The following is a 57,671-nucleotide window of genomic DNA, read 5'->3' as shown; positions in this document are numbered from 1 at the left end:
GCATCGTATTGACGATCCGCTGTTTACTTACCAGCATCTTATATCGTACGTTCCTCAAAAACATCATTTTAAGAATCTGTCAAATACTTCCGATTTTTATTACCAGCAACGCTATAACTCCGAAGACTCGGAAGACGCGATGGTTGTAAAGGATTACCTGACTGCAATTAAAATTCCGGACGGCAGGAATTACTGGACAGTTCAGAAAGTGACAGAGCGGCTGCATCTCACCAGCTTGCTTGATAAACAGCTTATCAAGCTTTCAAACGGGGAAACCAGGCGCCTGCTGATTGCCGCATCACTGCTGCGAAATCCGCTGTTGTTACTACTTGACAGTCCGTTTACCGGCCTTGATACCGACACTCGCAAAGAACTTCATTCGCTGGTTAATGACATTGTCAATTTCGGGATAACCGTTATTATGGCTACTTCGCCGTCGGAAATACCTGAAGTGCTTACTCATGTGGCGATCTTGGATAAAGGGCAAATCATTAATGAAATGCATCGCAGCGATTTTAAACCCGATATGGTCGATATCCCTGCTTTAAAAGAAGCAGACCAGGCTAAACTTCATGATCTTCTGTCTGCCAAACCAGTAGAAGTATATAATGAGATCATTAGCATGAGAAACGTTAACGTAAGATATGGCGACGTCACCGTTCTCCGGGACGTAAACTGGGTGGTAAAGCAGGGTGAGGCATGGGCGTTGATGGGGCATAACGGAGCCGGTAAGTCGACATTGCTGAGCCTTGTAAACGGCGATAATCCTCAGGCATATTCAAACGATATTTTTTTGTTCGACAGAAAGCGGGGCAGCGGCGAAAGTATATGGGACATAAAATCTAAAACCGGTTATGTATCTCCGGAAATGCTTCAATATTTTGCAACGAGTTCAAACTGTCTGCAGGTTGTTGAATCGGGTTTTTACGATACAATGGGACTGTTTCGTGCGAGTTCGATAAAGCTTGCGGCAATTGCCATGCAATGGATGGAGCTTATTGGGATACAGGAACATGCAAAGCAGTTATTTAAAAAGGTACCTGCAAGTGTTCAGCGGCTTTGTTTATTAGCCAGGGCGCTGGTGAAAAATCCGCCCTTGCTGATACTTGATGAGCCCTGCCAGGGACTGGATGAACAGCAGCAGCGGCATTTCAAAGAACTGGTCGATTCCATGTTCCGGGAAACAAATCTGACGCTGATTTATGTAACGCACTACCAGGATGAGCTGCCGGACTGTATCCGCCATACATTAAAACTTAGTGGCGGAAGCGTAGTTAATTAGTTGTAAATAAAATATCCGGCATAATCCCGGTATTAACCATATTCACACTTTAATAAATTTAATGTATTATGCCCCAGATTGCCCGGCCCGCCGATGGTGGGATGATGTATGCCGAAACGAATCTCAGTCACACCTTCCCCGAGCCCTTGAACACAATCACTTCAGGCCTGTTTTTGATTCTGGCTATTTTCTGGCTGATTAAGCTTAAAGGATTCGATAAACGCCATAAGTTTTTAAGTGGCTGTGCCTGGCTGCTGTTAATCGGTAGTATCGGGGGAACGACTTATCACGGCCTGAGACGCTGGAGTATTTTTATTATGATGGACTGGATGCCGATCATGCTGCTATGCCTTGCTGCCAGCGTTTATTTCTGGATACGGGCGCTGGGCAAATGGTATTACGGATTGCTGGTATTTATTGCATTCGGTTTAGTTGAGTTTTTTGTGCGGCGATTCATTATGAGAAATGAACTGCAGCTAGGTATCAATATCAATTACGGCGTTATGGCCTTGATGGTGCTGTTGCCTATACTGGTCCTTCTGATCAGGCAACGCTGGCAAAACGGACGTTACATACTGGTTGGGTTAGCCGCCTTTACTATCGCTCTTTTCTTCAGAGCCACTGACAGCTCGGCCCTGCTGCCCCTGGGGACTCATTTTCTGTGGCATACGTTTGGGGTTATTGCGGCAGCAAGCATGTTTATGTTTATTTATGAGGTGGAGCGTGTAACGTTGCGCGGCAGTAATAGAACATAGCTGGCGTAGAGCGGTTGAATTATTTTAGGCCTCATGCCTGCGGGCATTTCCTTTTGATAGCCCCAAAAGGAAACAAAAGGGCTTGTCAATCCGCTAGGTGCCTTTGCTGCACAGGCCAATACGCAATTAAAAACAATTGCGCTTATTTTTGCTCGTCCCTGCTTAGCCGAAAGTAAATACAAATACATCGCAAAACCGCTACGCTATAGGCTTGGCACTGCAAAATTTAAGGAAACTACTACTGTTTTTAATTTATCCGGCACTTGCGTCTTGCCAGCGTACTTCGGAGTAGCACGGAGAGGCTTGAACGTTAGCTTCCTGCCCCTGATTTAAGTTACTACAGATCATGAATTGCTGTCCCGGCAACCAATCATATTCTTGCTGCCGTTAATAGCACGATGTCGGCCTGCAAATTTTTGGCGTTAAAAAAACGCGGTGGTCCGGCTTTGTGATAATACTCAAACCGTCTCGTAATACAAGCGATCAGCGAGTGTTGCAAAAGCAATCATACATCACTTCCGCTCCCACGGCTCTGATTGCGACAGGCCGGATCACCGGGTTTTTAGCACAAAAATTTGAAGCCTTGATTTTTTCGTTCTTTTTTATCAAGAAAAAAGAACTAGCCAGCCGCCGGCAATGAGGCGGACTAACTTTCATAAGCAACTGGCTGTGCCTTTTTATTGTCAGCCGGGCTCATAGCCGCCCGAAGGCCTATAAACTTTGTCTTGATACAAAGTTTAACAATGCCTAGGCACCCGTAGGGTGAAGAGACCACGAAGACAATTGAAAACGATAAATACGGCTGAGTAAATCAAGGCTGCCGAATCTTTGTCGCAAATTCTCAATAAATCTTTGAGGCGCATGGTTCGACTCCGCTCACCATGACAGGCCACCACTATATTTCGGTAACATTAAAATGCTGAGCGGAGTCGAAGCAGGTCTTTACTTCCAAATCTTCGAAGGCCGGTACGTGCTTCGGAGTGGCCTGTTAGAATTTGAATGTCAGCTTCCTGCCGCTGATCTAAGTTACTACAAATCATGAATTGCTGTCCCCGGCAACCGATCATAGATCACTGTCTTTGATAGTACGTCTTCGGCCTGCAAATTTTTGGCGTGAAGAAAACACTATGATCAGGCTTTGTGGCGCTTTACAGTCGGCGTGAAATCCGGCGAGCGGGGGACTGAAAAGATGCTCCATCCGGCTTCCGCCAACCTGCGCACGCTCAGCACTCGGGCCATGCGTGTGACAGTGCGGCTGAAGCTTATTTCTTTTCTTGATTTTTGCCTCCTTTTTATCAAGAACCGACTAAAAGGAGCTCATGAAAGCCATTGAAACAATTAACAACTTGAATAAAAAGGAGGGTGCCCCCGCGGCGGAGAGCGGTTGAATTATTTTATGCCTCGTGCCGGCATGGCATTTCTTTCCCAGTCGATGGAAAGAAACAAAACCTTGCTGCAAGCAAGCTCATGAAGGCCTTTAAAAACAATTAAAAGCTACTGAATAGATCTTGTCAATCCGCTAGGTGCCTTCTCTGCACAGGCCAATACGCAATTAAAACAGGGGCGCTTATTTTTGCTCGTCCCTGCTTAGTCGAAAGTAAATACAAACACATCGCAAAACCGTTGCGCTATAGGCTTGGCACTGTAAAATTTAAATAGCTGCTACTGTTTTTAATTCTTGCAGGCACTTGCGTCTTGCCAGCGTACTTCGGAGCAGACCGTGGAAGCTTGATCGCTCGCTTCCTGCCATCGATTTAAGTTACTGCAGATCATAAGTTGCTGTCCTTGGCAACCGATCATATTCTTACTGCCATTGATAGTACGTCTGCGGCCTGCAAATTTTTGGCGTTAAGAAAACGCGGTGATTTTGCCACGGATAAGACTCAAACCGTCTCGTAATACAAGCGATCAGCGAGTGTTGCAAAAGCAATCATACGTCACTCCGTTGCCACGGCTCTGATTGCGGCAGGCCAGATCACCGGGTTTTTAGCACAAAAATTTGAAGCCTTGAACTTTTGTTTCTTTTCTTTCAAGAGAAAAGAAAGAGCCAGCCGCCGGCGGAGAGGCGGACTAGCTTTCATAAACAGCTGGTGGTGCCTATTTATTGTTAGTCGGGCTCATAGCCGCCCGAGGCCTATAAACTTTGTCTTGATACAAAGTTTAACAATGCCGAGGCACCCGTAGGGTGAAGAGACCACGAAGACAATTGAAAACGATAAATACAGCTGAGTAAATCAAGGCTGCCGAATATTTGTCGTAAATCCTCAGTAAATCTTTTAGGCGCATGGTTCGACTCCGCTCACCATGACAGGCCACCACTATATTTCGGTAACATTAAAATGCTGAGCGGAGTCGAAGCAGGCCTTTACTTCCAAATCTTCGAAGGCCGGTGCGTGCTTCGGAAAAACCTATGACAATTTGAATGTTGGCTTCCTGCCCTAATCCAAGTTTCTACAGATCATGAATTGCTGTCCCCGGCAAACGATCATATTCTTACTGCCGTTGATAGTACGTCTGCGGCCTGCAAATTTTTGGCGTTAAGAAAAAACGATGATTCGGCCACTAATAATACTCAAACCGTCTTGTAATAAGCGATTAGCGAGTGTTGCAAAAGCAATCATACGTCACTTCCACTCCCACGGCTCTGATTGCGACAGGCCGGATCACCGGGTTTTTAGCGCAAAAATTTGAAGCCTTGAACTTTTGTTTCTTTTCTTTCAAGAGAAAAGAAAGAGCCAGCCGCCGGCGGAGAGGCGGACTAACTTTCATAAACATCTGGCCATGCTATTTTTATTGTCAGCCGGGCTCATAGCCGCCGAGAGGCGCGAAAAATTACCTCGCTTATCCTGTCGCAAGCATCCTCTTTTTGTCGCATACCGCCCCCGTTTAATGCCGGCAATACTGGTAAGTTTAGAAAAATAAACCAGTATGAGTACAGTAATTCCCGAAATTTCCGTTCCTGCTCTTGCCGGAAGAAAAGAGTGGATAGGCCTGGCAGTGTTAGCGCTTCCGACGCTGCTGATATCGATGGATACCACGGTGATCTATCTCGCCCTGCCGGAGATAAGTGCCGCACTCCAGCCGGGCAATTCGCAATTGCTATGGATAACGGATATTTACGGATTTATGGAAGCTGGTTTTCTCATTACGATGGGAACTTTAGGCGATAGGATCGGCAGGCGGAAACTGCTCCTGGCGGGTGCCGTTTGCTTCGCAATCGCATCTGTATTCGCCGCTTTTTCTTCAAGCACCGGAATGCTGATTGCCGCCCGCGGGCTGTTGGGAGTGGCCGGTGCGACGCTCCTTCCTTCGACGCTGGCAATTTTGCGTAATATGTTCCACGACGATAAGCAGCGCACGATGGCAATCGGTATCTGGACGACCTTCTTTTCCGCAGGCACGGTGCTGGGCCCTTTTGTCGGAGGCCTTCTGCTTACCCATTTCTGGTGGGGATCGGTATTTTTAATGGGAGCGCCTGTTATGCTCGCTTTTATTATAGTCGGACCTATGTTTTTTCCGGAGTTTAAAGATCCGCACCCGGGGACGTTTGATTTGTTAAGCGTGGCACTGTTGCTGTTTTCGGTATTGTCCTTTGTTTATGGCATAAAGAGTTTTGCGGAAAGCGGACCCACCGCCATTTCAGCTATCACATTAGCTGTGGGAGTTATAGCCGGACTTGTCTTTTTACGACGGCAGCAGGTGCTGGCACATCCGCTGATCGATATGACACTTTTCCGGATCAGGAAATTCAATGCAGCGCTGATAGTTCTTGCGCTGGCCTTATTCACCTGGGCGGGAATTTTCTTTTTCGTTGGGCAGTACCTGCAACTGGTACTTGGCCTGTCGCCGTTCAAAGCCGGCTTAGCGACAATACCTTCCGCGCTGATGAGTATCGTGTCATGCATAACCGCACCGATCCTTGTAAAGCATTTCAACCGGGGGAATCTGACTGCGGCAGGATTGAGTCTGATGGGAGCGGGCCTTCTCGTATTATCGTTTGTTGACCAGGACGGCCTGCCATTACTGATCTGTGCAGGCGTGTTAATTTCAGCTGGTTGCGGGATGCTCGTTACAATTAATACAGATATTGTTGTTGCTGCAGCGCCGCCCAATAAAACCGGCGCAGCGGCCGGTATATCCGAAACGTGTACCAATTTAGGGTCGTCTTTGGGAATCGCTTTATTAGGAAGTATTGGTGCAATAGTCTACAGGATGACTATGGCTGATGTCAACATTCCTGGTTTATCTGCCGACCTGTTAGAACCTGCGAAACAGACGATCGGAAATACCCGGTTAATTTCTGATCAGCTTGACCCGGCCAGGAGTCATCAACTGATAGAAGCTGCAAAGAATGCTTTTATACGTTCTTTCCAAATCACGGGCCTTTTTCATGCAGCGACTTTATTGATATCGGCTTTAGTTGCGAAGGTGGTTCTGCCCGGATTGTTTAAGCAGGAACCCCAGGGCTAAGGTTTTTATTTACCTCAGCCCGCTTATCTGGAAAAGAATAAGCCTAGGAAACACAGTGAAGCTCCTTTTCAGGCTGACTTTCCAGCAATTCCTGGTATTTCTCAAGCAGTACAAGGTATTTTCCCTGCCATAGTTCTTCTTCCTGATCCCACCCGCTATAACTAACCGTAGTGTCACGTTTTGAAAAGATGTGCCCGAATTCTTCGGTGCTGAACAACTCCGGGAAATCTTTAGAAAAATCATAGCGAATCACACATCCGATTCGAAAAATTATTTCCGGCTTTAAATAACGCTGATTAAACCAGTTGTAGACCGAGCGCCTGTTCACATATAGTTCCCGGGCCAGGTTGGTAATACTGTAACCATCTTTCCTGACACGATATTCTACTTGCTGTCCAAAATGTTTTTCCATGATGCCTGTATTAAGAGTATATACGAGCCAGTTAATCAATCAGTTTTTTATGATAGCGTTCTGCGGAAGGCACCGATATTATTCCATCACTCCATGCCAGGTTGAGTGGAGTCGAAGCCTTAACAAATTATAAATTCAAATAAGGCATTGGTTACCAATTAATAACACTACCTTTAAGAACCGCTGACGCAGTGCACACCTATATCTGCGTTGTCTCCTTTTTCATTTAAGTTTCAAGCACCAGTTTTATTTAATTTCCCAATCATGAAAGATAGTTTCAATAAATATTATCGTGTTTTTAAAAACGATACAGCGATCACAGAAGTGTCTACCAATGACTTTAAGCCATTAATGCGTGAACAGGTCAACGCAGATCAGCTTAACGAGCCAAATTCCAGTAGCTTGTCGTCAAGAGCCTATTCTTTACCTGCCGATAAGGCGATGTTCTATGGTTACAAAACCCGGAAGCAGGCTGTAGAAATGGCCAGGAAAGGAGCCTTAAGTTATATGAATATGCTGGCTGGCCTGGCAGCAGAAGGCCTGAAGATGTTAAAACAATACCGGATCGATCATTATGAAGATCTGAATTTCAACCTGGTGAAAGTAAATAACCAGGGATAAACGCCCATTAATTAAAAAAGCTACCATGAGTAAAGACAAGAAAAAAACGGCAAGTTCACTTAATAAGAAGTCGCCGTCGGATTACCAGAGTTCAAAGACAAGCGGACCGAAGATTGATATCGAATCTGTTTTTAAGAAAAAGAAATAAGCGGTTTGTGCTTAACAAATCTGCCGGCTTCAGGTAATAGCGCCAGTCTTCGAGCACCCAGTACAGACCCTAGCATTTTACAGAATCGAACTGCTTTGTCATGCTGGCGCTCGAAGCATAGAGGAAGCGAACGCAAATCCGGTCGCCCAACGCACCAGTCTTCGAGAGCCTCAGACTGACGGCCGTTGGTATCGCGGACCGTAATCTATCGTCATGCTGGGGTTTTCGAAGCATAGACGTTACTACGTTTGATCGCACATTCCACCGCACCAGTCTTTGAGACGTCGTAGAACGGGGTGCATAAAAGCCAAAGCAGTTACGAAGAAAAGGCCTCGCAGAAAGCATAGAATGCTGAGGTGAACTTAAAACCTTCTGTCATAGAAGGATTTGAGCTAACCCTTACATTGTCAGCCCTTAAGCTTAAAGCAGGGGAGTTCAATTAGTAAGAACACTCCGCCGAATTACCAGAATTAAACGTCATCGCATATTGATTTATATGAAATTATACCACCATCGGCGTGACGAGGTTTGTCGACCGTTACCCATTTAAAACTGTCTGGACATCCAGGATGCTTCTTTAATTACCGATCTCCCATCCATCTGCTGAGGATATGGAATTGTATTTGGAAAAAGGGTTTCGATTTTAAAAATATTAATTGATTTTAATTTAAATCCTGGCAAGTCCGCAGGAATTTCAGTTACACTACTTAAGTCGGGAAACTTGTAATTTGTCAATGTTGAATGACTGTAGATGTATATATTTTTTCGGTTATCGGGATCGCTGAAATAAGCATATTGATAACTTACATTTCCGGTATATGGAAGCTGAAGGTTATAAATGCTCGTATTTTTAAATTCCATGTTAAAATCTATTGGCTTAACGGCTGATGGAATATCGCCTTTATAATTGTTAATGCCGTGCCATTCGTTCATATGGTATTGTACCCAGGTTTGGTATTGAACAATTGATTCTTTCGGATAAAAAAAGGTGACTTCCTCCCTGTTTAAATTGGTTTGATATGGCTTCGTTGGATCCGGGCTGATATCCGGGATAGCAACATAATTGAGCATATAGTAGTTTTCATAGCCGAGTTCAGGTTTTCCGGAAAGAGTAGCAAAGTATACATCCAGGCCCGGGGCTTTAATAGTTTTTCGCTCCGAAATCTTGTTACATAGGCTCATGTCTACGTCAAGCGATTTTGACCTGACGGATACATCATAAAAGTTGTAATATCCTACGCCATTTCTCTCGACCTGGACGAATAACTTGCTTCCTTCAGAGAAATATGATTTCCTTTCAGCCGTATCTTTTAATGAAGTTATACTGGTTCCGCCACTATTTCCAGAATAAGTCAGGCGGTCAAAAGGCAGTATATTTTTAAAATTTAAGGATATTGGTCCGATATACGGGTGAGAAATAATGGGTGTTTTATCCGACAAATTATAAACAGCGCCTTTTTTTAAATCGAGATAAGCTGAAATATTAATGCGGTTATATTTTAAAATCTGATATACATTAAATGTTTTGCCGTAAAAAGGTTCTTTCGGTGCTATTTTTATTTCAGAAACCGCGTTGTCAGGACATTTAATGGAATTTAATATTTGCCCGGCACTATCAGTAATTACGTACCAGTACTGATAATCAAAGATTTTGCCGGGAAAGTTTCTTAATGTTATCAGGGCATTGTCGATAATAACTTTCGTAAACAACTCCTGTTTATTATCATACTTATCATAAGCCATTGCTTTAACTGCATATTCCCCGTCGGCAAACTTAGTCGAGTTAAATTTATAGCGGAACGAAGCAGAATCGGTTGAAAAGAGAAGCGAATCTTTAAAGTAAAGCTCAATCTTTTTTATGCCTGAATTGTCTTTCGCTTCAACCTGTAAATTGACGATGTTTCTTATACTGTCGCCGTCATGAATTCCGGTGACGATAATTGCCGGTAAATCTTTGTCATTAGGTCTTTCTTCGGAAGGCTGGCAGGCATAAAAAATTGTTATACCAAAAATGAAAAGTATATACTGAGATATACGGCGAGATACGTTTTGCATGTGATAAGGTTAGATCAATTTTACGAAAAATTGTCTTTAAAGTTGCTATAGCTGATAATTAAAAAAAATAATCCTTTATTTGTTTAAATGCCATACCGCCCAAACTGTCAGTAGAATTGTACCTGGTTAGAGAATGACAGGTCAGGAATTGTTTGGGTGGACGGGAGTTTAACTCCGGTTGATTAAAATTGACAAGCCACGGCAAACATGACCCGGGCGCCGGCTCGTAATGACGGAAACTTGTGCAAAAGAACGCGGAGATTCTTCCTTCGTCAGAATGACAGAAATGATCTATGAACGTACCTCAAATACTAAGACTGACCCCCGGTATTACAGAATCGAAATATCTTGTCATGCTGAGGCGCTCGAAGCATAGACGTTACGAAGTTCAATCGCACATTCCTACGCGCCAGTCTTCGAGAGCCTCAGACTGACCCTCGGCATTACAGAATCGAAATTCCTTGTCATGCTGAGGCGCTCGAAGCATAGACGTTACGAAGCTCAATCGAACATTCCTACTCACCAGTCTTCGAGAGCCTCAGACTGACGGCCGGCATTTACAGAACCGAAATACTTTGTCATGCTGAGGCGCTCGAAGCATAGAGGAAGCGAACGGAAACCCGGTCGCCCAACGCACAGTCTTCGAGAGCCTCAGACTGACACCCCGGGCACTACACAATCGAAATACTTTGTCATGCTGAGGCACTCGAAGCATAGACGTTACGAAGTTCAATCGCACATTCCTACACACCAGTCTTCGAGAGCCTCAGACTGACAACCAGGGCATTACATAATCGAAATACTTTGTCATGCTGAGGCGCTCGAAGCATAGACGTTACGAAGTTCAATCGCACATTTCTACGCACCAGTCTTCGAGAGCCTTAGATTGACGGCCTTTGGTATCGCGGACCGTAATCTATAGTCATGCTGAGGCGCTCGAAGCAAGGACGTTACGAAGTCCAATCTCACATGGCTGCGCACCAGTCTTCGAGAGCCTCAGACTGACGGCCCACCCGGTTGCTTAATGCATGCGGATTTACTACATTTAATTCGATGTCAAATGCAATTGATACTTACACTGTTTATATCTTAAGATGTAATGATGGTCAATTTTATACAGGGATTACTAACGATATTGAGCGGAGACTTCAAGAGCATCAAACAGGTTATAACCCCAAGGCTTATACATTCAAGAGAAGGCCGGTAGAGTTAGTATTTACAGAACACTTTAATGATCCGGTATCTGCAATTGCTTTTGAAAAGCAACTGAAGGGTTGGCGACGTCAGAAAAAAGAGGCCTTGATAAGAGGCGATTGGGCGAGTTTGCCTGAATTGAGTGAACGGTATAAACCGTAACGTTGCCACCACACCAGTCTTCGAGAACCTCAGACTGACCCGGATGCTCTTTCGTTTTTCTTACGCTTCCGTCATGCTGAGGCGCTCGAAGCATAGAGGAAGCGAACGGAAATCCGGTCGCCCAACGCACCAGTCTTCGAGAGCCTCAGACTGACGGCCGTTGGTATCGCGGACCGTAATCTTATGGTCATTGTCTCGAAGCATAGACATTACGAAGTCAATCGCATATTTCGCCCCGAAGGGTCTGTTGCACAGGACCGTTCGTTTTTATTCCGCCTCAATTTGACGAGGGATTCAGTCACTTCGATATGTACCCGTCTGACGGCTTCTTGAAGGGCGCTTATAGCCGTCTGATGGGTGTATACGATAAATTACCTGTTCAGAATTTCGTCGTTATCATTAACTGGATAACGTTATTCCTGAAATCTTCATCTTCTTCTTTTAAATACCAGTACATATAACCCAGTTCGGCGTCGATGCTTTTACTGAAACGGTAACCGACAGAGCCAAACAACCTGTTTTGATCTGTCAGACTACCGCTTGCTTTTTCTTTGTTCTGAACATTTAAAAACAGCTCGTTCTGCAAACCGGCGTACACACCTTCTGTGAATCCGGCGTTGGCAAAAACCGGAATCTGAAAGCTTAAGAATGTCCTGAATCGCTGTGTGAAGCTTGTTTTCATATCCTGGTGGATAAAACGCTGCTCAAGCCTGAGACGAACATTTGTTTCAATCTTTCCAAGGTCAAAAGCGGCCAGATATTGCTCATAGATGCGGTTCTCGAACTCATAGCTTGGCGTTGCATTTTCGTGAAGCCAGTCGCCTTTCCAGGCATAGCCGAGAGCAAGTGCATGCACCTTTGTGATCTTATACTGAAGAGCAGTTCTAAGCAAAAGCGTGTTAAAATGTTTAAACTGATCGGATGAACGCGCCTGGACGTCGGCGAGAATATCAAATCGCTTATTGAGCTCCTGCGTATGCGTTAGAAAAAACCATCCGGAAGTTTCCGTTTTCTGGCAAAAGACTGCTGATGTTCCCAGCAGGAACAAAATGGTTGTGAGAGCGTTTTTCATGGGTATAAATGAGACCGATGTAGAATTAAAACTGAACGCATCTGCATTTGTTTTTGCCGTTCGGCTATGAAACCATTAGTGCTTCTCTACCTCTTTAATAACTTACAGGGTTGAGTTGGATCTTTCCCAACGCAGAAATGCCGAAAAGCCCCGTATTGCCTGATATTCCAGGATTAAGAATGTGGCCCGTTAAGTGCAATAAATGCATAGATCTGAAAGTATGGCGGGACTGCCGGCGAGTATTGTTGATCGAGCACTGCCACCTGCGTTTTCTGCACTGTCTGGTTCCTCACTTGACGGGAGGTTAGGTGGGTGATTCGTACTAGTCAATTCCTTTTTAAGCATTTTACGTCGGACAACATCACAGTCCAGATCAGACCAAGCGATTTATTAGCGATATTTATACATCAACAAACTATCAATAAACCTAAAAAACATATAATATGGAAAATAACAGTGTTTCCTTGCACCGCGTACTGACCGCGACTCCGGAAAAAATCTACCGCGCCTTTACCGATGCCGGTGCGATCGCCTCCTGGCTTCCGCCGTTTGGATTTTATTGTACCGTTCAGCAAATGGATGTGCGTGAGGGCGGCAGCTTCAAAATGTCATTTACCAATTTTACGACCGGGAACAGTCATTCTTTCGGCGGTGAGTACCTGGAACTTAAGCCAGGAGAACTGATCAAATACACCGACCGTTTTGACGATCCCAGCCTGCCCGGAGAAATGCCTACTACAGTCTGGCTAAAAGAAGTATCTGTTGGCACTGAGATTAAAATCTTCCAGGAAAATATTCCTTCTGTGATCCCCGCCGAACAGTGCTACTTAGGCTGGCAGGAATGCCTTGAAAAGCTGAAAAAGCTGGTCGAGCCGAATATTCCGGATATGTAAGGGCGAGAGCTTATGCAGGTGGCTGGCACCGTCATAATGAGTAACGATCGTTTGGTAACTCCTTTCCGTTTAAGAGGTTGGCACAGCGCTCTAACGATTGCCCTATAACAGGACTCCGTCCTGCTTCCTTACAGTAAAAGTACATTGAGTTTATAAGGAAAAGCCCGATACAGAAGCTGAAATTTCACGTCAGTATAATTTCGTCACCTTACATCTTTATCAAGATTCGCAAAACCAATCACAATGAGTGGTAGCTAATTCAACGGCTATCTGTCCTTGTGCTCATAGTATTTACTATGGCGGCATGCAAAAAAGATAAGGATTAGCCGGGTCAAGAGGTCAGAGACCTCTATTTATTTTAAACCGCGAAGTGACGCTGCGCTTAACACTTCGCAGAACAGAGATTTTTAGCAATATATACCGAGGTCAGAGACTTCTGTCTACTTTAAACCGCGAAGAGACGCTGCTCTTAACACTTCACAGAACAGAGGGCATAACCGTCATTTCAACCCGGATACATAACCGTCATTTCGACGTTAGGAGAAATCTTTCTAAAGTTTGATTGGATTCCTCAGTCGCTCCCTGCTTCCGCTCTTTTAAATGACGGGCGAGATTTAATGTCGTAAAACACCCGGAATAAAATGGGTTATTTAACGGTAATAAAAAAGGTGTTTTACAGCGCTTGGTTTTTAAGTTATAAGTAATACTTTAGCGGTATAAAACTAAATCTTATTATGAATATGAAAATGTTTACCCTAAATCCTTCTGTTAAATTACTGGCATTGTTCATCGCCTGTACACTTTCACTGGCGTCTTGCAAGAAAAGCGACGACGACAAACCGGCTGATAGTCCTTACCTGAGCGTTAAAATCGACGGGCAAAAGAAAAACAGCACGGGGCCTGTTGTGGCCGGTGTAATGAAAGTCGCTGGCGTTACAGCATTAACTATACAAGGCCAGTTCAGCACCAATGAAGGTGTCGCTTTGATGTTAACCGATTCTAAAGTCGGCGAATACAAGGTGCTTACCGAAGACCAGCCGAGCTTCGAAGGCAACGCGGCGACAGGTGTTTATTTAGCTGACATAGCGAAATCACAATCCTACGACAGCGTTTCAGGAACCGTGAAAATCACGTCGTCTACGGATAAGCTGATTTCCGGAACCTTTGAGTTCACTGCCAAAAACGAAGCGGGCGCTACCAAAACATTTTCGGAAGGCTCGTTCCAGGCAACGGTTACAACCGTGCAGTAATTATCAGGATTCAGACATCGGCTGATTGGCCAGGCCAGTTACAGATGTTTAAGAAATGATACTAGTAAAAGGTCGCCCTGGGTGGCCTTTTTTCGTTTGATCATGCCTCCTTTCCTGGGAATCAAAACGGGTACTCCCGGGGAGCTGGATATGGAAGAAATGCTCGTGCGGATGGAAGTCGGTTCGGAGGAGGCCGAAAAGGTATACGCCTACCTGTCGATTCAGTAGTTCTTTGGCAAAGGGATACGTTGGTTCTTTTAAGTCTTCCGCAGGGCGACTTAAAAGAACTTAATAAATCTGTGCCTCTGACACATTTATCCCAAATCACACTATTTCTACAACCAACAAGGTCAGAGACCTTTATCGATTTTAACTGCGAAGTGACACTACGCTTAACACTTCGCAGAACAAAGGTTCTTTTAACTCAGGTTCTTTTAAGTCTTCCGCAGGGCGACTTAAAAGTGTGTAATAAATCTGTGTCTCTGACACATTTATCTCAAATCACAGCATCTTTATAACCAACAAGGTCAGAGACCTTTATCTATTTTAACCGCGAAGTGACGCTGCGCTTAACACTTCGCAGAACAAAGGTTCTTTTAATTCTCAGGTTCTTTTAAGTCTTCCGCAGGGCGACTTAAAAGAATTTAATAAATCTGTGTCTCTGACACATTTATCCCCAAATCACAGTATCTCTACAACCAACAAGGTCAGAGACCTTTATCTATTTTAACTGCGAAGTGGCACTGCGCTTAACACTTCGCAGAACAAAGGTTTTTTTAAGTCTCAGGTTCTTTTAAGTCTTCCGCAGGGCGACTTAAAAGTGTATAATAAATCTGTGTCTCTGACACATTTATCTCAAATCACAGCATCTCTACAACCAACAAGGTCAGAGACCTTTATCTATATAAATCGCGAAGTGACGCTGCGCTTAACACTTCGCAGAACAAAGTTCAATAACCTTAGGGAATATCCTTGCCGTGCTTTTAATCATGTCGGTATTCGCATGCAGGAAAGACGAAAAGCCGGCGCCCGATAAAAAACCACGACCCGGGACCAACCAAAGCCTATTTTTTCAAGTACCGGGTTGAAAATCGCGATTCAGTAGTTCTTTGGCAACGGGATACAGCAGAACTAAATGGATGGATATATATATCGGTGGTGGCGATCAAAGCTCTGCCGGAGTGGGTTTTGGCGACCTCCAGGGACGGCGCGGCGCTTATTCGCAATTTAATTTCTCTTCCATAAACGAAGGTGATTACTTAATAGACGGAAGTCACACCGGTTTTTCTCTATGGGATGAACCTACAGGGATAGAATCGCAAGTCAGGTATTCCGTTGGGCGGGATACTCCGGGAGCAAAGATGACGGTACATATTCAAAAAAGCACATCAGAAATCGTTGAAGGCAGTTTCTCGGGAAAGGTGTTTAAGTTCACCGATTTCGGATATCGTACAGATAAAAAGCTCTACGATATAGAGGGGGCATTCCGCGTGAAACGCAGAGATAAAATCTAATTCGTGTCTGCTTTTTTTAGACAGGCAGTACTTTAAGTAGTCGCAAAATGAAGATCTAAAATAGGTACGTTGAATGCTTATTTTAACAGCAATGTCCGAATTCCTCCCTTGAGGGGGGTTAGGTGGGTGATTGCTGTCATCCTGAACGATGTGTAATTGGCTTTTGTGAAGGCGAGTGAAGGATCCCCGCGTTCATCAGCACTTCCATTTATATTGCACATCCAATTCCTCAGTTATGGGATATTAGATGATTGATTGCTACTATCATCATGCCAAGCGCAATAGGAAACCAAGTAAATAATTTCTGTATTCTATAACGCTTATTCGTACGCTGGCCATTTATCGTAGGTGTATTTAGTCCCAAAACACCTGTGAAAAAAGGGTGATTAAACGGGAAGAAAAAAGGGTGTTTTACATCACCAGAATTAAATATCAATTTGACATATTTGCAAAATCTACTTCTTACGCCGCAGGTCAGTCTGAGGTTCTCGAAGACTGGTGCGTGAGCGTTGTTTCTATGAAATACATATTTGGGAGAGCTCAGCAGCCAATACAACCTGAATGAAGTTTGTTTACACTTTAATACTTATTTCTTTTTCCTTATTCAATTTAGGGTTTTCCAGTCATCATAGCCCGGAGCTTAACCTAAACAGTCATTTTGGTAGATGTACCGGAGTGCGTATTGCTCAGCTTGTCCGCCGGACTTTGCTGGTCACTATGGTATTTCAATAGACGCGTTGATAAGTAAAAACTCAGTAATATTGCGCCAATAATTAAATGGATAAGATGCACATTGATTAATTTCTTTGCTCGTCGCTATATGATTTAGAAACATGATAAATAAAACTCTAAGCCTGTCCCAACTCGAACAATACTTATCTAAAGCCGCCTGGATTCTAAAGGGACCTGTAGACGCTTCTGACTTTAAAGTGTATATATTCCCATTATTGTTTTTTAAGCGGATATCAGATGTTTACGATGAGGAATATCGCGATGCTTTGGAAGAGTCTGATGGTGACAGTGAGTACGCCAATCTTCCCGAGTTCCACCGCTTTGTAATTCCGGAAGATTGCCATTGGAAAGATGTTCGCGAAACGACGACAAACGTTGGCTTAGCTATCGAAAAAGCTTTAAGAGGGATTGAACAAGCCAACCAGGAATTCTTGTACGGGATTTTTGGTGATGCCCAATGGAGCAATAAGAACAAATTATCGGATCGCCTTTTAATTGATTTGATCGAGCATTTCTCCCGATATGATTTATGCAACAGCAATGTAGATGCTGATTTGTTGGGTAGCTCATACGAATACTTGATCAAACATTTTGCTGATTTAACGAACAAGAAAGCGGGAGAATTCTACACTCCACGTTCCATAGTTCATTTATTGGGTCTTATTCTTGATCCTCATGAAGGAGAAACTATTTATGACCCGGCTTGTGGTACCGGAGGTATGTTATTAGAGTGTGTTGACCATTTAAAACACAATGATGAGGACTACCGTACCTTAAAACTTTTCGGTCAGGAGAAAAACCTGACATCCAGTTCCATTGCCCGAATGAATATGTTTTTGCATGGTATTGAAGATTTTCAAATATACAGAGGCGATACGCTACGCAATCCAGCCTTTTTTGAAGCGGATGGATTAAAAACTTTTGACTGCGTGATTGCCAATCCACCTTTTTCATTAGATGATTGGGGAGCCGAAAATTGGATCAAAGACCCTTTTGGCAGAAACATAGCCGGAGTTCCTCCCAAAAGCAATGGGGACATGGCTTGGGTGCAGCACATGATTAAATCAATGAATAGCACAGGGCGCATGACGGTAGTTTTACCGCATGGAGCATTATTCAGAAAAGGTGCTGAAGGCACTATTCGTGAAGCCTTGGTAAGACAGGATATGTTAGAAGCCGTAATTGGTCTTGGGCCTAACATCTTCTACGGTACGCAACTAGCTGCCTGTGTTATGGTATTCAAACAAAACAAGGAGGAAGCTAAAAAAGGAAAGATCCTTTTCATTGACGCCTCTGAACAAGTGCGTGTGGGCAGGGCGCAAAATTTCCTCGACAAAGAGCATGTGGAACAGATTTTTAAATGGTATCAGGATTTTAATGATGTAGAAAATCATGTAAAGCTTGCTTCTATAGACGATCTGAAAGAAAACGACTTCAATTTGAACATACCACTGTATGTGGAAAAAATAATTGAAGACAATCTGCCGTCGGTAGAAGAAGCATTAGCTGATTTAAAAATTGCATGGGATGAAAGCCTGAAAGCAGAGGAGAAGTTTAAAAATATTTTAAAGGAATTTATTTCATGACCCAACAACAACTCGAAAAATACCTTTGGGGTGCGGCAACCGCCTTACGTGGAACCATAGATGCAGGAGATTACAAGCAGTACATCTTCCCGCTACTGTTCTTCAAGCGCATTTGCGATGTATATGATGAAGAATTTGAAAAGGCCATGGCTGAGAGCGAAGGTGATATGGAATATGCTGCCTTTGCCGAGCATCACCATTTCCAGGTGCCCGAAGGTGCCCATTGGAATGACGTAAGAGAAACAACAGTAAATGTAGGTGTGGCATTGCAGGATGCTATGCGTGCTATTGAAAAGGCTAATCCCGGCACGCTTTACGGGATTTTTGGCGATGCTAGCTGGACCAATAAAAACCGCCTGAGTGATGAAACACTCACCAACCTCATTGAACATTACTCCCAACATAAATTGAGTTTAAGTAATGTGGCAGATGATAAATTGGGCAATGCTTACGAATACTTGATTAAGAAATTTGCAGACGACAGCGGACATACAGCAGCAGAGTTTTATACCAATCGCACCGTGGTAACACTCATGACCATGATCATGGACCCACAACCTGGGGAAAGTGTGTATGACCCTACCTGCGGATCGGGTGGTTTGTTGTTGAACTGCGCTTTACATTTAAAGGAAGAAGGCAAGGAATACCGCACCTTAAAATTATACGGGCAAGAAGTCAACCTTCTTACCTCGGCCATTGCCCGCATGAACATGTTTATGCACGGCATTGAGGAGTTTAGCATCGTACGGGGGGATACCTTGGCTAACCCTGCATTTTTGGAAAATGATGAACTGAAAAAGTTCAATGTCATTTTGGCCAATCCTCCTTACTCCATTAAAGCTTGGGACCAAAAGGCCTTTACCAACGACCCTTACGGACGTAACCTTTGGGGCGTACCTCCACAAGGTTGTGCCGATTACGCTTTTCAGCAGCATATTCAAAAGAGTTTAGATGAGCAGAATGGACGTTCTTGTGTTTTATGGCCCTATGGAGTTTTATTTAGAGATTCTGAAAGAGATATGAGACAGAAAATGATTAAAGAAGATTTGGTAGAATGCGTCATTGCTTTAGGTAAGAACCTTTTTTATAATTCAATTATGGAATCATGTTTACTAATCACGAATAATAATAAATCAGAAAGCCGCAAAGGAAACGTATTGTTTATTGATGCGAGAGAAGAATTAAAAAAAGAGAAAACCATTAGTTATTTGCTTCCTGAGCATATTTCTAAAATATATAAAGCTTATTTTGATTTCAAGATTGAAGATAAGTTTACTTATGTGGCCAACTTGGATGAGATAATAGAAAAAGAATCAAGTTTGAATATCCCCCTATATATAAAAGGTGTTTCAAATGAAACCATTTTAGAGCCGTCAGAAGCATATATCAAATGGATAGATTCAGGAGACGTGCTAAAGAAGTCAATAAACCAATTATTTGAAATTCTATGAATGAGGTATTGGAAATGAATATAACGAAAGCGATCGAGAACAAGACAGATAAAGCTAAATGGGTTAAATGGAAATTTTCTGATCTGGTTGAAAACATTGTAGAGAAAGTTGTGCCACAGGACTCAGGTTTGGAACATTATATCGGTTTGGAACATTTAGATTCTGGTTCTCTGAAAATTAAACGGTTTGGAAAAACAGCTTCTTTAATTGGCGACAAATTAAAGATTTATAAAGGCGATTTAATTTTTGCCAAACGAAATGCATATCTTAAACGTGTATCTATTGCCGATTTTGATGCAGTTGCTTCCGCTCATTCGATGGTTTTGAGACCAAAACCTAAAAATGTATTACCTGAATTTCTTCCTTTCTTTTTATTGTCTGAAATGTTTTGGGAAAAAGCAATAGAAATATCGGTTGGGTCTCTCTCACCAACGATTAATTGGAAAGTACTTGCTAAGCAAGAATTCCTCCTTCCCCCCAAAGACCAACAAGTCAAACTAGCTGAATTGCTTTGGGCTATGTATGATGTTATTGAAAAAGAGGACGGGCTGCTAAAGCAATTAGAAACAAATATTAATTCATTCATATGGCAAGTATTTACATCGCATATTAATAGAGTTTCGAATAAAAATATTTTAAAGTGCAAATCTCTTTTTCAAACTAAATGGGAAAATCGTGAATTTCCTATCGGCTGGAAAACAATGAAGTTATCTGATGTTATTTCAATTCTCAAAATGGTTTTGCTGAAGGACAACGAGACGATACTGGTATCCCGCAGCTTCGAATGAATAATGTAACAAGAGAAGGTAGAATCAATTTAGATAAAATTGCAATGATTCCGTCAAGAAATAATATTAAAAAATATACCATTAAAATCGATGATGTCCTTTTTTGCAATACAAATAGTGAAGATTTGGTCGGGAAAAGTATTGTCGCCACTAAGGAGATCGAAAAATTTTGCTTCAGTAATCATTTTACACGACTCAGAGCAAATGAAGAAATCATCACACAGAAATTTTTATACCTGTGGTTGAAATTTCATTTTGATATTGGTTTATTCGAAAGGATCTGTACAAAATGGATTGGTCAAGCTGCAGTTCAAATTGAAAGTCTACTTAAATTACAAATCATTCTACCTAGTTTAACCGAGCAATATTATGCAGGTGAATATTGTAAGACAATAGAAAATAATATTGACGAAGTAAAAGTGAAAATTTCCAACTCAAAAGCCCTTCAAAAAAGTCTTATCAAACAAATCTTTTAAGTATGGGATTTAACGAACTCAATAGCATAGAACATTACATTATTCACCAACTCAGCGGGGTGAATTTTAATAGTAATGTAGTCCAGGAACCTAAAGCTGCCTACGGGGCGCAATGGGTCTATCAATCGGCCAACGATATCCATCGAAGCGTAAATGAAGTATTGATAGAAACTGAACTCAAAGATGCATTGATTCGCTTGAACCCTGAAATTGCTGTCAATCCTGATTTGGGAGATGAAGTCATTTATAAACTAAGAGCAGTACTAATTGCGGTCAATCAAGTAGGCTTGGTAATAGCCAATGAAGAGTTCTTTAAATGGATGACAGGTGAAAAAACTATGCCTTTTGGAGAGAATAGTCGCCATGTACCGGTACGCCTCATCGATTTTGAAAACCTTTCCGATAATCGCTATGTAGTCACCAACCAATACCGCATCCATCACCGCGAAACCAAGATTCCTGATATCGTGATGATGATCAACGGAATTCCGGTTGTTGTAGGAGAGGCAAAAACAGCTATTCGCCCTTCGGTAAGTTGGTTAGATGGGGCGTATGAAATACACAACGTTTACGAAAATGCCGTACCGCAACTATTTGTACCTAATATATTATCTTTTGCTACAGAAGGAAAAGAATTGTACTATGGTTCTATAAGATGTCCGTTAGAATTCTGGGCACCCTGGCGTTTGGAAAATGATGAAGATGCGCTTGCCAAAAGATTAGGTTTAGGAGAAGTAGGAAAAGAGTTGTCGAACTTGTTAAGTCCAATACGATTGCTGGACATCATGCGCAACTTCTCACTTTTTTCAACAGATAAAAAGAAACGCAGAATAAAAATTATTCCACGCTTTCAGCAATACGAAGGCGCTAATAAAATTGTAGAGCGGGTAAAAGAAGGGGAGATTAAAAAAGGTTTGATCTGGCATTTTCAAGGATCTGGAAAGTCTTTCCTAATGGTATTTGCAGCACAGAAGCTGAGAAGGACTCCGGAATTAAAAAGTCCAACGGTGATCATCCTGGTTGACCGTACTGATTTAGATACTCAGATCAGCGGCACTTTTAACGCAGCTGATATCGCCAATGTAGAAACTACCGACAACATCCGGGAATTGCAAGGTATGCTGGAACGCGATACCCGTAAGATTATCGTGTCCATGATTCACAAATTCCGGGATGCCAAACCCAATATGAATACCCGTGAGAATATCATTGTGCTGGTAGACGAGGCACATCGTACGCAAGAAGGTGATTTAGGCAGACAAATGCGGGCGGCATTACCCAATGCTTTTCTGTTTGGACTAACAGGTACGCCTGTAAATAAAGCAGACAAAAATACCTTTTGGGCATTCGGTTCTGAGGAGGACGAAGGTGGATATTTATCCCGCTATACTTTTCAGGATTCTATTCGCGACGGAGCCACCTTGCCTTTACATTTCGAGCCCCGCATGTTAGATGTGCATGTAGACAAAGAAACGATTGATAAACTTTTTGCGGACTTTAAAGAAGAAACGGCCCTTACCGATGAGGAAGCGGATGCTTTAAATAGGAAATCCGCAAAAATGGCGGCCTTTTTAAAATCGCCAGAGCGGGTAGCTAAAATTGTAAAAGACATATCCGTTCATTTCAATGAGAAAGTAGCACCACATGGTTTTAAAGCCATGGTGGTAACACCGGATCGTCATGCGTGTATACAATACAAAGAGGAGTTAGATAAATACTTTCCGGTAGAAGCCAGCAAAGTAGTCATCTCTACCACCGCCAATGATACTTTTGAGTTCAAGCAGAAATGGGGGGTTGATAAATCGCAGCAAGAGCGAATTGTAGATGAATTTAACGATCCCATTTCAGATTTGCAGTTTCTTATTGTTACCGCCAAATTGCTAACGGGTTTTGATTCGCCTATTTTACAAACCATGTATTTAGACAAGTCGATAAAGGACCATACACTTCTTCAGGCCATTTGCAGAACCAATAGATTATTCCCCAATAAAACCTACGGTCGTATTGTAGATTATTTTGGCGTGTTTGACGATGCAGCTAAAGCTTTGCAATTTGATGAAGCTTCGGTAAAACAAATCATCAGCAATTTATCCGAATTGCGCGAGAAGTTACCGCAGGCTATGAGAGATACCTTACAGCATTTTGAAGGAGTAGATAGAACTCAGCTCGGCTTTGAAGGGTTAGAAGCGGCACAAAATAAATTAAAAACTAACGAGAGCAAAGATGCTTTCGCCTCCGATTATAAGTACCTGAGTAAACTTTGGGAGTCGCTCTCTCCCGATAATATTCTGAACTTATACCAGGCCGATTATAAATGGTTGTCCCAGGTGTTTGAATCGGTTCGCCCCGCTTCAGACAATGTAGGCAAACTACTTTGGATGACGTTAGGAGCTCAAACTACTAAGCTTATCCACGATAACATTCACGTAGGGGACATTCACAACCTGGAAGAGTTTATTTTAGATTCTGATGTTATTGAAGATATATTCAACAACCCAGATCCGAAGAATGCTAAGAAATTAGAGAAAATTCTTATTAATCGCTTTAAGAAGCATGGGGAACACCCCAAGTTTAAAAAGCTAAGTGAACTGTTAGAAGAATTGCGGGATAGAGCTGAGAAAGGACTGATAACCTCTATCGAGTTCGTAAAAGAACTTTGTAAAATAGCCAAAGAAGCCGTACAGGCTGAAAAAGATCTTCAAGCTGAAGTGCAGGAAAGATCACCCAAAGCGGCGTTAACGGAATTATTTCTAGAGCTAAAAACAGACCAAACGCCTGCAGTAGTAGAGCGCATTGTTGCTGATATTGATGCTATTGTTCGTGTTGTAAGTTTTGTGGGATGGCAAAAAACCTCGTCAGGAGAGAGGGAGGTTCAAAAATCATTACGGCAGGCGCTTTTGAAATACCAATTGCACAAGGATCAGGTGTTGTTTGATAGGGCGTATGGGTATATTAAGGAGTATTATTAAACAGTTGAGATATGGGAAGGCCATTCTTCAATTATTCTATAGTTCAACTTGAAGCAGCGTATGAATCCAACCGCAACGATCAGAACTTTCTGAAAGGGTTGTTGGAAGAGTTAGAGCATAGAACAACAGCCAGAGCGGATAAGCTTGCAAAGGACGTTCTAACGTCGATTGATTATTTAGATTCTTCTGCAGAAAAGACAAAAGATTCTTTTGAATTACAGCCGGAAGCGCCTAAAGTAAAGACTGAGCCTGTTGAAATAAACGATTTCATCCTTGATGTAGACCTTGAAATTCCCAAGTTTGAAACACAGCAAAGACCGGTAATTGCTAATAAACCGGAAGATGTTTTATCGAGCTGGATAGCCTTAGAGGTGTTCTCTCCGCAGACTTTCAAAAGGCCTGAAGATTTAGCAGGTGGTGATAGAAGATTGATAGTTCCCTTGATAGGTAACCAGTTACCCTGGGTGGGCGAGGTAGAGAAATCCCGCCCAAAATATCAGCTATTTTATCATGTTATTCTCGGTACCATTGATATGCAAAAGGCGATTGCCGGTCTGTTGCCTATATACTCAGATGAGCGAATTGAAAGACCGCCAGCTACTGGAGAAGCAATCATTGCTTCGCTTGTTCTTGACCAAAAGGGACGGCTTGTAGAGGAGGGTTGCATTGGGATTTCCAGCTTTGCATGGGGGCTTAATCATGCCTTTCAAGGTAATCTCGCCTCTCTGGGTGATTGGCCAAAGGTTGAAAAGGTGGTTACAGAGCAATTGATGAAAGCATTGCTACCTTATAATCAGCAGAACGAAAATTCTTCTGCAATTACATTAGATGCTCTGAACAAAACATTAAATGCTCTCGTGAAGGCCTTTAAGATTCCGCCAGAGTTTTTGAAATCTAACCCTTTTGCTTTAAGGGCCTATGAATATTATAAAAATGACTCGCCTGAGCCGCTCTTGCTAAATAGCTTTTTTGTTAGTGATCTTGCTGAGGCTAGAAAATTATTTCTTGAAAAGAAAGCACCACCTATACTGAAAAAATATTTAAGAGTTGAAACTCCCACTTCAAGAATTAACCTGCTTGACGACACCGCAAAACTAGAGGAATCTGTAGCTCCGCGAATGGCCCCACTAGCCAGATGGCCAGGAGCTGGAAGACATCCCTTAGTGCTTCTGCAGCAGGCAGCGGTTAACCTTGCTTTTAACACGCTTAAGAAAGATTCTGGTATTCTCGCCGTCAACGGTCCGCCCGGAACCGGCAAGACAACATTATTGCGGGATATTGTTGCAGGATTAGTTTCCGACCGAGCTGAGGAGATGTGCAAATTTGATGATCCCGCAACTGCATTCACTTTCTCTGGACAAAAACTTAAGGCCGGAACCGCATGGTTGCACTTGTATAATTTAGACAGTAGCCTTAAGGGATTTGAGATGGTCATTGCATCATCGAATAACAAAGCGGTAGAGAACGTTAGTGCTGAACTTCCCGGTATCAATTCAATCGCTGCTGACGCTGTTGATTTGCGCTATTTTAAGAGCTTATCAGATAATCTGCTTGAGAGAGATAGTTGGGGTTTGATAGCAGCAGTCTTAGGAAATGCCGGTAATCGCTTTCGCTTCAAACAAGCTTTTTGGTGGGATGAAGATACTGGGTTAGCAAGATACCTTGGCGAAGCCAATGGAACACCACAACTTATCGATGTTATTGATCCTGAAACGGGGAAGGTTACAGGAACAAGAAAGCCGCGAATTGTGATTGAAGAAAATGCGCCAAGTAGTCATGTTCAAGCAATTAGCAACTGGAACAGCGCCAGAAATGAATTTCAAATAGCAGTAGAGGAAAGTAAGGCTTCAATCGAACAAATTAACAGCATCCGAGAGGCTGTCTTGGCCTTACCTAAGTTGGTCAAAGCTGAGAGAGAAGCAAAGGAAGCATTAGATGTGGCTGTTGTAAGTGAAACAGAAGTGCTGAAAGAATTAAATAAGCTATTGGAAGTCCGTGATGTTTTAGATAGAAAATTAAAGGCGACAGAAGCTGTAGGTAAAGAATTACTTCAAAGACGTCCGAGTTTTTTCTCGAGACTTTTCAACTCAAAAAAATACCAAGATTGGAAGGAGGAATACGACACTCATCTGCTGGTACTAAAGCTGGCAAGAAAGGAGTTCAATGGAATTAAATCCCAGGTACATACATCAGAGGAAAAATATAAAAATCGGCAGGAATCGCGTGGTAGACTTGCTCAAAATTATCAAAAGACTTATCAATTATTTAAGGCGAGAAACACCACTGTTGAGCAGGCTAGACTGAGATTGAAAAGCCACCTGATTGATACAGGTTTCTTTGCTCAAGAGAGACAGCAAATACATATAACATCGCCTTGGTTTGACAATAGTATTCAAAGTTTGAGAGACAATGTTTTTATAAAGGCCATTAAGCTTCACAAGGCATTTATAGCTGCTGCCGCAAAACCACTTAGAAACAACCTTAATGTCTTTACGCAGCTACTCGGAGGCTTAAGATTCGATGAGAAGGAAAAGTTATCGCTTCTTCCGGATCTGTGGTCTTCTTTGTTTTTAGTGGTGCCGAGCGTCTCTACGACGTTTGCTTCTGTGCGACGTATGATGGAGGATTTACCTCCTGGCAGCCTGGGTTGGTCGTTAATTGATGAGGCGGGGCAAGCATTACCGCAAGCAGCAGTTGGTCTGTTAATGCGAACGAAGCGTGCGATAGTTGTTGGAGATCCTATTCAAATCGAACCAGTAGTGACCTTGCCCGATACGATGACCAAGAGAATTTGCAAACACTTCGGCGCCGACCCAGATAAGTATAATGCCCCCGAAGCGTCTGTACAAACATTGGCTGACAGCGTTACCCAATATTTTGCAGAATTTGAAACTAACGGAGGGAGCCGCGCAGTAGGAGTTCCCTTGCTAGTACATCGCCGGTGCGATGAGCCAATGTTTAGTATCTCCAATGCAGTTGCATATAGTAATCTAATGGTACCTGCGAAACAGCGCGCCCAATCTAAGATAAGAGATTTATTAGGTCCTTCCAGATGGATTGATGTCCAGGGACAGGCAGTAGATAAGTGGTGCCCTGAAGAAGGTGAAATTGTTATAGATGTTCTTAAAAGACTAAAAGCAGCATCAATCTACCCGAATATATACATTATTACCCCTTTTGTTATTGTTGCGGATAATTTGCGCAGGCTTTTGATTGACAGCCGAATATTAGATTCCTGGGTTGACGAACCATTTAAATGGCCTTACGAGCGAATCGGAACGGTGCATACAGTGCAAGGGCGCGAGGCTGAAGCGGTAGTTTTTGTTCTTGGAGCGCAAATGACGCAACAAAATGGCGCCAGGGCTTGGGCTGGAGGAAGGCCGAATTTACTGAATGTTGCGGTAACTAGGGCTAAAGAGGTGGTGTATGTGGTAGGGAATAAAGAGCTTTGGAAAGGGGCGGGTTTGTTTAAGGATCTATCCAGACGATTGTAAGCAGCATGCCTGCTAGATAATAACAAGAGAAATTGAATATTTAGTGTAGCTTCAATAAGGGCACTATGAAATTTTATAGAAGCAGTTTGAGAACATTAATCTACTGATGGAAGAAGGCCTCACTGTCCGTAGTCTTGTGTGCGGCCAAAGAAAGGCAGATTACAGATTAACGGATAGAAAGGAGTTTAAAACTCCGGTAAATAGCTACTGGCGATGTTACTCAATATACTGCAATTCATTACCGCTAAAATGAATGATACGTTGAGACGGCAAAATTATAGGAATAAGGCGTGGTTTGTAGATATCCCTTAATCTGATATATTTGATAGTACCTTATCAAAATCTAATTAACCTAAACCAAACCGCCCGTGGACGAAACTTATAAAAGCGTTATAGCTCAACTATTATTTGGGCCACGAAAAGCCTTTGATGTCATCCTTCGAGATAACTTAAATAAGTACCAGCTTCTATTTATTACGCTGGCGGGAATCTCCAATTCATTCGGAAGGGCTATAGGAATCGGTAATTCATATACCTTGCCTGTTAAACTGATCTTTATCATTTGTACCGGTATACTTATCGGGCTCATCATTCCCAATATTTTGGCGGCCACAATTAGTTTTACAGGTAAATGGTTTGGCGGCGCAGCGACACCTAAACAGGTTTTATTAGTTATTTCATTTGCGCTGATACCTGTCGCCTGTTTCCTGGGGATCAATATCGTTCGTCTTTTGATTTTTGGCGGAGCGCTTTTCGGCTCGAACTTCAACGCTTTTAATTCAGGCAGTGTTGCAGGTTATTTCTTTTTGATTACGCATTACATCCAGGCGTTCCTGATCGTTCCTTATGCGATTTTATTGTTTGTTGGATTAAGTGAGGCGCAGGGGTTCCCTTTCTGGAAGAGCATTTTGAATGTTTTAGTTGCATGCCTGTTAATTGTTGTACCGATGATGCTAATGGTCGTCTTGGTTATGGTAGTTGCAGGTTAAAGAGATAGAATATATTAGTCCTTATGAGATTTCAGATTCCATTTAACCCGGAGCGCTTTATCGAATTAAACCGGCTATACTTTAAAAGAGCAAATGAAAAAACAAGGCAGTCCGGTTGGGCGTATGCCGCGTGGGGTATTTTGCTGGTCTTTTTGTCCAACTTCAACCATTCATCAACTATTGCCGTCAATTTACTTTTTGGGGTAGGGCTTGCGTTCATTGTGATTGGTTTACATAATTTCTATGCATACTGGAAGGGTAAAAGGAAATTCAATGCGTTAGTAAACAAAATATCAGAACAGCATGACCAGCAGCGCGGTTCGGCGATCTGGGAATTTCGTGAACATGAATTTTATTATGAGGACTATCAGCATCAATTGCGTTATGAATGGGCAGGTTTTAATAAAGCCGAAATAGTTGATGGCTGTATATTGTACTTGTATCGTGTTGAAGGTTATATGCCGATGATGTTGCATCAGAACGAAATAGGAGAAGCCAGTTTCAACGAGGTAGTTTCTTTCCTGGAGAAGGTAATACCTTCCGGCATTGAGAAATAATTCCCTATTAAATAAAAGCCTTCGGAACTACGTATCAAATAAGCTTGCATTTTAGTCACTCTTTCTACTCAACACCTTCGGTTTTTCCTCGCTGGCGCGAGCGTGCCGCTCGTGTCAATACTAGGCGGAATAAAAGAAAAAACAATACTTAAATTCACCAAACTTAAGCCGGCGATAGAGAACACCGAACATTCAGTTATATTTTTGTCGATGAAAAAATATTTGCAACGGAAAAATATGCATTTGTAAATACCAGTCAGTTTCTGTTTTTACTTAAATAAGAATACTTTTACGATTTGTAATTTCAAAAACGACCTAACCTTTCATTATGACTAGAGTATTTTTATTTGTCATTTTCCTAATACCATTCTTATCTGGTTGTAAGAAAGATCAACCTACGGATCCCGAAAAACCGAAAGTTGTCGCTGGAATCACCATACAGTCAATTAGTAGCAACCCATTTTTAAATAGTGACTGGCAACATGCAATTGGAGGAAAAGGAGTATTAGAATTTAAGCTTAAAGATTCTAAAGACTCGACTTCATCAAGAACCCAAGACAGCCTTGATTTAGCTAACGCATCTTTATATAAGAAAGAGCTCACGGTAGGTAAATATGACATAATACTTGATACGAAGAAGACCTCAAATGTGGCAGATACATTTCTTAGATTTCATTCTGAACTTAAAGGGTTATCTGTAGAAAAGCAAGAAGCAGTTTCGCTGAGCGTCACGTCTTCTGACGGATTGATTACAATTGATAAAGATTATATAAAAGACAAAACTACACCGACTTTCCAATCCAAATCAGATTCAAAGGCATATAATTTAGGTCTTATTAATGGCTTCTATTATATCTATGTGAAAGGAGATATTTCCGGAACGATTTCTTTTACATCACAAATAACCAACAAGGTTTGTATGAAGGATATCGACGTAAAATCAAGCAACCATTATAATCTTGTTGTTTCTGTATCTAAGAACAATTCTGTTCAGATATTCCTTGGCGATTTTCATTACAAAAATGTAGCTGGCGACAAAAGCACACTTTTGACTTTAGATATCGACCCTGGTTACATGTCGTTTTATAAAAATGTATATTACATTTTAGCTGATGAAAATGGAGAGGTTTTAAACAAATTTGAGTATCAAAAAGGTTCAGCACAAGTTTCTGTTATTTCTAATAAAGATTTTCAAAAAGATAGATTTAATCTATACCGGATTACAATACCCCTAGATAATGGTGCACCCGATATAATTGGTTACCTGGGAATTAAGAAAGGAAGTGTTTGGAGACTTAAGTCTAACAATAGTCCAATGAGGCCAAATGTTGATCAGGCAAAAATGACTATTAAACCGGGTAGTGAACACTATTGGTTAAGATATACAGCTGATAATAGTTGGTCTGAGATCCATCCTTTTGACCCGACTGTTCTTAATACTCAAACCTTGGTATATTCTGCTGATAGCAAGTTGTTTTTGTTAGCAAAGAGCAATAAAGGTGTATTTTATAATTTTTTTGATCTACCGGCAGGTACTAAAACATTTACGTTCGATCCTGACAAATGTACCAGGGAACCAGTAGTTAAAACTTTTACCAGCCCAGGGAGTGATATTCAAGCAACCGTTTTTGCATGGCCATATAAAGATTTCGGTAATTTATTCTGGTTTGGAAGCGACGCTTTAGCGGGCAACACTTTAAACTATTATTTGCCGCAGGAAGTTTTTGGTAAATACCTTACGAATATAAGTTATAAGTTAAATGATAAGAACTATTCGTATACATACGTGGGTTCTGAAATTCCTTTGAAACCGGAAATGTTTGATGCAGACTTCGAGATATCAGGAAGCAATCTTGGAGACTTTAAATTTAGCTTTAATAACAAAGCAGATTACTACATAGCCGTTTTTTTCAGCGATAAAGCGCAGTTCAGATTTTACTCGCCAGTTGCTGCAAATTATACAAAATTAAAATTTCCCGATTTTTCGGAATATTTAAAGACCGACAAAGTAGATTATTCTACTTTCAAGCTTCATGAATTTAGCTTACATTCTGGCAATATATTTAAAGAAGATTTACTTGATTATCCAGTGCCCGGAAATCCAGCTAATGTTGAAACATTCGGTATCTCTAAATATTTTAATTAAATCATAGAAGGCATATTTGTTATATAAGCATTTGAGCCGCTCTATGGCTTAAGCTTTCCCCCTCACTGTCTCTGTTTCTTAAGAGCCGCTTGTTTGTAGCTTGACTGTGGAGTGGAAGGAGTTTAAACACCGAAATAAAGATTGCCAAGCCGCAGCGCATATTGCCATGCTTCGGCTCGCAATGGCGATAGAGGGAGGGTTGCTGCTCCAACACTGGCTTAAGCTTAAGCATCGCCCTAGCAATGGGCTGGCTTAACGCCTTAAATAAGAGAAGTTTGAAACTTCTTTTTATTATAAAGCTTAAGTTACCAAACAATACCTTTGCCTGAAACTGAGCCAGAAATAAAAAAATATAACAGATTCCCAGCCTCTGTGATGGAGGCTTCGACTCCGCTCAGCCTGACATTGGACTCAAGTTTTAGTTGCCAACTGTATGGCCGGCAAATCTTTTGTCGATAAAAGAATTTTGTACTTTCATGATTTAATGAAGTGAAAAGCTTCAATTATAATTAGCATTAACCTGATTTTCGCATAAGCTCCGATAAGCTTAAGCCAGACCAAATAAGTATGAGTTGGACCTTCCCGAAATGCGAACGCGAACTGGCGAAACCAAACCAGTGGCATTATTGCGCAAAGATAAGTGTTGCCAGCCTGTTCGATGGGGTTCCCATGGAGCTGGAACTCGCATTCGACCAGGTGTTGGCTGAAGTAGCTTCCTGGGAAGATGTAGCGGTCAGCACAACACCAAATTGCATTGTATTCGGCCATCGCAAGACTTTCCTGGTAATCCGGCCAACGAAAAAGTTCCTGGAGGTGAAGTTTTATACGAAAGAGCCCTTGCATGAAGGAACTGTTGCTAAAACAAATTTACGTGCGGGGAAGCTGGAACACCAGGTCAGGCTACTTCGTGCCGGCGATGTTAATTCGCAGCTCTTTAGCTATTTTCGAAAGTCGTATGAGTTGCTTTAGGGCTTCAACTCTGCTCAGCATGACAACCGATAAGTTAAACGCAATACATTACGGCATCCTGAGCGGAGTCGAAGGGTGGCCGGTTATTATGGCTTATATGAAGTTCTTTTGGTTTTTGTTTAGCGCTTCGACTCCGCTCAGCGTGACAATCAATAAGTTGAACGTGATATATTACGGTCATCCTGAGCGGAGTCGAAGGGTGGGCGGTACCGTGGCTTATATGAAATTGTTTTGGTTTTTGTTTAGCGCTTCGACTCCGCTCAGCGTGACAACGATAAGTTGAACAAAATACATTACGGTCATCCTGAGCGGATTAGACGGGTCGCCGGTAGAGCGAGTTTGCTTAATGTTTTATTAATGGTTAGCGCTTCGACTCCGCTCAGCGTGACAATCGATAAGTTGAACGTAATACATTACGGTCATCCTGAGTGGAGTTGAAGGGTGGCCGGTTGCGGAGACTTATATGAAATTCTTTTGGTTTTTGTTTAGCGCTTCGACTCCGCTCAGCGTGACAGCCGATAAGTTGAATATGGTACTACGTTTAATCTTTATTTTTATAATGACTGTCATTGTTACACTTTGAAAGATCTTTCAAAGCAATCCAATTTTGGGCAATAATCGCTTCTTTCTTTTTTCGGCTCCAGCCCTTCACTTGCTTCTCAAATGCTATTGCCTGGTTCACATCATTAAAGTGTTCTGCAAAAACTAATTCAACCGGTCGCCGGAAATGGGTATAGGCAGTTTCATTTATGCCTTGTTGGTGTTGTTGCAATCGCGCTTCAATATTGTTGGTAATTCCGGTATAATAGGAATTATCTGCGCAACGCAAGATATAGACGGTGTACAGTTTGAGCATTATTAAATGTACAAAATCAAGGTTGAAGTTTTATTAACGCGCTTCGACTCCGCTCAGCGAGACAACGATAAGTTGAACGAAATACATTATGGTAATACTGAGTGGATTAGACGGGCGCTGGTACAGCGAGTTTGCTTAATGTTTTATTAATGGTTAGCGCTTCGACTCCGCTCAGCGTGACAATCGATAAGTTGAACGTGATATATTACGGTCATCCTGAGCGGAATGGAAGGGTGGCCGGTTACCAAGGCTTATATGAATTCTTGGGTTTTTGTTTAGCGCTTCGACTCCGCTCAGTGACAACGATAAGTTGAACTTGATATATTACGGTCATCGTGAGCGGAGTCGAAGGGTGGCCGGTTATTATGGCTTATATGAAGTTCTTTTGGTTTTTGTTTAGCGCTTCGACTCCGCTCAGCGTGACAATCGATAAGTTGAACAAAATACATTATGGTCCTACTGAGTGGAGTTGACGGGTGGCCGGTTCCATGGCTTATATGAAATCCTTCTGGTTTTTGTTTAGCGCTTCGACTCCGCTCAGCGTGACAACCGATAAGTTGAACGAAATACATTACCTGCGGTTGGTGTTATCAGCTTACCGCAGGACTCTCTTATTAATGAGAATATCTACTGGCACGGTGATAACACCAACCATGAAGAATGGACATATTTGGTGGTATGGTGGCAACACTTATTACAGGACAAAAGGTTGCATAACATCTAACAGTGCCGCTGCACCGCCCTCCCGACAAAGGGCCTCTATTAAAAACCAATATTGACCGGTGAATCCCAGGTATCATTAACAGTCACTTTAAATACTGCATTATTTTGAGGCATTAAGTATCCTGAGTAAATATATTCTGTGTTGGTTTTGTAGGAAGAATTTTGAGCCACAACTTTTGATGCGATCACATGACCATCACGATCGTATAATGTAAAGGATAAATTTTCGTAGAAGGAGTTGCCGTAAATAAAGATGCAAAACTGGGCGCCCTTTTTTCCCTTGTCTGCATCTTTCAAATTAATTGTTACCAATCTTTCCCAATCACGATATGCGAGCCAGTTTTCCTCTCCATCAAACAGATCGAATCCGTTCTGTTCTGAATAAAGCCGAATTACCAGTTTCGATGCATTGTAAGGTATTTCATCCAAAAATTTAAATCCGAGTTTGCTGACGCCTCTTGAAAGAGTCACGTTTTGTACATTAGTTGAAGGGCTAGTAACGGCGAAGTTCTTGATGCCTTTGTAAAAAACATCTGTGCCAAAGTCCGTAGTAAAGGAAAAGCTCGGATGAGTATAGATAGTACCCCGGCCGCTCACAAAACCCGGCCTATAAGTTGGATCTTTTGATGCGATAAATCCTATAAAATAGTTTCCGCCAGGCAGCGAATCTTTAATTGTACCGAAGTTTTTATCTAAAGAGTCCTGGGAGATGCTATGCACCAATTCAAAATGATCCTCGTCATATGTCTCACGGTAAACGCCATAATAGAGATAATGAATCTGATCTTTCAGGCCGCTAATAGTAGCGCCGTTCTTATTGACGCCCATGTCTTTAAGGTCTAAGCCAAATCCATTAACTGTGAAGGAGACCGGATACTTTTCTGCAGATTGATCCGGTTTACCTTCTTGAGCCGAGGGTCCTGAATCTTTCTTGCATGAAGCGGCCATGACAGTCGCGACGGCAACTGCGGCAAGAATATTGGTTAAGATTTTCATTGAGATTACTTTTGATTTACCCTAAAATAGCTCATAAAAAAACGTGTTAAATATTAGTTAATACAATGGTCAAAAATTGGTAAAGTGAGAAAAACGATAGTTTTCATGACAGTGCTCATGTTTTTAATCTTACCTGCGGTTGGCGGTGTCACCATATTGCAGGATTCACTTATTAATGAGGATACTAATGGTACGGTTACCATGCATGAAGTATCGGCCTACTCAACTATTTGAACAGGAAAGTTTAGCAACGATATAGCAACTCTTGGTCCTTGGTGTTTCTGTAAAATTATTCCAATACTGGCTTAAACTTAAGGGTTCAATACTGGCTTAAGTTTAAGGATCATCCGCGCAATGGATTAGCTTCTGTCGTCAAATTTAGTGGGGCGTATTGTGTTAGATAGACAGTAAATTTTTTGCATCTTCACTGGCTAAACCTCATCAAATTAATGCCTCGATTTACAGATGAAGAACGGTGGCAGCGTTCTATTGCAAATATAGGGAGGCTCCGGATTGAAAATCGCCGGAACCGGCTTATAAATTACCGCTACCGGAAAAGTACTTATTTCAGGATATCGATGGTTCTTAGGGCAGCATTTTTGCTTTTCCTGGTTCTGCTGATTTTCTCCAGGCCAATATTAAAGTCCGGGCCGGAAAAGATTATCAAAACCAATTACACAGATGTATACGAACCCCGGCGTTACGGTCAAAAAATAGAAAGCTATTTGATTATAACTATTAAGGATGGTCGGCAGTTCAGTTCCTTAAGTACGTATTTTAGTCCGGACTTTGAGGTTGGGGATCGGATACTGACATACCGCAACTTCTTATTAAAGATAGCTTACATTGCTCCGGCGGAAACCCCTAATAACCTTGTAAGGACTGATTCGGGCGGCTTATCCCCGTGCTTGTTCCTGTTAGCATTTGTGCTGTATTCCTTCTTTAATCTGAACGACTACAACAAAAGCCGGGAACTGACTGCTGTATTATTAGTCGGTTCGTGTATTGTCTTGTATTATTACTTTGGCCGGCCATACTAAACATTATGTAAGTTCAAGCTCTCCGACGGAATGGGCCCCTGGCAAGGGGTTTGCCTCGCTGTCGCGGGGCTTGGCTTGAGATTAGGTAATTACCACCTCGGCTAAGGATCGCCCGCGAAATAGGTTAGATTAATGCCTTTAATAAGAGAGGTTTTAAATTCTTTTATTATTAAGCTAAAGTTACCCAAACTATAGCCTTGGGCTAAATAAGACAGGCGCGGGCTGCCTAAAACTTAAGATCGTGAGGTAAACATTTTACTTAAAATTATTATCGGAATCATTGACAAAAAGGTAATAATATATCCAATCAAAACAGACACAAGCACGTTCACGAAAAAAAAACCGATGTAGTAAACAATCTTTTCCCAGGATAGATAATGAATAAAATCTTCCTGGTAGAACTTTGTTTTTACTGCCCAGAAATGAAAATAAATAAAAGCGGATATTCCCGCTAAAAGTCCTGCGCCAAACATCCATAGCATTTCGATACTAAAGCCGCCCGTAAGTAAGATCATATTCATTGTTTAGGTTGCACCAATATAATCAGATTCAGCTAATTTTCGAATTACGGCCATGCCGTTAACCTTACTATCGGTAGTGTTGTGAGCCGCCTGTAGGAAAGCTGAAACGGATAGGCGAACAGGAAGGAGTTTTAAACCCAGGTTAACTAAAAAGATTGCCAAGACGCTGCACACAATGTTGCGCTTCGGCTCTCAATGACGGTAAGGGGCAACAGCGGCGCAAAGAACGCAGAGATTCTTCCTTCGTCAGAATGACAATCGTATTAGCACTGCCACGCCTCAGCTCATATGACCCGAACGCTGGCTCGCAATGACGGTAGACGAAAGGCGGTGCAAATGAACGCGAAGATTCTTCCTTCGTCAGAATGACAATCGTATCGGCACGGCCCCTAAAAATTCTCGGTGAGCAATAACAAACGGTTAACGCGAGAATTTCCTTGTGCCGATGCACCATGCTTACGCGCGTCGAGATGACGAGGCAGGCGAAATATACCAATCATAAGTGTGGCTCTCGCCGTTAATTAAACGCCGCGCGAAATTCTATCGGACTCTGACTTGTTTTACTTTTAAACAACTTGCTGAACGATTGCGAATGCTCAAAGCCAAGTTCAAAAGCAATTTCACTGACGGATAAGGATGTTGTAGATAGTTTCTCCTTTGCTTTATTGATCAGCTTTTCGTGTAAGTATTGCTGTGCATTCTGACCAATAAGCGACCGTAGCATATCGCTTAAATAACTGGGCGAAATATTGAGTTGGTCTGAAAAATAGTGTACCGTCGGCAACCCGTTTCGTAAAGATGCATCGCTGTTAAAATAGGTATCGACCAGGTCTTCGAGCTTTGCGAGCAGATCATTGTTGACAACCTTTCGGGTGATGAATTGGCGTTTGTAAAAGCGCTGTGAAAAATTGAGCAGCAATTCGAGTTGAGAGATGATGACATCCTGGCTGAGATCATCAATGCGGCTGTTCAGCTCTGCTTCAATCATACTAAAAATAGATAAGATGGTTTCTTTTTCACCTTCAGAAAGATGCAGGGCTTCATTTACAGCATATGAAAAGAAATGATATTGCTTGATCTTTTTTGCAAGGGGATAACCCAGTAAAAAATCGGGATGAATAATGAGGGTTTGCTCTGAGCAGATCCTTGGTGGCGGCTCATCCCTGTTATCTTCGCCAATCACCTGGCCGGGCGCCGCAAACAACAAGCCTCCTTCGTCGAAGTCATAGTATTGCTGACCATACCTGAGCTTGGGACTCATTGGCGGCTGGTAAGAAATTTTATAGAAATGCAGTACATGTTTGCCGGCCAGTTCGTCGGAAACGGCTACGGTTTGTTCGGCATTCATTAACGTGATCAGGGGATGCCGTGGTGCCGGCAGGCCCAGCAGCCGGTGGGCTTCCGTTATGGAAGTAAAACCTTTATATTTTTGCTTGTCTTTTTTCATCTCACTACGACTAATATAACGATAGCCGAACCGGGAAAGTTCGGCCTATCGTGACACACTGAAGATATTATGATTCTTTAACTACATTTCCCTGTGCCGAATCGGATATTTCTTTCCACGCTTCCCATTCTGCATTCCGGGCTTTATAGGTTTCCTGCACCCATGGGAAATTCTGGTTGCCGAGAAAAAAGCGTAAGGGTGGATTGTCCGAATCTACAACGGCGAACAAGGCTTCCGGCGTGGCTTGTGGATCGCCCTGTTTTGAATTTTTGATCTGTTCCATGAATCCGTTTTTAAAGCCTGTGTATATGTCCATGTTGTCGGCAAATTTCAACGAGTTCTGGCTGCCAAACTCGGTGGCATAAGCCCCGGGTTCGATGATTGTCACCTTTATCCCAAATTGTTTTACTTCTGCTGCCAATGCTTCGTGCGCCGCTTCCATCGCCCATTTGGAAGAAGCATAATAACCAATAACCGGCAGGCTCACCAAACCCAATGTGCTTGAAACGCCAATGATGTGTCCGTAACCTTGTTTCCTTAATAGCGGTAATGCGGCTTTCACAACAGCCAAGGGGCCAAAGAAATTGGTTTTGAACATGGCTTTTATATCCTCTTCCTCTGCTTCTTCAATGGTTCCTACCAGCGAATAACCTGCATTATTTAACACGATGTCGAGCTTGCCAAAATGAGCATGCGCCTGGTTTACAGCTTTGTTTACCTGTTCCTTGTCGGTAACATCCAGTTCTAAGGTCAATACATTCTCTCCATATTTTTGCGCAAAGTCGGCAATACTGGAAAGCTTGCGGGCTGTTGCCGCTACTTTATCGCCACGCTTTAAAGCGGCTTCGGCCCAGATACGTCCAAACCCGCGGGAAGTTCCTGTAATGAACCATACTTTTGCTTCTTTTTGATTTTCCATAAGTTCTTTTTTTAACGAGACAAATTTGGAGAGAATAGTGCTGCGGCTTGTAGTGGAAGTGAGACATCTTGTAACCGAATTGCAAGTTTGTGTTTGGCGGGTAGGTTTTCTTTTATTGTGTTGCACTGCCGCGGATTTACTATACCTGGTTTTGACCACAGGTGAGGAAAATAGTAAATCCGAAAACTTATTATTGCCGATATTTACAACCTATTCCCATTTAAAATATATATGAAAGAGCAACTGACCAGCTTGATCCATGACTTAGAACATCATTCGCTCTCGTTTAAGCAAGTGATTGAATTAATCGAAACCTATTATAACCATCAGCCAGCAGCTTTTAAAAATGGAGATGTTTATAATGAGGAAACGCAAAACCAGGGCAGTGCTAAAGTATTTGCTTTTGCCCGGTTGAATGGACTAAGCAAGGAAGATACCTTATTGCTGTTTGCTGAACACTATCAAGCTGTATTAAATGCGCCTGCTGGTACAGATCATCAGAACATCCGGCAGTTTATGCTGCATGGATGGGAGGGGGTCGAATTTGAAGGAGCCGCCCTGGTTGCCAAATAATTCAGGACTCAGAATTATTATTCTCGGAATGCCGAGGCTTAATATCCGGAATACACTTACTATCCGTAGTCTTGTGAGTAAGCTGACTATGGATTAAAGAATACATGGGCGGCTTAAACTCCGACTCAATAAAAAGATTACCACGCCACAGCGCACATGACCAAGCACCGGCTCGCAATGGCGGCAGGGTAAGGGTTGCTGCAAAGGAACGCGGGGATTCTTCCTTCGTCAGAATGACAATCGTATCAGCACTATGCCTGCCAGGTAAACGGGATTGGAATGGATACCGGCCATGCGCTTAAGGCCTGCAGGCGTATGAATGAAAAGCCCGGCTGTTGGTAACGAAGATTGGTGGAGATTGCTTTTTAAATTATATCTTATGTTCCAGGTGAATATAACAATGACCGACAACGGTGTTGAATCTGGTACCGGTGATGGCAGACCGGGTAGAGTCAGCAGATTTATCCTTAGCTTGTAAGTAATTTAATAACAAAAAATCCAGGTTGTGATTCCAGATTTCGACATCCTAGTTATCGGAAAAGGTTTAGTAGGTTCGGCTGCGGCTAAATACCTTTCCGGAAGTGCCGGAAAAGTTGCTGTAATCGGGGCTGATGAACCAGGCGAATCCAAATCGTCACTTGTTTACGCAAGCCATTATGACCAGGCCAGGGTGCAACGGATTGTAGGAAAAGATGAGGTTTGGACAAGACTGAATTTTGATTCCACAGAACAGTATGAATCCATTCAAAAAAAGTCGGGTATTCATTTTCATTACGGTATCGGTTGCTTATATGTTAACGCGTACGGTGAGGATGACTATTTACGAAACTTTTCATCACTTGCCAGGAAATTCGATGTAACGTATAAGCCAATTGAACACGCAGAAGAAAATTACAATGATTTCGGCGGACTTGTTTTTCCTGGAAAAGCGGCTGGTATTATTGAATCGAATCCCTCAGGATATATCAATCCACGGCTGCTGATCAAGGCTCAACTTGAAATTACTAAACAGCAGGGCGGGTTAATTATTTCAGATACGGTAATAAAGCTGTCAGTTAGGGATAATGGTAGTTTCTTATTGGAAACAGAAAGTGGAAAGACCTATTCGACTAAACAAGTGCTGGTAGCAACAGGTTCTTTTATCAATTATTTCGATATACTGCCTCAAAAGCTTAAGCTCATAACAAAAGGCGAGGTGGTGCTTTTAGTAAAAGTTGATGAAGAATTACTGGATCGGTATAGCACACTTCCCTCGCTGCTGTACGAGATAGACGAAGATGAAACGGAGGCTATCTATTTGATTCCACCTGTAAAATATCCTGATGGAAATTATTATTTAAAAATTGGTTGTAATTCGCCCGACGACGTATTCTTCGACACGTTAGAACAAGTACAGAACTGGTTCAGGAATAGTAAATCTGAAAGTTATGCACCCGCCAGGAGTAGAGCCCTCCAAAGGCTTTTGCCCTCATTAAACCTGGACGACAGTTTTACAAAAAAATGCGTGATAAGCTGGACCGCTACCGGACGACCATATATTGGTGAAACCGCTGTTAAAGGGTTATTTCTTGCTGGCGGATGTAATGGATATTCGGCGATGTGTTCAGATGCAATTGGTCGAGTTGCAGCGCAGCTTATTTTAAACGGTAATATTCCGGAAGATTATCCTGCAAATGCGTTTGGCATTGAGTATGTTGATGAAGAATAGAGGCAATAACACTTAATGTCCGGCTAACGTCGGTGTTTGCAAAAGCCACTCATCAGAATACGTATTAACCCTCTTGGTCGGGCAGGCCAAGTCCTTTTCCTACAGTGGAAAAGGACCAAAACACCGCCGGCTTCTGAATCTTTGTCGTAAATCCTCAATAAATTGTTTGGGCGCATGGTTCGACTCCGTTCACCATGACAGGCCACCACTATATTTCGGTAACATTAAAATGCTGAGCGGAGTCGAAGCAGGTCTTTACTTCCAAATATTCATGGGCCGGAGCGTGCTTCGGAAAGAGCTGTGGTGTTATGATCGTTTGCTTCCTGCCGCTGATTAATGGAATTGCCGATATTATTGGCACTATCCCGACTGCCGATCATAACCTACAACCGTTAATAGTACGCGAGCTTTCCGACAGCGCCGGGAGAATTTCCTTGCAAGGTTGGGATTGTGTAAGGGAAAGGGCCTCAGCATTTGAAAAATGCAGCCCGTGTTGCAAGGAAATTGTGCGGTTGATCTGTGCGGCAGAGGCGCCTTCGGAAAGCTCAAGATCTTTGGTCCTTTCCATCGACTGGGAAAGGACTAGCCATCGGGCGGCAATGAGCCCGGCTGACATTCATGTTTGCAAAAACGACTCATCAGAACAATCTCTGGTATTTATGAATACGTTTAGCCCTTATGGCCGAGCAGGCCTAGTCACTTTTGCTTATAGCTGGAAAAAGTAACCATGCCGACCCCAGGGCGACCGTTCATGCTTTTGAAGACAATCGTACGCCTGCAAACTTTCCGGTTTCTATGAAGTTTGATACGGTAATGAACGAGCCATCACCGTATTATTCAGGCACAAGCGGACTGGTATTGCCGGTTCCAAACAAAGCTGGCTACCCGAAGGAATACCAGGACAGAAGCCGGTTATGTTTTTATTCGTCGATATTTAATAGTATCGAAGTGAACAGTTCGTTTTATAAGATTCCATTGGCTTCTACAATGAAGCGATGGTCGAACGATGTCACTGAGGGCTTCAAATTTACTTTCAAGCTGTTCCAGGATATAAGCCATAGCAGGGATCTTCAGTATAATCCTGAGCTTATCCAGCGATTTATTGATACGATCAACGAGGTAGGGGATAAAAAGGGCTGCTTGCTGGTACAGTTTCCGCCTAAGTTCAGTTATGAGTCTGCCTGGCAGCTTGAAAGGCTTTTCAATGACCTGGTTTTGGCTAACAGCGGTTCCTGGAATATTACAGTGGAATTCAGGAATAAATCGTGGTATAATGAAACCGTTTACGACCTGCTGAACCAGTATCGTATCGGGATGGTCATACAGGACATGCCAGCATCAGCAACGCCGATATTGGAACAGCATCTGGATTTTGTTTACCTGCGATTTCACGGGCCCCAGGGTGGATATCGCGGCAGCTATCCCCATGACTTTTTATCTGAATATTCCTGGTATGTCAAGGAATGGATGGAAGAAGGAAAGACTGTTTACGCGTATTTTAACAATACGATGGGGGATGCCTTAAACAACCTGAAGACACTAAATAAGTATGTGCTTGATTTATAGGAAGGAAGTTTCCACGTAATGCCCGGCCTGCCAACCGGATTAAACAGCCTTCGACTTCACGCGGCCTGACAAGGACTTAGGCATTGCAATGCGTACGTTGAGCGAGTACAAAGTTTACGGAATTTTAAGCATTCTGGCTAACTTAGTCTATGCGGTGCAGAAGGCGGGTGATAACATCGTCGAGCGCCCGATTCGTAAAACTTAACTTCTATTTGATCATGATACAGGAACTACAGTGGCTCATCGACATCTCTGTTAAGGTATTGGGCGTTGTCGCTATTTCTTTCGCCTTTTTTCAGCTACGTGAAGTAATCAAAAAAAGGCATATCGATATGTACTGGAAAATAGCGGAAATTTATTATTCAGATGAGCAGAGGCAGGCACGAAAGGATGTCGATAAAATAAAAGGTTTTATCAGGGAGCTTAAAGCTCAGTCTATTTCTGATGCGGAGATCATTAAACGATATAATGAAGAATACCATCTTGCGGTGAATGAAGACAACGACAAGGTCGACCGGAGCATTTTGAACAGGATCAGGTTTTTGAATCAGACAGGCGTGCTGATAAGCAAAAATTTAATAGATAAAGATCTTTTGTTTGGCCTGGTTGGAGCGGGCCTTGAAATTGATTACCCGGTACTTGATATAGTTCTGCAGGCACATCGCAACGAACACAAAATGCCTTATATGTATTCCGACTTAAGTACGATATGGTCAGCATACCAAAGCTGGAGAGAGAAAAGAAGCCTGGAAAATTAGAGAAGCGGCTGCGAAGTTAAGCTTGAGGCACTCCGTCATGCTGAGGCGCTCGAAGCATAGACGTTTCGAAGTTCAATCGCACATTTCGGCGCACCAGTCTTCGAGAGCCTCAGACTGACGGCCTTTGGTATCACGGACCGTAATCTATCGTCTTGCTGAGGCACTCCGTCATGCTGAGGCGCTCGAAGCATAGACGTTTCGAAGTTCAATCGCACATTTCGGCGCACCAATCTTCGAGAGCGTCAGACTGACACCTGGCATTTATAGAATCGAAATACTTTGTCATGCTGAGGCGCTCGAAGCATAGACGTACCGTAATCCCATGCTCACGTTCTTCGAGAGCCTCACACTTAACCGTTTGGTATAGCCAGTATGTTTTTAGCTTTATCACACAATAACAGGTTGGCTGATAACCGTTGGTTCATTTTCCAGGTACTCATCCAAATGCAGGTCCTTTAAAAAATCATTGGAAAAAAGCTTGGCGGCTTCCGGCGAGAGGATAGCACTCCTTAATTTTTTCCATTGTTCAGCGGCGCCGCCATACATATGTCCCGCCAAACCAGGAAAAGACCAGTCGGCATTTTTACCCCAATGCAAGGTGAATGGGATGTTATTGGCTTTTAATACTTCAATCATCCGGGTGCAGAACTGCTTAAGGCTAATCATATTATTCTTTCCGGCATCCCACAGAAGTCCGTCAATCTCAATCATACAGGTGACCGGGAATTTTGTAAACGCGATTGTCGCGGGTGATTGTTTGACAAAGCGCATAGCATAGATTCCGGGAATAGGTCCTTCCTCTTTTGCGAGTTTTACTAACAGGTCCAGTGCCTTTGGCGAATCCTTATGATCGACGCCTACCGAGCAGGCAAACGCTGGTCCCTGGTACCCAGCATCCCAAAAGATCTCGTATAAGGTTCCAGTGAGCTCTAAGTCTACTGGCGGCAAAATGGATTTTTGCAGCAGCTTGATCAACGTAGGTATCGTTCCATCCCATTTCTCAGCAATCTTAATAAACAGCAAAATCAAATCGCGGTAGATGGAAGTTTTAACGGCAGGAATCGGATCGGGATAGCCGGGCTGATACGGCTTTTTGTAAATCATCTCCACAACGTACTCGCTTTGATCGACGTAAGGGTTGATGAATACTTTATAGTGGTAGGGGCGTATCCCTTTCCCGTTGGCGTCGGTTTCCGTAGGAATTTTAAAAGGGGAATCCCCGAAATTCAGGGATGCCGCCAGCTCGAGCGCCTGGACACTACTGATCCGTTTTACGTAACGTTTCAGTAGGAACCGGTCTTCAGCTTCGACAACTACGCCATGTATAAAACCAAATGAGCCCAGGCTCACCAGTGCAGCATTGAACAAGTCATCGTTCCTGATGATCCTGGATTTTATATTAGCGGCAAACTGGTCAGTTAAAGCAGGTTTTGAATGGCGTTCGATATAGACAACATCATCAGGTTCCGGCCCAATAATCAAATTCAGGCCGACCACATAATCCTGCACGGAACCGACATCTAACGCTGAGCCGTGTACCCCGGTAGAAACACAGCCCGCGATGGTTTGGCCATTACTGGCGCCGCTTGCTTTAAGCGACTTACCATTCTCCGCTAAGAAATTGTGGATCTCCTTGATCACATTTCCGCATTGAAAAAAGAAAAGGTTTTCAGGCTTAAATGCCGATTGGGGATGAAGTTCGTCAGCTTGCATGGCTTTCTTGATATTCATATTTGCATTCACCTGCATATTGTCCTGGTGATGCGCGATATGCGACATCGACCACCTGGAACCGATGGCTCGGAAGCCTTCGCCCTTAGTCATTGCTTCTTTAAGCAATCTCCGGATTTCGATGGTTGCATCGTTATACCTATCGATGACCGACGGCATGTTGGCTTTAGTTTCTAAACTGGTGATGTGCAGGAACTTCGCTGGGAACGGGCCGTTTTCATGCAGCGTATTCCAGCTTCCTATAGCTTGTTTAATAGTGCTTGCCATGACTAATTTTCTTTTATACAAACGTATTTAACCCGTACTTTCCGCACTTTTCCAAAGGTAATACCGCTGACCAGGACATCGCCAAAAGTCATGCGGTATTCCAATGCGTAAAACCCCTGGGTGGAGCAGCCTTTTATCAGGCTGAAATCTCCTTCATGAACCTTCAGCCGGATGGTTGTGTCGATTACAAGAACCATTTTATTCTTGTAAAAGTCCGGGGAGTTATTGGTGTAATCCGGTTGAGGCACGCCGTCCCTGCTGATGATACGTACGGAATAGCAGGAGGAAAGGCATATAAAAAATGCAGCACATAAAAGACATTTTATAAACAGCTGCTTATATATTTTAATGATCATGACATGCTGATTAGATAAACTGTGAATCAAGACGTTAAAAATGCCTGGGCGGTAATGGCTGCGTATCGGGGAAATTTTTATGCTTCGGATGAATATGCACTTCTTGCGAGCAATGATGCAAGTTATTGGTAAGTAAATAATATTGAAATAGCAATTTATAGCCATTTTGAGGGTGATGGCTTTTGTCAGTCTGAGGCACTCTCCGCCGGTGGGCAGAGAAGAATAGAAAATGCGAACATAATGCCCACGACCTGACGCACAGTCTTCGAGAGCCTCAGACTGACACAGACGCCCTTAGCCAGCCTTAAGCTTTCGTCGTGCTGAGGCACTCGAAGTATAAAGAAATCGAACGTAATGCCCACGGCCTGACGCATAGTCTTCGAGAGCCTCAGACTGACCCAAACGCCCTTTAGCCAGCCTTAAGCTTCGTCGTGCTGAGGCATTCGAAGTATAGAGGAAGCGAACGTGATACCCACGGCCTGATACACAGTCTTCGAGAGCCTCAGACTGACCCAAAAGCCCTTTCGCCAGCCTTAGGCTTTCGTCATACTGAGGCACTCGAAGCATAGACGAAAGCGAACGTAATGCCGACCGGCCAGCGAGCCAGTCTTGAAGAACCTCCTTATTTGAAAAGTATATTAGAGCAGTTAAATTAAATTGAGAAAGAACGAGTAAACTAGAGTGCCTCAAAGATTAAATTGACGCTTGCCCGGCATAACCGCTTGAGGGTGACAGGAGCCTTGATTAAGCGCCGACTCTTTATATAGCGTCAATTTTTGTCTTCAAAAAGTTTCCCATATTGTGGGAAATTTGTCGATTGTTGAAATCATTATTTCTCACTTATTCATATATTAAATTACTTTCGCGATATAAATTATTGCCGGGATAAATTTTTATTCGGTTTTGCTCTCTCGTCTCCTATAGACATGTCTTTAGTTCTTACGCAAGTTTGAACGTCCGTGGTGGGTTTTAAACTACGGTTATGATAAAATTTTACTTAAGGTTTTTCTTTGCCTTCGCGGCTGCATTTGGCACTGTTCTGTCATTACAAGCACAGGGTTTGTGTGACGGCGCTTTTCAGCTGACAAGCAGTACCAATGTAACTGCGTCGCACATTGCTAATAAATTTACTGATAAAGGATATACGCTTGGCTGTATGGACGGATATAACCTTCCGATAAATGTCGGAAGTCAATATGCTACCTGGATGTATGTGGTCGCCAGCTCTGCCGGAAGTATCCAGATGGCGCTTGATAACACCGCCGGCACGGATACAGACTGGGCAGTTTGGGGGCCTTTCGCTCCCGGGCGCACAATCGCCGAGATATGCGCAGCAAAGATGGATAATTTACCACCGGCGATCTGCGATATCCAGCCCGCTCGCGGTGCATCAGGAACGGTAAATCCAACGCAGGTAGGTTCGATATACATTATCCTGGCTGTAAACTACTCCAATGCGAATACAGATTTTACATTAAATTTTTCCGGTTCAGGATCTATTGCGCCTATTTTGAACACTAACCTGTCCGGCCTCGGAATAAGTGAAGGAACATTGTCGCCGGTTTTTGATAAAACAGTAGTTAATTATACTGCCACGGTGCCCGGAGATATTAATAGTATTGATGTTACACCGGTGCTGGAAGACATGACTTCGACCTTCACTGTTAACGGGACGGTCGCAAGCAGTGGGAGTTCAACGTCTGTAGCTTTGAGTTACGGAACCAATACTATCGAGGTGGAAGTGACCGCTAATGATAATGTAACGGTCAAGAAATACACGCTGGTGGTGGAGCGGGTGAATAATCAACCCGTTATAACAACCGGCACAAGCGTTACATCGTTTACCGAAGGCGACAACAGCGTGTCTGTTCCGGTGACGATTGATAACACGATAACCGTTAGTGATGACGATAATAGCACGCTTTCCTCAGCTAATGTTTCTATTACCGGAAATTTTAATTCAGGAGAGGATATTCTTGCATTCGTCAACGATGGTCTCACGATGGGGAATATTTCCGGCAGTTTTAACTCCGCTACCGGCGAGCTAATTTTGGCATCCGCTGGCGCTACGGCTACGACGGCTCAATGGCAATCAGCACTTCGATCCATCAGCTATACGAATACGTCTGAAACTCCGGCGACTAATACCAGGACAATTTCATTTATCGTAAATGATGGTATTGATAACAGCGCCGCTGCTACACACGACATCGGCGTTTCTGACGTAAATGATAGTCCGCTGATCACAGCGCCATCTGCTCAAACGATTTCTCAGGATGCAGTATTGACGTTTCAAACGGCAGATGCAAACTTGATCAGCATAAGCGACCCGGACGGCGGTTCAGGGTTTGAGCAACTTAGTTTGACAGCCACAAACGGAACAGTTTCATTATCAGGTACGGCTGGTTTGTCATTTATCGCCGGCACAGGTTTCGGTGATGTAACGATGACTGTTGAGGGTACCTTAGCTGACATTAACGTTGCGCTTAATGGCGCCTCATTTACTCCGTCAGCCGGTTACTATGGATCGGCGTCCTTACAGATAACGGCGAATGACTTAGGCTTAACCGGACCCGGAGGCAATAAAACGGCGACCCAAATTATCACTATTACAGTAAATAGTGTTGCTCCCAAAATAACCACAGCATCATTTGTTACTTCTGACGGCACTTATAAGATTGATGATGCGATAACCGTCAGCGTAAAATTTGACCAGCCGGTAAATGTTGATTTAGCTGCTGGTCGGCCGGGATTATTGATGGAAACGGGTACAACCGACCGCAGTGCAAGCTATACGTCAGGAAGCGGCAGCAATACGCTTATTTTCACGTATACGGTACAGCCAGGAGATGTGTCGTCCGACCTCGAATATCAATCCACCTCAGCCTTATCATTAAACGGCGGAACGATAAGGAATTTCAATAATGATGACGCGATATTAACTCTTCCGGCCTTGTACAGCGCCAATTCGGCAGGTGGACAGGCGATAATCATTGTTGATGGTGTCGCGCCTTTCCCAACCAATGCAATTATACCGTCGGGAAACGGGCCTTACAAGATTGGTGAGAATGTTGATCTTCATATCAGGTATTCGGAGAATATAGCGGTTAACACGGCAGGCGGAACTCCGTCCTTGAAGTTTGTGGTTGGCAGCAGGACTTACCAGGCTGCTTATTATTCGGGTAGTGGTACCAATGAACTGGTCTATCGTTATGCTGTCCAAACCGGTGATTTTGACGATGATGGAATTTTTGCAGGACCTTTTAGTTTGAACGGTGGTTCGATTAAAGATGCCGCGGGAAATGACGCCATTATAAGCGGAAGTGTACAAACAGGCATAAAAGTCGACGGTATTGCCCCGATTCCGCCTGCCGGCCTGGCGGCGGTACCAGGTGATGCGCTAAATACCGTTAGCTGGAATGCCAACCCGGAAAGTGATATACATGAGTACCGTATTTATGGAGGTACTGCAGCCAACCCGGTCACACTACTGCAAACGGTTGATGCATCGGTGCTTACATTTACTCATCCCGGGCTGATCAACGGAACCTTATATTTTTATAGAATTACGGCAGTCGATCAGGCAGGTAATGAAAGCGATTATACCGCTGATGTTAGTGCAAGACCCAAAGCCGACCAGCTTATTTCGTTTGCGCTGCTCGCTGATAAGAGCTACGGAGATGCTCCGTTCATGCTTTCAGCTACGGTGTCTTCAGGCCTGCTGCCAGAGTTCGCCAGCAGTGACCCTTCCGTTGTTTCGATCAGCGGAGATGTGGCGACCATCCATAAAGCCGGTAGTGTAATCATTACGGCAAATCAGCCGGGAAGTAATGCGTTTAACCCGGCTGCCGCTGTTGTGCAAACCCTTGTTATTAACCCTAAAATTATCACCGTTACTGCAAATGCCCAAAGCAAAACTTACGGCAATGCAGAGCCTGCTTTGACATACACATTCAGTCCATCGCTGGTAACCGGCGACAGCTTCATCGGATCGCTGACAAGAGCAGCGGGTGAACACTCTGGAAGCTACGCAATAAAGCAAGGTACGCTGGCGCTGAATGGTAACTATACACTGGTATACTCCGGTGCAGACTTATCCATTACCAAAGCAAACCTGGTTGTTCAGGCGAGGGATGCGGCCAGGGCGTATGACGCGACAGCTTTTGCAGGTGGCAACGGTGTGACCTACACTGGTTTCAGAGCCGGCGATTCGGAAGCCGCATTATCCGGTAAACTGGATTACAGCGGAACGTCTCAGGGCGCAAGGAACTCTGGCACATATACGATCGTTCCGCAGGGGTTGAGTTCTGGTGATTATACGATCATTTTTGTCGACGGGAAGTTAATAATAAACAAAGCGGCTGTGACCATCGCTGTTCAGAATGCAAGCCGTTGTTATGGTGATGTGAACCCTGTGTTTAAAACGAATTATTCCGGACTGGCCTCCGGCGAAACCAGCGCTGCATTTACCAAACAGGCGAATCTGCATACTGCTGCAACACGAAATTCTGCGGCAGGCACTTATTCCATTCAGGCGGAAGGAGCAGAGTCGGCGAATTACACGTTCAGTTATCAGCCGGGAACTCTGACGATTTATGCATTACCTGAAGCGACTATTGAAAGCGATAAAGGCAACAGCATCAGTAAGGGAGCGTCGGCTGTTCTCAGGGCCTCAAGCAATAATGGAATCAGCTACCAGTGGAGTTCAACCGAAGGAACCATAAGTGGGCAAAATACATCAGTCCTGACCGTTCGTCCCGCTCAAACTACCACTTACACTGTAACGGCTACCAACGAAAACGGTTGTAGCAGCAGCCGGAGCTTTACCCTGGAAGTGAAAAAAGATTACCAGCTTGATGCTACTAATATTCTCACACCAAACAATGATGGTAAGAACGATGTCTGGGTTGTTCGCAATATCGACTTGTATCCGGATAACCAGGTAAAAATTTTCGACGGTGCAGGAAGAGTGGTTTACAGCAAAAAAGGCTATGATAATACATGGGACGGATCGTTCAACGGAGCTCCGCTGTCAGAGGGAACCTACTATTATGTCCTCGAATTCGGCCAGGAAATCGGAAAATTTAAGGGATATATCACCATTGTGAGGGATAGCAGATAGGAAAGGACGCAGCTAGTAGTAAGTAGCTACTATTAAATAGCTAATATCAAGTAGTAAGTAGTAAGTAGTAAGAAAAATCGGATGCAAAAGATAAAAACAAGAATCATAGTAATTGCTGTGTTAATAATAAGCAGTTATAAAAGCCATGCACAGCTGAACCCTTTAGGGGCAATGTATTTCCAGAACCAATACCTGGCGAATCCGGCTTTTGCCGGAATGGAAAACGAATTAAACATCGGCGGAATTTACCGGCAGCAATGGAGCAATATCCCGGGAGCTCCGAGTCTTCAGTCGCTTACGGCGGATTGGGGAAGCAGCAAGCGGATGGGTCTGGGAGTGAGTTTGAACAATGACCATTCGGGCCTGATGCGGCGAACCAGGGCTGTAGCCAGTTACGCTTACCATCTTCCTCTTAGCGGGAACAACGATCGGCTGAGTTTCGGACTGTCGCTGGGTGTGATGGATCAGCGGATAAATTACAGGGACGTCGACGGAGATCTGACGGATGTATCAATCGCCAATTACAACAACCAGGGTACTTACCTGGACGGAGATTTTGGCTTAGCCTACACCGGGAACCGCTTAAGGGTACAGGCGGCCTTGCCCAATCTGAAAAGTTTCTTTAATACGGACGATAACAGTCGCAATGAGATTGACCGGGCTACCTGGATGGGAGCGGCCAGCTACCGACTGACGCTTGACAAAAATACCGTAGGTGGCATGGAACTGGAACCCAAAGTAGTCGTTCGCGGTGTGAAAAACTACGACGCGATTATCGATGCAGGCGCTAACCTTTCGTTTCTGAACAATACTTTAAACTTCCAGGCAATGTATCACAGTACGAAAAATGCAAGCTTCGGGGTAGGAATGAATTTTAAGAAACGACTTTCCATACTGGGACTTTACAGCTCTAATACTTCGGCTATGACCAATGTTTCAAACGGTACTTTTGAAATAGGTTTAAGAGTGAAGGCCTTTTGATTGTAGTAAGTAGCTGTAGAGAGTTGGCGCCGGCCTTTGTCTAGTTGTTAAAGCTTGTTAAATTTTAGTTTTAACGGTTACAAGGTATTTATTTTGCGTAACAAAGACTGCGCATGAGATATCTTATAACCATACTGGCCATTCTTGGAAGTATGAGTTGTTTCGGCCAAAGCATACGAGGTGTTGTCCTGAACAAGATCAATAATCAACCGGTTGAGAACGCACTGGTTCGTACGCATAAAAGTTCAGTGATTAGCTCCTCAATGGGTGCTTTTACGCTAAATAATGTTTTGGAGGGCGATACTGTTCGCGTTTCATGCCTTGGCTACAAACCAACGCTGATAAAAGTTAAGTCTGCCGGATCCGGCCCTGTCACTATCTTGCTTGAACCGCAATCGCTTATGCTTAAAGATGTCCAGGTAAACCGCGAACGAAACTTTAAACAGGATTCAATCAGGAACCGCGAGGAGAACGCCGCCGGATTTGACTATAAATCGCCGGGCCTGAAAGATATGTTTATTACACGTTCCCCTTATCCGGACAAAAATCCTGAACCGGTACCGACGATCAGCACCGGCTCCTTGTTAAGTGTTAATCTTCTTTCAATTGCCGGGATTTTCTTCCCTGCTTCCGATCCGAAAGCAAAATTTAAAAAGACTTTGCTGGCTAACGAAGAACAGAATTACGCACTTCAGCGCTTTAATGAGAAAAAGGTAAGCCAGTTGACCGGCCTGAAAAGTGATTCCTTAAAGGTGTTTATGGATCGATACCGGCCATCGGTAAATGGTTTAAAAACGATGTCGGATTATGATGTGCTTGCCTATATTAAAAAGTGTTACGCGGAGTTCGCATGGAAAAAGTAAGCGGAATAATGAATTCTTAATAAGTTTTCATGCCTGATGCCGACAGGGCATTTCTTTCGCAATCGATGGAAAGAAACAAAACCTTGCTTGAGCAAGCAGGTAATTTTTGGTGTTAAGTTAAACTTCGCAGTCGCGCCTCTTTTGAAATGACAAACCTGTACGCGTCATCTCTGTTAAAATATCTGCGAAACAGTTTTATCCGGAAAATCCAATTTCGTGCTTTTGCGTACGCCGTTAACAGTCATGTGCACAATATTCATCTGATCGTCGAACAGGTTATGCAAAATGCTTACTTGCGCGTCGATCCTTTTCGGAATCTCAGTGGCGCTCGACTCGAAGTACACGTTCACCGCCTCCCGGTTAATCTCATAGCCGACATAGTTTAATGCCAGTGTACCTTTCTGCGTTTTTAGTCTTACGTTTTCGTTCAGGTAATTTTTGATCAATGCATCCATTGCCTTGTGCATATCAGGCTTCGTCAGATCGGTTTTAACATGATATTGTTTAGCTAAGGCAGTCTCGAAGTCATCAGTAAAAACGGTGCAAATAACTTCGATCTTGTTATCCTGCTTATTATAACTTATATCGGTAGTACTTACATGAAGCGGGTGGCGGTTAGCGGCAAACGCGTTTCCGGTGATGAGAATATTGAAAAGTATGTAACAATATAATAGGACTTTTGAAAATTGTGCAATCATTTACCTGTTATGCTTTATCTGTGTTAAAAAGCTGTTAAATTTAGCGTTTTGAACAGCTATTCGGATGCCGGATTTTCTTTTTTACTTTAATCTTGGATGGACGCATATCATCAGTCCCGACGCGCTTGATCATCAGCTGTTTATCCTGTCATTAGCCGCGGTATATATTTTCGGCGATATCAAAAAAGTGCTTATCCTTGTAACTGCGTTTACGATCGGGCACTCGCTTACATTGGCGTTAAGCGTTTTGGATGTGATCCGCGTTTCGGGTAAATGGGTAGAGTTTCTGATTCCGTGTACAATTTTTATAACGGCGATCAATAACATTTTACGGATAGACAAGCGGGAAGGAACTGCCCGGATAAATTATTACCTGGCCCTGTTTTTTGGCCTAATTCACGGGATGGGATTCGCCAGCGCGATCCGGGTTATGCTTGCGAAGGATCAGGGTATCGGGGTGGGATTATTTAGTTTTAATGCAGGCCTGGAAGTTGGTCAAATAGTCGTCGTTGCGATTATTCTTGTCATGGCCTGGTTGTTTATGAATTTCCTGAAGGTATCCCGGAGGGATTGGATATTTTTTATATCTTCCGGGGTTTTTGCCTTGTCAGTTAAGATGGCACTTGAACGTTTGCCCTGGTTAACTTAGCTTTTAACGATATATATGAAGAAAATTTTTACTGGTTTATTTTGCGCCGTCGCTGTCAGCACGGCACTCGCACAGGATATTCAGAATAATCCTGGCAGTAATCATGGGAACAAGTTCGAACAGCTTGGTACCATTTTAAGTACGCCAAATGAGCAGCGTACAGCCAGCGGCGCGCCAGGCGTAAAATACTGGCAGCAGCGTGCTGATTACAATATCAAGTGCGAACTCGATGAAAAAAACCTGGTTCTTACAGGAAGTGAAACGGTTACTTACTATAACAATTCGCCCGATCCTTTAAGTTATATCTGGTTACAGCTGGATGAAAACGAACATAGCACAGTTAACAACGCGAATTATCAGAGCAGCTCAACCATGCCTTCTCAAATGTCAACGCAAATGCTTGATCGCGTAAGCGGGCGGAATACTACGGAAGATAATAAGCTTGGCGATATCATTACGAAGCTGACCGATGCAAGCGGCAAAAAATTAAGTTACGTGATCAATAAAACGATGATGCGTGTCGATTTGCCAACTCCGTTAAAGCCGGGTCAGCAGTTTGTTTTTAACCTCGACTGGCATTATAAAATTACCGACCGCTTAACGATAGGCGGCCGCGGTGGTTATGAATATTTCCCCGAAGACGGCAATTACCTGTTTACGATGACACAGTGGTACCCGCGTTTGTGTGTGTACAGCGATTTCCAGGGCTGGCAGAACCACCAGTTCACCGGTCGCGGCGAGTTTGCCCTGACCTTCGGTAATTTCAAAGTGCAGATGACAGTACCGGCGGATCACGTGATCGGCAGCACCGGTGAGTGTATCAACTACAGCGCGGTTTTAAGTCCTGAGCGCCTGGCACGCTATCAGAAATCAAAAACAGCTAAAGTTCCTGTAGAGATCGTAACTCTCGCGGAAGCAAAGAAAGCGGAAGTATCGCCTGCGAGCGCTAAAAAGACCTGGGTTTTCCAGGCTAACAATGTTCGCGACTTTGCCTGGACATCGTCACGCAAGTTTGTGTGGGATGCCATGGGACAAAACGTTGGCAATAAAAACGTGATGTGTATGAGCTTTTACGGCAAGGAAGCCTATGGTTTATACAGCAAGTACTCAACCCGCCTGGTAGCGCATACGATAAAAACTTATTCTGATTTTACTATTCCGTATGGCTACCCGGTCGCACAGAGCGTAGAGGCTTCGAACGGTATGGAATACCCGATGATCTGCTTTAACTATGGACGTACCGAAAAAGATGGGACCTATAGTGAAAGTGCGAAAAACGGAATGATCGGCGTAATTATCCACGAAGTGGGCCACAACTTCTTCCCGATGATCGTGAACAGCGACGAGCGCCAATGGACCTGGATGGACGAAGGCTTAAACTCATTTGTTGAATACCTGACCGAAGAGCTTTGGGATAATAAATTTCCAAGTAAAAAAGGTGCGGCGTATACCATCGTAGATTATATGAAGCTTCCCAAAAACGAATTGGAGCCGGTAATGACGAACTCGGAGAATATCGTGCGTTTTGGTCCGAATGCTTACTCTAAACCGGCGACGGGTTTGAATATGCTTCGTGAAACCATCATGGGTCGTGATCTGTTCGACTACGCATTTAAAGAGTACGCAAAACGCTGGGCATTCAAACACCCTACGCCGGCAGACTTCTTCCGTACGATGGAAGATGCCAGCGGAGAAGATCTCGACTGGTTCTGGAGAGGCTGGTTTTACGGCACCGACCCTTGCGATATCTCCTTAGATTCGGTTAAAGTTTCGAAAGCCGATGTGGATGGCGTACCAAAATTTGCTGAGCGGAACGGCGCAGTAAATAAAGTGGCCGCCCCAATGGTTCCGGTATACGATGATATCTCGAAAGTGAGGAATCGTGGAGACAAGTCCATTCAGTTCTACACAGATAAAGATACCGCCACTCATGATTTTTACTGGAAATATGATCGTGGGCTGGTAAACGTAGACCAGAATAAATACGAAAGTATCATGAAAGGCAAAACGCCGTCAGGACCTTCAACAGAGGCATTGGCAGCAGACGATCAGAAAAAATACGCAGGTAAATATTTCTACGAACTATCCTTCAGCAATAAAGGCGGCCTGGTTATGCCGGTTATCGTTGAGTTTACTTATACCGATGGTACAAAAAGTATTGATCGCATTCCAGCGCAAATATGGCGCCTGAACGAAAAGAGCGCGAGTAAGTTCTACGTTCAGGATAAAGAGGTAGCTTCTATTAAGCTTGATCCTATGCGCGAAACCGCAGATATTGATGAAAGCAATAACTATTGGGGTAAGCTTCCGGCGCCTTCGAAGCTGCAATTGTTTAAGCAGCGGTCGGCGGTAAACGGACGTAATCCTTCTTACGGAATAAATCCGATGCAGGTAAGCAAATAGCTCACTAAGCGATATAAGAAAAACCCGCCCGACATGGCGGGTTTTTTTATTTAACAGCTTTTCTTACAGCTTATTCCTCCGTCAAACAGGTATAAAACCTAATATCGACATTTCTTAGTCAGCAGCGGTCCGGGTAAAATAAGTATTTAATCCGTGAACAAATTTGTTTAATAAATGGTTATCTGTTCACATTAAGGTTAGCCGTCAGGAGTTGGGTTTATGATGGTAACTGTTCAAATGTCTATCTGCTTTAAATCTTACAGGTAACGTAATGTATTAATTGCCATTGATACATAGAAACATAGCTGATATTTTATAGGAAGTCGCGATGATTATTCTTAGCATCATTAAAATTATATCAATACTGTGAATTACATACTTTCAATTACACCGTTTAACGACAACGGCAGGCATGCCGCAATGGCTGCATTGCGAATAGCAAAGAAAACGAATGCTGCCTTACTATTGATTGATGAAGATGTTATACCCCAGCCGGTTAAAGAATTAATGGCTTTGGCCGGGGCTTCTAAAGATGAACTTTCGGATAAAGAAGGTTATGTAAAAGAGCAATTTATTGAATTTTTAGAACAGCATGCCGGTAAGGAAACCCGGCTTACTGTTATAGATGAAGCGGATATTAACAGCAACGGAAAAATTGATATTCACAGAATTAGCCTGATTGTTAAATATCGTGAAAGCACATCAGTTAATAACGAATTCGATGCCTACGAAGTTTATCCGTCGTTAAGCAAATTAAAGTCTCCGGTTCTTTATTTCAGCGAAAAAAGCCAGTTAAAGGAATTTAAAAAGCTTGCCTACATAACCGATATACGCTATTGTGATATAGCAAATTTGCTTCCCCTGGTAAAGCTCTGCCATTTCTTTAACACTGAACTTATCCTTATTCATGTTACAGCCTCGGGTTTGCCGGACATAGATCATAGTTATGCAGAGAAACTTCTTGTTCACGAAATAATTCCACGAATCCACTATAAAAACACAACGCTGATTAATCTTCCAGGCACTGATACCATTAACGACATTAATAACGTCGCTGAGATAATTAAGCCTGATGTGATCGCACTCTCAAATCGGAAATACTGGTTTTACGACCGCCTGTTTATTCAGCAATCCGATTTACAACTCTCTTATATTAACATCCCGCTATTAATTTTTAATCAGCAGAACTAATGAACTATGAAATTTATACTGGGGCGCCTTATCCGTTGGGCGCCACATTGGATAAGAACGGAGTAAATTTTGCGCTGTTTGCCGCAAATGCAACCGGTGTTGAACTCTGCCTGTTTGATGAAAAAGGTATTGAAACCCGGCTACAATTACGGGAGAGGACACATCTCGTATGGCATGCTTATATTCCGGGAATTAAAGCCGGCCAGTTATACGGCTATCGGGTAGATGGACCCTATGAGCCCGAAAACGGCCACCGGTTCAATCATAATAAATTGCTGATTGATCCTTATACGAAAGCAATTAACGGTGTTGTTGAAA

At 43.1% G+C, this 57,671-nt stretch carries 44 protein-coding genes (2 of these 44 only partly in view); 33 read left to right on the top strand and 11 right to left on the bottom strand.

Annotated elements, in window-relative coordinates; translation table 11 throughout:
* The 3 genes from GS399_RS11165 to GS399_RS11155 form a co-directional block, all read left to right on the top strand.
* A protein-coding gene (locus GS399_RS11165; protein WP_160844700.1) for an ATP-binding cassette domain-containing protein crosses the window boundary here: on the top strand, positions 1-1,282 show its 3' portion. The gene continues 212 nt to the left of window position 1, outside the view; only the last 1,282 of its 1,494 coding nucleotides appear in the window; its start codon lies beyond the left edge, outside the window; it ends in the stop codon at positions 1,280-1,282.
* A gap of 68 nt (positions 1,283-1,350) precedes the next feature.
* Positions 1,351-2,037, top strand: a complete 687-nt coding sequence (locus GS399_RS11160; protein ID WP_160844699.1) for a hypothetical protein — start codon at positions 1,351-1,353, stop codon at positions 2,035-2,037.
* 2,928 nt (positions 2,038-4,965) lie between these two features.
* A complete protein-coding gene (locus GS399_RS11155) occupies positions 4,966-6,507 on the top strand; it encodes an MFS transporter (RefSeq protein WP_160844698.1) in 1,542 nt (513 codons plus the stop codon).
* Positions 6,508-6,550: 43 nt separating this feature from the next.
* Here the strand turns inward: GS399_RS11155 and GS399_RS11150 are convergent, their stop codons facing one another.
* A complete protein-coding gene (locus GS399_RS11150) occupies positions 6,551-6,919 on the bottom strand; it encodes a hypothetical protein (RefSeq protein WP_160844697.1) in 369 nt (122 codons plus the stop codon).
* 264 nt (positions 6,920-7,183) lie between these two features.
* On the opposite strand from GS399_RS11150, the gene GS399_RS11145 reads away from it, so the two are divergent.
* Together GS399_RS11145 and GS399_RS20990 are read left to right on the top strand one after the other, a co-directional pair.
* The gene (locus GS399_RS11145; protein WP_160844696.1) at positions 7,184-7,540 is read left to right on the top strand and encodes a hypothetical protein; all 357 of its coding nucleotides are present in this window, start codon (positions 7,184-7,186) and stop codon (positions 7,538-7,540) included.
* A gap of 25 nt (positions 7,541-7,565) precedes the next feature.
* On the top strand, positions 7,566-7,688 hold the full coding sequence (locus GS399_RS20990; RefSeq protein WP_255491642.1) for a hypothetical protein: 123 nt from the start codon (positions 7,566-7,568) through the stop codon (positions 7,686-7,688).
* 546 nt (positions 7,689-8,234) lie between these two features.
* Here the strand turns inward: GS399_RS20990 and GS399_RS11140 are convergent.
* On the bottom strand, positions 8,235-9,743 hold the full coding sequence (locus GS399_RS11140; RefSeq protein WP_160844695.1) for an Ig-like domain-containing protein: 1,509 nt from the start codon (positions 9,741-9,743) through the stop codon (positions 8,235-8,237).
* 1,053 nt (positions 9,744-10,796) lie between these two features.
* Between GS399_RS11140 and GS399_RS11135 the strand changes: the two genes are divergently transcribed.
* Positions 10,797-11,099 (top strand): GIY-YIG nuclease family protein, encoded by a 303-nt coding sequence (locus GS399_RS11135; protein WP_160844694.1) that lies wholly within the window; start codon positions 10,797-10,799, stop codon positions 11,097-11,099.
* Between the two features lie 379 nt (positions 11,100-11,478).
* Here GS399_RS11135 and GS399_RS11130 read toward each other — a convergent pair whose 3' ends face one another.
* Positions 11,479-12,171 (bottom strand): DUF2490 domain-containing protein, encoded by a 693-nt coding sequence (locus GS399_RS11130; RefSeq protein ID WP_160844693.1) that lies wholly within the window; start codon positions 12,169-12,171, stop codon positions 11,479-11,481.
* 443 nt (positions 12,172-12,614) lie between these two features.
* Between GS399_RS11130 and GS399_RS11125 the strand changes: the two genes are divergently transcribed.
* The 14 genes from GS399_RS11125 (at position 12,615) to GS399_RS11065 (ending at position 31,985) form a co-directional block, all read left to right on the top strand.
* Positions 12,615-13,064 (top strand): SRPBCC family protein, encoded by a 450-nt coding sequence (locus GS399_RS11125; protein ID WP_160844692.1) that lies wholly within the window; start codon positions 12,615-12,617, stop codon positions 13,062-13,064.
* Positions 13,065-13,804: 740 nt separating this feature from the next.
* Positions 13,805-14,314, top strand: a complete 510-nt coding sequence (locus tag GS399_RS11120; protein WP_160844691.1) for a DUF6252 domain-containing protein — start codon at positions 13,805-13,807, stop codon at positions 14,312-14,314.
* A 102-nt stretch (positions 14,315-14,416) separates the two neighbouring features.
* Entirely contained in the window at positions 14,417-14,542 is a 126-nt protein-coding gene (locus GS399_RS20985; RefSeq protein WP_255491640.1) for a hypothetical protein, read from the top strand.
* A gap of 911 nt (positions 14,543-15,453) precedes the next feature.
* Positions 15,454-15,828 carry a hypothetical protein gene (locus tag GS399_RS11115; RefSeq protein ID WP_160844690.1) on the top strand — a complete coding sequence of 125 codons (375 nt, stop codon included), beginning with the start codon at positions 15,454-15,456 and terminating at the stop codon, positions 15,826-15,828.
* 833 nt (positions 15,829-16,661) lie between these two features.
* Positions 16,662-18,146: a type I restriction-modification system subunit M gene (locus GS399_RS11110; RefSeq protein WP_160844689.1), complete on the top strand. Its 1,485-nt coding sequence runs from the start codon at positions 16,662-16,664 to the stop codon at positions 18,144-18,146.
* Positions 18,143-19,597 (top strand): type I restriction-modification system subunit M, encoded by a 1,455-nt coding sequence (locus tag GS399_RS11105; RefSeq protein ID WP_160844688.1) that lies wholly within the window; start codon positions 18,143-18,145, stop codon positions 19,595-19,597. The genes GS399_RS11110 and GS399_RS11105 overlap by 4 nt, the downstream gene beginning before the upstream one ends.
* Positions 19,594-20,385 (top strand): restriction endonuclease subunit S, encoded by a 792-nt coding sequence (locus tag GS399_RS11100; RefSeq protein WP_160844687.1) that lies wholly within the window; start codon positions 19,594-19,596, stop codon positions 20,383-20,385. Before GS399_RS11105 ends, GS399_RS11100 begins: the two co-directional genes overlap by 4 nt.
* On the top strand, positions 20,382-20,861 hold the full coding sequence (locus GS399_RS11095; protein ID WP_160844686.1) for a restriction endonuclease subunit S: 480 nt from the start codon (positions 20,382-20,384) through the stop codon (positions 20,859-20,861). Before GS399_RS11100 ends, GS399_RS11095 begins: the two co-directional genes overlap by 4 nt.
* A gap of 2 nt (positions 20,862-20,863) precedes the next feature.
* Entirely contained in the window at positions 20,864-23,830 is a 2,967-nt protein-coding gene (locus GS399_RS11090) for a type I restriction endonuclease subunit R (RefSeq protein WP_160844685.1), read from the top strand.
* Between the two features lie 11 nt (positions 23,831-23,841).
* Positions 23,842-27,324 (top strand): DEAD/DEAH box helicase, encoded by a 3,483-nt coding sequence (locus GS399_RS11085; protein ID WP_160844684.1) that lies wholly within the window; start codon positions 23,842-23,844, stop codon positions 27,322-27,324.
* Positions 27,325-27,692: 368 nt separating this feature from the next.
* Positions 27,693-28,313 carry a YIP1 family protein gene (locus GS399_RS11080; RefSeq protein ID WP_160844683.1) on the top strand — a complete coding sequence of 207 codons (621 nt, stop codon included), beginning with the start codon at positions 27,693-27,695 and terminating at the stop codon, positions 28,311-28,313.
* Between the two features lie 23 nt (positions 28,314-28,336).
* Positions 28,337-28,870: a hypothetical protein gene (locus tag GS399_RS11075; protein WP_160844682.1), complete on the top strand. Its 534-nt coding sequence runs from the start codon at positions 28,337-28,339 to the stop codon at positions 28,868-28,870.
* Positions 28,871-29,198: 328 nt separating this feature from the next.
* Positions 29,199-31,016 (top strand): hypothetical protein, encoded by a 1,818-nt coding sequence (locus tag GS399_RS11070; RefSeq protein ID WP_160844681.1) that lies wholly within the window; start codon positions 29,199-29,201, stop codon positions 31,014-31,016.
* Between the two features lie 567 nt (positions 31,017-31,583).
* Positions 31,584-31,985, top strand: coding sequence for a DUF5655 domain-containing protein (locus GS399_RS11065; protein WP_160844680.1), 402 nt, complete (start codon positions 31,584-31,586; stop codon positions 31,983-31,985).
* 541 nt (positions 31,986-32,526) lie between these two features.
* Here GS399_RS11065 and GS399_RS11060 read toward each other — a convergent pair.
* Positions 32,527-32,841: a GIY-YIG nuclease family protein gene (locus tag GS399_RS11060; protein WP_160844679.1), complete on the bottom strand. Its 315-nt coding sequence runs from the start codon at positions 32,839-32,841 to the stop codon at positions 32,527-32,529.
* Between the two features lie 762 nt (positions 32,842-33,603).
* Positions 33,604-34,560: a hypothetical protein gene (locus tag GS399_RS11055; RefSeq protein ID WP_160844678.1), complete on the bottom strand. Its 957-nt coding sequence runs from the start codon at positions 34,558-34,560 to the stop codon at positions 33,604-33,606.
* 84 nt (positions 34,561-34,644) lie between these two features.
* On the opposite strand from GS399_RS11055, the gene GS399_RS11050 reads away from it, so the two are divergent.
* Both GS399_RS11050 and GS399_RS11045 read left to right on the top strand, forming a co-directional pair.
* On the top strand, positions 34,645-34,794 hold the full coding sequence (locus GS399_RS11050; RefSeq protein ID WP_160844677.1) for a hypothetical protein: 150 nt from the start codon (positions 34,645-34,647) through the stop codon (positions 34,792-34,794).
* 215 nt (positions 34,795-35,009) lie between these two features.
* Entirely contained in the window at positions 35,010-35,600 is a 591-nt protein-coding gene (locus tag GS399_RS11045; protein ID WP_160844676.1) for a hypothetical protein, read from the top strand.
* 233 nt (positions 35,601-35,833) lie between these two features.
* On the opposite strand, the gene GS399_RS11040 is transcribed toward GS399_RS11045, so the two are convergent.
* The 3 genes from GS399_RS11040 to GS399_RS11030 form a co-directional block, all read right to left on the bottom strand.
* On the bottom strand, positions 35,834-36,115 hold the full coding sequence (locus GS399_RS11040; protein ID WP_160844675.1) for a hypothetical protein: 282 nt from the start codon (positions 36,113-36,115) through the stop codon (positions 35,834-35,836).
* 523 nt (positions 36,116-36,638) lie between these two features.
* Complete coding sequence (locus GS399_RS11035) at positions 36,639-37,568, bottom strand: helix-turn-helix domain-containing protein (protein ID WP_160844674.1); 930 nt, start codon at positions 37,566-37,568, stop codon at positions 36,639-36,641.
* Between the two features lie 67 nt (positions 37,569-37,635).
* Positions 37,636-38,487, bottom strand: a complete 852-nt coding sequence (locus GS399_RS11030) for an SDR family NAD(P)-dependent oxidoreductase (RefSeq protein ID WP_160844673.1) — start codon at positions 38,485-38,487, stop codon at positions 37,636-37,638.
* Between the two features lie 231 nt (positions 38,488-38,718).
* On the opposite strand from GS399_RS11030, the gene GS399_RS11025 reads away from it, so the two are divergent.
* From GS399_RS11025 to GS399_RS11010, 4 genes are all read left to right on the top strand, one after another.
* A complete protein-coding gene (locus GS399_RS11025; RefSeq protein WP_160844672.1) occupies positions 38,719-39,060 on the top strand; it encodes a HopJ type III effector protein in 342 nt (113 codons plus the stop codon).
* A 505-nt stretch (positions 39,061-39,565) separates the two neighbouring features.
* A complete protein-coding gene (locus GS399_RS11020) occupies positions 39,566-40,768 on the top strand; it encodes an NAD(P)/FAD-dependent oxidoreductase (protein ID WP_160844671.1) in 1,203 nt (400 codons plus the stop codon).
* A 795-nt stretch (positions 40,769-41,563) separates the two neighbouring features.
* Positions 41,564-42,334 (top strand): DUF72 domain-containing protein, encoded by a 771-nt coding sequence (locus tag GS399_RS11015; RefSeq protein ID WP_237487927.1) that lies wholly within the window; start codon positions 41,564-41,566, stop codon positions 42,332-42,334.
* A gap of 218 nt (positions 42,335-42,552) precedes the next feature.
* Positions 42,553-43,092: a hypothetical protein gene (locus tag GS399_RS11010; RefSeq protein WP_160844670.1), complete on the top strand. Its 540-nt coding sequence runs from the start codon at positions 42,553-42,555 to the stop codon at positions 43,090-43,092.
* A 387-nt stretch (positions 43,093-43,479) separates the two neighbouring features.
* Here GS399_RS11010 and GS399_RS11005 read toward each other — a convergent pair whose 3' ends face one another.
* Together GS399_RS11005 and GS399_RS11000 are read right to left on the bottom strand one after the other, a co-directional pair.
* Positions 43,480-45,090, bottom strand: a complete 1,611-nt coding sequence (locus tag GS399_RS11005; protein ID WP_160844669.1) for an FAD-linked oxidase — start codon at positions 45,088-45,090, stop codon at positions 43,480-43,482.
* A 2-nt stretch (positions 45,091-45,092) separates the two neighbouring features.
* Entirely contained in the window at positions 45,093-45,446 is a 354-nt protein-coding gene (locus tag GS399_RS11000) for a hypothetical protein (RefSeq protein ID WP_160844668.1), read from the bottom strand.
* Positions 45,447-46,428: 982 nt separating this feature from the next.
* Between GS399_RS11000 and GS399_RS10995 the strand changes: the two genes are divergently transcribed.
* The 3 genes from GS399_RS10995 to GS399_RS10985 all read left to right on the top strand — a co-directional run bounded on the left by GS399_RS10995 (position 46,429) and on the right by GS399_RS10985 (position 52,412).
* Positions 46,429-50,568, top strand: coding sequence for an MBG domain-containing protein (locus tag GS399_RS10995; protein ID WP_160844667.1), 4,140 nt, complete (start codon positions 46,429-46,431; stop codon positions 50,566-50,568).
* 81 nt (positions 50,569-50,649) lie between these two features.
* Positions 50,650-51,549: a PorP/SprF family type IX secretion system membrane protein gene (locus tag GS399_RS10990; protein WP_160844666.1), complete on the top strand. Its 900-nt coding sequence runs from the start codon at positions 50,650-50,652 to the stop codon at positions 51,547-51,549.
* Between the two features lie 113 nt (positions 51,550-51,662).
* Entirely contained in the window at positions 51,663-52,412 is a 750-nt protein-coding gene (locus GS399_RS10985) for a carboxypeptidase-like regulatory domain-containing protein (RefSeq protein WP_160844665.1), read from the top strand.
* A gap of 173 nt (positions 52,413-52,585) precedes the next feature.
* Here the strand turns inward: GS399_RS10985 and GS399_RS10980 are convergent, their stop codons facing one another.
* Positions 52,586-53,110 carry a DUF6702 family protein gene (locus GS399_RS10980; protein WP_160844664.1) on the bottom strand — a complete coding sequence of 175 codons (525 nt, stop codon included), beginning with the start codon at positions 53,108-53,110 and terminating at the stop codon, positions 52,586-52,588.
* Between the two features lie 64 nt (positions 53,111-53,174).
* Here GS399_RS10980 and GS399_RS10975 point away from each other — a divergent pair, with 64 nt between their 5' ends.
* The 4 genes from GS399_RS10975 to glgX all read left to right on the top strand — a co-directional run.
* Positions 53,175-53,759 (top strand): HupE/UreJ family protein, encoded by a 585-nt coding sequence (locus GS399_RS10975; RefSeq protein ID WP_160844663.1) that lies wholly within the window; start codon positions 53,175-53,177, stop codon positions 53,757-53,759.
* A 15-nt stretch (positions 53,760-53,774) separates the two neighbouring features.
* Positions 53,775-56,162 carry a M1 family metallopeptidase gene (locus GS399_RS10970; protein ID WP_160844662.1) on the top strand — a complete coding sequence of 796 codons (2,388 nt, stop codon included), beginning with the start codon at positions 53,775-53,777 and terminating at the stop codon, positions 56,160-56,162.
* Between the two features lie 366 nt (positions 56,163-56,528).
* Positions 56,529-57,353, top strand: a complete 825-nt coding sequence (locus GS399_RS10965) for a hypothetical protein (RefSeq protein WP_160844661.1) — start codon at positions 56,529-56,531, stop codon at positions 57,351-57,353.
* Positions 57,353-57,671 carry the 5' end (the start) of a glycogen debranching protein GlgX gene (gene glgX / locus GS399_RS10960; RefSeq protein ID WP_160844660.1) on the top strand. Its footprint extends 1,820 nt past the window's final position, so only the first 319 of its 2,139 coding nucleotides appear in the window; it begins with the start codon at positions 57,353-57,355; the stop codon falls past the right edge of the window. Before GS399_RS10965 ends, glgX begins: the two co-directional genes overlap by 1 nt.

Source organism: Hufsiella arboris (genome assembly GCF_009834875.1).
Lineage (GTDB): Bacteria > Bacteroidota > Bacteroidia > Sphingobacteriales > Sphingobacteriaceae > Hufsiella_A > Hufsiella_A arboris.
Note: the sequence above shows the minus strand (reverse complement) of the source record. Positions and strands in the feature narration are given on the sequence as shown.

Coding starts and splice junctions, on each gene's coding strand:
- GS399_RS11160 (WP_160844699.1), top strand. CDS start 1,351: ATGCCCCAGATTGCCCGGCCCGCCGATGGTGGGATGATGTATGCCGAA.
- GS399_RS11155 (WP_160844698.1), top strand. CDS start 4,966: ATGAGTACAGTAATTCCCGAAATTTCCGTTCCTGCTCTTGCCGGAAGA.
- GS399_RS11150 (WP_160844697.1), bottom strand. CDS start 6,919: ATGGAAAAACATTTTGGACAGCAAGTAGAATATCGTGTCAGGAAAGAT.
- GS399_RS11145 (WP_160844696.1), top strand. CDS start 7,184: ATGAAAGATAGTTTCAATAAATATTATCGTGTTTTTAAAAACGATACA.
- GS399_RS20990 (WP_255491642.1), top strand. CDS start 7,566: ATGAGTAAAGACAAGAAAAAAACGGCAAGTTCACTTAATAAGAAGTCG.
- GS399_RS11140 (WP_160844695.1), bottom strand. CDS start 9,743: ATGCAAAACGTATCTCGCCGTATATCTCAGTATATACTTTTCATTTTT.
- GS399_RS11135 (WP_160844694.1), top strand. CDS start 10,797: ATGTCAAATGCAATTGATACTTACACTGTTTATATCTTAAGATGTAAT.
- GS399_RS11130 (WP_160844693.1), bottom strand. CDS start 12,171: ATGAAAAACGCTCTCACAACCATTTTGTTCCTGCTGGGAACATCAGCA.
- GS399_RS11125 (WP_160844692.1), top strand. CDS start 12,615: ATGGAAAATAACAGTGTTTCCTTGCACCGCGTACTGACCGCGACTCCG.
- GS399_RS11120 (WP_160844691.1), top strand. CDS start 13,805: ATGAAAATGTTTACCCTAAATCCTTCTGTTAAATTACTGGCATTGTTC.
- GS399_RS20985 (WP_255491640.1), top strand. CDS start 14,417: ATGCCTCCTTTCCTGGGAATCAAAACGGGTACTCCCGGGGAGCTGGAT.
- GS399_RS11115 (WP_160844690.1), top strand. CDS start 15,454: ATGGATATATATATCGGTGGTGGCGATCAAAGCTCTGCCGGAGTGGGT.
- GS399_RS11110 (WP_160844689.1), top strand. CDS start 16,662: ATGATAAATAAAACTCTAAGCCTGTCCCAACTCGAACAATACTTATCT.
- GS399_RS11105 (WP_160844688.1), top strand. CDS start 18,143: ATGACCCAACAACAACTCGAAAAATACCTTTGGGGTGCGGCAACCGCC.
- GS399_RS11100 (WP_160844687.1), top strand. CDS start 19,594: ATGAATGAGGTATTGGAAATGAATATAACGAAAGCGATCGAGAACAAG.
- GS399_RS11095 (WP_160844686.1), top strand. CDS start 20,382: ATGAATAATGTAACAAGAGAAGGTAGAATCAATTTAGATAAAATTGCA.
- GS399_RS11090 (WP_160844685.1), top strand. CDS start 20,864: ATGGGATTTAACGAACTCAATAGCATAGAACATTACATTATTCACCAA.
- GS399_RS11085 (WP_160844684.1), top strand. CDS start 23,842: ATGGGAAGGCCATTCTTCAATTATTCTATAGTTCAACTTGAAGCAGCG.
- GS399_RS11075 (WP_160844682.1), top strand. CDS start 28,337: ATGAGATTTCAGATTCCATTTAACCCGGAGCGCTTTATCGAATTAAAC.
- GS399_RS11070 (WP_160844681.1), top strand. CDS start 29,199: ATGACTAGAGTATTTTTATTTGTCATTTTCCTAATACCATTCTTATCT.
- GS399_RS11065 (WP_160844680.1), top strand. CDS start 31,584: ATGAGTTGGACCTTCCCGAAATGCGAACGCGAACTGGCGAAACCAAAC.
- GS399_RS11060 (WP_160844679.1), bottom strand. CDS start 32,841: ATGCTCAAACTGTACACCGTCTATATCTTGCGTTGCGCAGATAATTCC.
- GS399_RS11055 (WP_160844678.1), bottom strand. CDS start 34,560: ATGAAAATCTTAACCAATATTCTTGCCGCAGTTGCCGTCGCGACTGTC.
- GS399_RS11045 (WP_160844676.1), top strand. CDS start 35,010: ATGCCTCGATTTACAGATGAAGAACGGTGGCAGCGTTCTATTGCAAAT.
- GS399_RS11040 (WP_160844675.1), bottom strand. CDS start 36,115: ATGATCTTACTTACGGGCGGCTTTAGTATCGAAATGCTATGGATGTTT.
- GS399_RS11035 (WP_160844674.1), bottom strand. CDS start 37,568: ATGAAAAAAGACAAGCAAAAATATAAAGGTTTTACTTCCATAACGGAA.
- GS399_RS11030 (WP_160844673.1), bottom strand. CDS start 38,487: ATGGAAAATCAAAAAGAAGCAAAAGTATGGTTCATTACAGGAACTTCC.
- GS399_RS11025 (WP_160844672.1), top strand. CDS start 38,719: ATGAAAGAGCAACTGACCAGCTTGATCCATGACTTAGAACATCATTCG.
- GS399_RS11015 (WP_237487927.1), top strand. CDS start 41,564: ATGAAGTTTGATACGGTAATGAACGAGCCATCACCGTATTATTCAGGC.
- GS399_RS11010 (WP_160844670.1), top strand. CDS start 42,553: ATGATACAGGAACTACAGTGGCTCATCGACATCTCTGTTAAGGTATTG.
- GS399_RS11005 (WP_160844669.1), bottom strand. CDS start 45,090: ATGGCAAGCACTATTAAACAAGCTATAGGAAGCTGGAATACGCTGCAT.
- GS399_RS11000 (WP_160844668.1), bottom strand. CDS start 45,446: ATGATCATTAAAATATATAAGCAGCTGTTTATAAAATGTCTTTTATGT.
- GS399_RS10995 (WP_160844667.1), top strand. CDS start 46,429: ATGATAAAATTTTACTTAAGGTTTTTCTTTGCCTTCGCGGCTGCATTT.
- GS399_RS10990 (WP_160844666.1), top strand. CDS start 50,650: ATGCAAAAGATAAAAACAAGAATCATAGTAATTGCTGTGTTAATAATA.
- GS399_RS10985 (WP_160844665.1), top strand. CDS start 51,663: ATGAGATATCTTATAACCATACTGGCCATTCTTGGAAGTATGAGTTGT.
- GS399_RS10980 (WP_160844664.1), bottom strand. CDS start 53,110: ATGATTGCACAATTTTCAAAAGTCCTATTATATTGTTACATACTTTTC.
- GS399_RS10975 (WP_160844663.1), top strand. CDS start 53,175: ATGCCGGATTTTCTTTTTTACTTTAATCTTGGATGGACGCATATCATC.
- GS399_RS10970 (WP_160844662.1), top strand. CDS start 53,775: ATGAAGAAAATTTTTACTGGTTTATTTTGCGCCGTCGCTGTCAGCACG.